The 57,671-nt window shown below is 44.3% G+C and carries 58 protein-coding genes, 1 tRNA gene and 2 riboswitches (1 of these 61 running past the window's edge); of the genes, 12 read left to right on the plus strand and 47 right to left on the minus strand.

Annotated features, from left to right (window positions below; translation table 11 throughout):
- Positions 1-556: 556 nt before the first annotated feature.
- The 16 genes from QYF49_RS21405 to QYF49_RS21480 form a co-directional block, all read right to left on the minus strand.
- Positions 557-3,970 (minus strand): phosphodiester glycosidase family protein, encoded by a 3,414-nt coding sequence (locus tag QYF49_RS21405; RefSeq protein ID WP_290401632.1) that lies wholly within the window; start codon positions 3,968-3,970, stop codon positions 557-559.
- 876 nt (positions 3,971-4,846) lie between these two features.
- Positions 4,847-5,833, minus strand: a complete 987-nt coding sequence (locus QYF49_RS21410; protein ID WP_290401633.1) for an aldo/keto reductase — start codon at positions 5,831-5,833, stop codon at positions 4,847-4,849.
- A gap of 13 nt (positions 5,834-5,846) precedes the next feature.
- Positions 5,847-6,197, minus strand: coding sequence for a YkgJ family cysteine cluster protein (locus tag QYF49_RS21415; protein ID WP_290401634.1), 351 nt, complete (start codon positions 6,195-6,197; stop codon positions 5,847-5,849).
- 963 nt (positions 6,198-7,160) lie between these two features.
- Positions 7,161-7,445 carry a hypothetical protein gene (locus QYF49_RS21420; RefSeq protein ID WP_290401635.1) on the minus strand — a complete coding sequence of 95 codons (285 nt, stop codon included), beginning with the start codon at positions 7,443-7,445 and terminating at the stop codon, positions 7,161-7,163.
- Positions 7,442-8,293, minus strand: a complete 852-nt coding sequence (locus QYF49_RS21425; protein WP_290401636.1) for an STAS domain-containing protein — start codon at positions 8,291-8,293, stop codon at positions 7,442-7,444. The genes QYF49_RS21420 and QYF49_RS21425 overlap by 4 nt, the downstream gene beginning before the upstream one ends.
- 179 nt (positions 8,294-8,472) lie before the next feature.
- Positions 8,473-9,672: a M20 family metallopeptidase gene (locus tag QYF49_RS21430; RefSeq protein ID WP_290401637.1), complete on the minus strand. Its 1,200-nt coding sequence runs from the start codon at positions 9,670-9,672 to the stop codon at positions 8,473-8,475.
- On the minus strand, positions 9,648-10,298 hold the full coding sequence (locus tag QYF49_RS21435; RefSeq protein ID WP_290401638.1) for a pyroglutamyl-peptidase I: 651 nt from the start codon (positions 10,296-10,298) through the stop codon (positions 9,648-9,650). Before QYF49_RS21435 ends, QYF49_RS21430 begins: the two co-directional genes overlap by 25 nt.
- Positions 10,270-12,276, minus strand: coding sequence for a S9 family peptidase (locus tag QYF49_RS21440; protein WP_290401639.1), 2,007 nt, complete (start codon positions 12,274-12,276; stop codon positions 10,270-10,272). Before QYF49_RS21440 ends, QYF49_RS21435 begins: the two co-directional genes overlap by 29 nt.
- Positions 12,277-12,301: 25 nt before the next feature.
- Positions 12,302-12,658 (minus strand): DUF3899 domain-containing protein, encoded by a 357-nt coding sequence (locus tag QYF49_RS21445; RefSeq protein WP_290401640.1) that lies wholly within the window; start codon positions 12,656-12,658, stop codon positions 12,302-12,304.
- A 63-nt stretch (positions 12,659-12,721) separates the two neighbouring features.
- Positions 12,722-14,344 carry a peptide ABC transporter substrate-binding protein gene (locus QYF49_RS21450; protein WP_290401641.1) on the minus strand — a complete coding sequence of 541 codons (1,623 nt, stop codon included), beginning with the start codon at positions 14,342-14,344 and terminating at the stop codon, positions 12,722-12,724.
- Between the two features lie 19 nt (positions 14,345-14,363).
- Positions 14,364-15,314: an ABC transporter ATP-binding protein gene (locus QYF49_RS21455; RefSeq protein ID WP_290401642.1), complete on the minus strand. Its 951-nt coding sequence runs from the start codon at positions 15,312-15,314 to the stop codon at positions 14,364-14,366.
- Positions 15,311-16,330 carry an ABC transporter ATP-binding protein gene (locus tag QYF49_RS21460; protein WP_290401643.1) on the minus strand — a complete coding sequence of 340 codons (1,020 nt, stop codon included), beginning with the start codon at positions 16,328-16,330 and terminating at the stop codon, positions 15,311-15,313. Before QYF49_RS21460 ends, QYF49_RS21455 begins: the two co-directional genes overlap by 4 nt.
- A gap of 10 nt (positions 16,331-16,340) precedes the next feature.
- The gene (locus tag QYF49_RS21465) at positions 16,341-17,288 is read right to left on the minus strand and encodes an ABC transporter permease (RefSeq protein WP_290401644.1); all 948 of its coding nucleotides are present in this window, start codon (positions 17,286-17,288) and stop codon (positions 16,341-16,343) included.
- A gap of 1 nt (position 17,289) precedes the next feature.
- Positions 17,290-18,216 (minus strand): ABC transporter permease, encoded by a 927-nt coding sequence (locus QYF49_RS21470; RefSeq protein WP_290401645.1) that lies wholly within the window; start codon positions 18,214-18,216, stop codon positions 17,290-17,292.
- Positions 18,217-18,297: 81 nt separating this feature from the next.
- On the minus strand, positions 18,298-19,146 hold the full coding sequence (locus tag QYF49_RS21475) for a M55 family metallopeptidase (RefSeq protein ID WP_290401646.1): 849 nt from the start codon (positions 19,144-19,146) through the stop codon (positions 18,298-18,300).
- A gap of 92 nt (positions 19,147-19,238) precedes the next feature.
- Complete coding sequence (locus QYF49_RS21480) at positions 19,239-19,688, minus strand: Lrp/AsnC family transcriptional regulator (protein ID WP_290401647.1); 450 nt, start codon at positions 19,686-19,688, stop codon at positions 19,239-19,241.
- A gap of 190 nt (positions 19,689-19,878) precedes the next feature.
- Here QYF49_RS21480 and QYF49_RS21485 point away from each other — a divergent pair, with 190 nt between their 5' ends.
- On the plus strand, positions 19,879-21,027 hold the full coding sequence (locus tag QYF49_RS21485; protein ID WP_290401648.1) for an amidohydrolase: 1,149 nt from the start codon (positions 19,879-19,881) through the stop codon (positions 21,025-21,027).
- Positions 21,028-21,055: 28 nt separating this feature from the next.
- Here the strand turns inward: QYF49_RS21485 and msrA are convergent, their stop codons facing one another.
- The 5 genes from msrA to QYF49_RS21510 form a co-directional block, all read right to left on the minus strand.
- Positions 21,056-21,598, minus strand: coding sequence for a peptide-methionine (S)-S-oxide reductase MsrA (gene msrA, locus QYF49_RS21490; protein WP_290401649.1), 543 nt, complete (start codon positions 21,596-21,598; stop codon positions 21,056-21,058).
- Positions 21,599-22,007: 409 nt separating this feature from the next.
- The gene (locus QYF49_RS21495; protein ID WP_290401650.1) at positions 22,008-22,838 is read right to left on the minus strand and encodes an aldo/keto reductase; all 831 of its coding nucleotides are present in this window, start codon (positions 22,836-22,838) and stop codon (positions 22,008-22,010) included.
- A gap of 164 nt (positions 22,839-23,002) precedes the next feature.
- A complete protein-coding gene (locus QYF49_RS21500) occupies positions 23,003-23,254 on the minus strand; it encodes a hypothetical protein (RefSeq protein ID WP_290401651.1) in 252 nt (83 codons plus the stop codon).
- Positions 23,247-23,621: a methyl-accepting chemotaxis protein gene (locus QYF49_RS21505; RefSeq protein WP_290401652.1), complete on the minus strand. Its 375-nt coding sequence runs from the start codon at positions 23,619-23,621 to the stop codon at positions 23,247-23,249. The genes QYF49_RS21500 and QYF49_RS21505 overlap by 8 nt, the downstream gene beginning before the upstream one ends.
- A gap of 32 nt (positions 23,622-23,653) precedes the next feature.
- Entirely contained in the window at positions 23,654-23,836 is a 183-nt protein-coding gene (locus QYF49_RS21510) for a hypothetical protein (RefSeq protein ID WP_290401653.1), read from the minus strand.
- Between the two features lie 160 nt (positions 23,837-23,996).
- Here QYF49_RS21510 and QYF49_RS21515 point away from each other — a divergent pair, with 160 nt between their 5' ends.
- Positions 23,997-26,093: a DNA topoisomerase III gene (locus QYF49_RS21515; protein ID WP_290401654.1), complete on the plus strand. Its 2,097-nt coding sequence runs from the start codon at positions 23,997-23,999 to the stop codon at positions 26,091-26,093.
- Between the two features lie 75 nt (positions 26,094-26,168).
- On the opposite strand, the gene QYF49_RS21520 is transcribed toward QYF49_RS21515, so the two are convergent.
- The gene (locus QYF49_RS21520; RefSeq protein ID WP_290401655.1) at positions 26,169-27,662 is read right to left on the minus strand and encodes a response regulator transcription factor; all 1,494 of its coding nucleotides are present in this window, start codon (positions 27,660-27,662) and stop codon (positions 26,169-26,171) included.
- Between the two features lie 202 nt (positions 27,663-27,864).
- On the opposite strand from QYF49_RS21520, the gene QYF49_RS21525 reads away from it, so the two are divergent.
- The 5 genes from QYF49_RS21525 (at position 27,865) to QYF49_RS21545 (ending at position 30,832) form a co-directional block, all read left to right on the plus strand.
- The gene (locus QYF49_RS21525; protein WP_290401656.1) at positions 27,865-28,464 is read left to right on the plus strand and encodes a DUF6230 family protein; all 600 of its coding nucleotides are present in this window, start codon (positions 27,865-27,867) and stop codon (positions 28,462-28,464) included.
- A gap of 17 nt (positions 28,465-28,481) precedes the next feature.
- A complete protein-coding gene (locus QYF49_RS21530; protein WP_290401657.1) occupies positions 28,482-28,895 on the plus strand; it encodes a DUF6114 domain-containing protein in 414 nt (137 codons plus the stop codon).
- On the plus strand, positions 28,892-30,160 hold the full coding sequence (locus tag QYF49_RS21535; RefSeq protein WP_290401658.1) for a hypothetical protein: 1,269 nt from the start codon (positions 28,892-28,894) through the stop codon (positions 30,158-30,160). The genes QYF49_RS21530 and QYF49_RS21535 overlap by 4 nt, the downstream gene beginning before the upstream one ends.
- Positions 30,161-30,264: 104 nt before the next feature.
- Positions 30,265-30,408 carry a hypothetical protein gene (locus tag QYF49_RS21540; protein WP_290401659.1) on the plus strand — a complete coding sequence of 48 codons (144 nt, stop codon included), beginning with the start codon at positions 30,265-30,267 and terminating at the stop codon, positions 30,406-30,408.
- A gap of 136 nt (positions 30,409-30,544) precedes the next feature.
- Entirely contained in the window at positions 30,545-30,832 is a 288-nt protein-coding gene (locus QYF49_RS21545; protein ID WP_290401660.1) for a DUF3817 domain-containing protein, read from the plus strand.
- 62 nt (positions 30,833-30,894) lie between these two features.
- On the opposite strand, the gene QYF49_RS21550 is transcribed toward QYF49_RS21545, so the two are convergent.
- From QYF49_RS21550 to QYF49_RS21560, 3 genes are all read right to left on the minus strand, one after another.
- The gene (locus tag QYF49_RS21550; protein WP_425589629.1) at positions 30,895-31,617 is read right to left on the minus strand and encodes an amino acid ABC transporter ATP-binding protein; all 723 of its coding nucleotides are present in this window, start codon (positions 31,615-31,617) and stop codon (positions 30,895-30,897) included.
- Between the two features lie 31 nt (positions 31,618-31,648).
- The gene (locus QYF49_RS21555; protein WP_425589620.1) at positions 31,649-32,311 is read right to left on the minus strand and encodes an amino acid ABC transporter permease; all 663 of its coding nucleotides are present in this window, start codon (positions 32,309-32,311) and stop codon (positions 31,649-31,651) included.
- Between the two features lie 62 nt (positions 32,312-32,373).
- Entirely contained in the window at positions 32,374-33,159 is a 786-nt protein-coding gene (locus QYF49_RS21560) for a transporter substrate-binding domain-containing protein (protein ID WP_290401662.1), read from the minus strand.
- 341 nt (positions 33,160-33,500) lie between these two features.
- Between QYF49_RS21560 and QYF49_RS21565 the strand changes: the two genes are divergently transcribed.
- Positions 33,501-34,085 (plus strand): hypothetical protein, encoded by a 585-nt coding sequence (locus QYF49_RS21565; protein ID WP_290401663.1) that lies wholly within the window; start codon positions 33,501-33,503, stop codon positions 34,083-34,085.
- A 451-nt stretch (positions 34,086-34,536) separates the two neighbouring features.
- Here QYF49_RS21565 and QYF49_RS21575 read toward each other — a convergent pair whose 3' ends face one another.
- The 4 genes from QYF49_RS21575 to QYF49_RS21590 all read right to left on the minus strand — a co-directional run bounded on the left by QYF49_RS21575 (position 34,537) and on the right by QYF49_RS21590 (position 36,354).
- Positions 34,537-34,818: a DUF5316 family protein gene (locus tag QYF49_RS21575; protein ID WP_290401664.1), complete on the minus strand. Its 282-nt coding sequence runs from the start codon at positions 34,816-34,818 to the stop codon at positions 34,537-34,539.
- A 37-nt stretch (positions 34,819-34,855) separates the two neighbouring features.
- On the minus strand, positions 34,856-35,188 hold the full coding sequence (locus QYF49_RS21580) for a hypothetical protein (protein WP_290401665.1): 333 nt from the start codon (positions 35,186-35,188) through the stop codon (positions 34,856-34,858).
- Between the two features lie 185 nt (positions 35,189-35,373).
- Positions 35,374-36,012 (minus strand): type 1 glutamine amidotransferase domain-containing protein, encoded by a 639-nt coding sequence (locus QYF49_RS21585; protein WP_290401928.1) that lies wholly within the window; start codon positions 36,010-36,012, stop codon positions 35,374-35,376.
- A 114-nt stretch (positions 36,013-36,126) separates the two neighbouring features.
- Complete coding sequence (locus tag QYF49_RS21590) at positions 36,127-36,354, minus strand: hypothetical protein (RefSeq protein ID WP_290401666.1); 228 nt, start codon at positions 36,352-36,354, stop codon at positions 36,127-36,129.
- A gap of 179 nt (positions 36,355-36,533) precedes the next feature.
- Here QYF49_RS21590 and QYF49_RS21595 point away from each other — a divergent pair, with 179 nt between their 5' ends.
- Entirely contained in the window at positions 36,534-36,989 is a 456-nt protein-coding gene (locus QYF49_RS21595) for a hypothetical protein (protein ID WP_290401667.1), read from the plus strand.
- Between the two features lie 31 nt (positions 36,990-37,020).
- On the opposite strand, the gene QYF49_RS21600 is transcribed toward QYF49_RS21595, so the two are convergent.
- The 14 genes from QYF49_RS21600 to QYF49_RS21665 form a co-directional block, all read right to left on the minus strand.
- Positions 37,021-38,241, minus strand: coding sequence for an ABC transporter permease (locus tag QYF49_RS21600; RefSeq protein ID WP_290401668.1), 1,221 nt, complete (start codon positions 38,239-38,241; stop codon positions 37,021-37,023).
- Complete coding sequence (locus QYF49_RS21605; protein WP_290401669.1) at positions 38,242-39,126, minus strand: ABC transporter ATP-binding protein; 885 nt, start codon at positions 39,124-39,126, stop codon at positions 38,242-38,244.
- Positions 39,127-39,302: 176 nt separating this feature from the next.
- Complete coding sequence (locus QYF49_RS21610; RefSeq protein ID WP_290401670.1) at positions 39,303-39,791, minus strand: GNAT family N-acetyltransferase; 489 nt, start codon at positions 39,789-39,791, stop codon at positions 39,303-39,305.
- 133 nt (positions 39,792-39,924) lie between these two features.
- A complete protein-coding gene (aceA, locus tag QYF49_RS21615) occupies positions 39,925-41,211 on the minus strand; it encodes an isocitrate lyase (RefSeq protein WP_290401671.1) in 1,287 nt (428 codons plus the stop codon).
- Positions 41,212-41,224: 13 nt separating this feature from the next.
- The gene (aceB, locus tag QYF49_RS21620) at positions 41,225-42,808 is read right to left on the minus strand and encodes a malate synthase A (protein ID WP_290401929.1); all 1,584 of its coding nucleotides are present in this window, start codon (positions 42,806-42,808) and stop codon (positions 41,225-41,227) included.
- 33 nt (positions 42,809-42,841) lie between these two features.
- A complete protein-coding gene (locus QYF49_RS21625; RefSeq protein WP_290401672.1) occupies positions 42,842-42,994 on the minus strand; it encodes a hypothetical protein in 153 nt (50 codons plus the stop codon).
- 307 nt (positions 42,995-43,301) lie between these two features.
- Positions 43,302-44,126 (minus strand): aldo/keto reductase, encoded by an 825-nt coding sequence (locus QYF49_RS21630; protein WP_290401673.1) that lies wholly within the window; start codon positions 44,124-44,126, stop codon positions 43,302-43,304.
- A 207-nt stretch (positions 44,127-44,333) separates the two neighbouring features.
- Positions 44,334-45,554, minus strand: a complete 1,221-nt coding sequence (locus QYF49_RS21635; protein ID WP_290401674.1) for a M20 family metallopeptidase — start codon at positions 45,552-45,554, stop codon at positions 44,334-44,336.
- 20 nt (positions 45,555-45,574) lie between these two features.
- Positions 45,575-46,405 (minus strand): MetQ/NlpA family ABC transporter substrate-binding protein, encoded by an 831-nt coding sequence (locus tag QYF49_RS21640; RefSeq protein ID WP_290401675.1) that lies wholly within the window; start codon positions 46,403-46,405, stop codon positions 45,575-45,577.
- A 28-nt stretch (positions 46,406-46,433) separates the two neighbouring features.
- Entirely contained in the window at positions 46,434-47,096 is a 663-nt protein-coding gene (locus QYF49_RS21645) for a methionine ABC transporter permease (protein WP_290401676.1), read from the minus strand.
- Positions 47,086-48,117 (minus strand): methionine ABC transporter ATP-binding protein, encoded by a 1,032-nt coding sequence (locus QYF49_RS21650; protein ID WP_290401677.1) that lies wholly within the window; start codon positions 48,115-48,117, stop codon positions 47,086-47,088. The genes QYF49_RS21645 and QYF49_RS21650 overlap by 11 nt, the downstream gene beginning before the upstream one ends.
- Before the next feature lie 100 nt (positions 48,118-48,217).
- Positions 48,218-48,330, minus strand: a riboswitch (SAM riboswitch).
- A gap of 80 nt (positions 48,331-48,410) precedes the next feature.
- Positions 48,411-48,526, minus strand: a riboswitch (SAM riboswitch).
- Between the two features lie 43 nt (positions 48,527-48,569).
- On the minus strand, positions 48,570-49,199 hold the full coding sequence (locus QYF49_RS21655; RefSeq protein ID WP_290401678.1) for a phosphatase PAP2 family protein: 630 nt from the start codon (positions 49,197-49,199) through the stop codon (positions 48,570-48,572).
- 90 nt (positions 49,200-49,289) lie between these two features.
- Positions 49,290-49,733 carry a YflT domain-containing protein gene (locus QYF49_RS21660; RefSeq protein ID WP_290401679.1) on the minus strand — a complete coding sequence of 148 codons (444 nt, stop codon included), beginning with the start codon at positions 49,731-49,733 and terminating at the stop codon, positions 49,290-49,292.
- Between the two features lie 133 nt (positions 49,734-49,866).
- On the minus strand, positions 49,867-51,066 hold the full coding sequence (locus tag QYF49_RS21665) for an ATP-grasp domain-containing protein (protein WP_290401680.1): 1,200 nt from the start codon (positions 51,064-51,066) through the stop codon (positions 49,867-49,869).
- Between the two features lie 171 nt (positions 51,067-51,237).
- Here QYF49_RS21665 and QYF49_RS21670 point away from each other — a divergent pair, with 171 nt between their 5' ends.
- Positions 51,238-51,891 carry a phosphatase PAP2 family protein gene (locus QYF49_RS21670; protein WP_290401681.1) on the plus strand — a complete coding sequence of 218 codons (654 nt, stop codon included), beginning with the start codon at positions 51,238-51,240 and terminating at the stop codon, positions 51,889-51,891.
- Positions 51,892-51,954: 63 nt separating this feature from the next.
- Here QYF49_RS21670 and cyoE read toward each other — a convergent pair whose 3' ends face one another.
- Positions 51,955-52,854 carry a heme o synthase gene (gene cyoE, locus QYF49_RS21675; protein WP_290401682.1) on the minus strand — a complete coding sequence of 300 codons (900 nt, stop codon included), beginning with the start codon at positions 52,852-52,854 and terminating at the stop codon, positions 51,955-51,957.
- 369 nt (positions 52,855-53,223) lie between these two features.
- Positions 53,224-53,850, minus strand: a complete 627-nt coding sequence (locus QYF49_RS21680) for a MarC family protein (RefSeq protein ID WP_290401683.1) — start codon at positions 53,848-53,850, stop codon at positions 53,224-53,226.
- Between the two features lie 254 nt (positions 53,851-54,104).
- Between QYF49_RS21680 and QYF49_RS21685 the strand changes: the two genes are divergently transcribed.
- The gene (locus tag QYF49_RS21685; protein WP_290401684.1) at positions 54,105-55,439 is read left to right on the plus strand and encodes a S8 family serine peptidase; all 1,335 of its coding nucleotides are present in this window, start codon (positions 54,105-54,107) and stop codon (positions 55,437-55,439) included.
- A 257-nt stretch (positions 55,440-55,696) separates the two neighbouring features.
- On the opposite strand, the gene QYF49_RS21690 is transcribed toward QYF49_RS21685, so the two are convergent.
- Positions 55,697-55,772: transfer RNA gene (locus QYF49_RS21690), tRNA-Arg, on the minus strand.
- A gap of 153 nt (positions 55,773-55,925) precedes the next feature.
- On the opposite strand from QYF49_RS21690, the gene QYF49_RS21695 reads away from it, so the two are divergent.
- A complete protein-coding gene (locus QYF49_RS21695; RefSeq protein ID WP_290401685.1) occupies positions 55,926-57,395 on the plus strand; it encodes an aminoacyl-histidine dipeptidase in 1,470 nt (489 codons plus the stop codon).
- A 157-nt stretch (positions 57,396-57,552) separates the two neighbouring features.
- Here QYF49_RS21695 and QYF49_RS21700 read toward each other — a convergent pair whose 3' ends face one another.
- Positions 57,553-57,671 carry the 3' portion of a hypothetical protein gene (locus QYF49_RS21700; protein WP_290401686.1) on the minus strand. Its footprint extends 7 nt past the window's final position, so only the last 119 of its 126 coding nucleotides appear in the window; its start codon lies off the right edge, out of view; the stop codon is at positions 57,553-57,555.

The raw sequence follows: 57,671 nt of genomic DNA on the forward strand, positions 1-57,671 counted from the left end.
TCACTTGTTAATTATTGTATCGATAGTAAAGATAATATCTAATTATCTTTACTCACAAAAATTCTGTTGGTTTTTGTTAGTTTTCTACCCTCTCTACATTTGCAACTAAATGGGCAATTGTCCGATGACCACCTGGTAAATGCAACACAGAGCTCCTCTCCGACACATTTTTTTTATTTAACGAGATGCAACAATCGCACCCGATTGCTGAGTAACAGTAAGACCTAATCGTTCCACCAGTTCGGATAAATACTCCACCATTCTTCTGCTTCTCCTAAAGAATACAAGATTCTTTGAGCTCGAGATGTCTGTTCAGCTTTTACTTAATAATCCGAAGCAAAATCATTCAAATGAGATGGTTCTTTTCATACAAGTATTTATTAATACTATTTAAGAAAATGACATGACTCGCTAGATTAATTGTTATATAGCATTTCTCTTAATTTACTAGTTATTTCTTCTAAAGCTTGTTTTGCTCCGTCTGTCGTTCCTATCATATTTTTCATAACAAAAAAGTAACTATCCTCGTTTAAGGGGAAGTTACTTTTTTTGACAACTATTGAATGGATATTATTTTTTCAGCTGTCGTGCCGTTTGATTCTACCTTTAGGAGAATCTCTCCTTGCTGAAGGCCAGTCAGTTCTAGTGTGGCGGTGTCAAAGACAGCAATGTATTGGTTGGATTCTTTTGCCTTATCTAGAGCTTCACCAGTTCCCATAAAGAGATTGTTACTTCCACTCCAGTTGACGCTTGCTGGATATCGCAATGGGAAGTTAACGTTTCCTGCCTGATGTCCGGTCGCGTCCACTTTTACTGTCTCACCTGCCGAAACCGTTTCTGGTGCATCCATCGTTACATCTTCAAGAAGCGGATTGACCTCTGCCCGTACCCATTCTGTATCACGAACCGGACTCTGTTCACTCGATCTTTCTGGTCCGTTCGCATTTGATGGAACTGGCGTTGGATCAACTCCAAACATGGTCCACTCATGGAAACCCCCAGCATTAGGAGGTCCATACGGAGCTTTTCCTGTCGGACCGACAACCATATAAGGTACGCCGTCTACTCGTTCAACATTTACCGTATGGGCGTGCCCGGAAACATGAAGAACGCCTTTTCCTTTGGATTCTTCTCTAAATTCGGTTAACCACTTCTCTAACAATTCAGCTTCTTTCCGGTCAGTCAGCTGGCTGTTTTGTGTGGAAAGCGGATCTCTTGTTGGATGGTGCTCCAACACAACGAGATTCTTGATTGCCGGATCGCTCGCTGCTTTTTCCAGCATGTTTTTAAATTCAACCAACTGGCTGAAATCCGAAGTGCGTAAACTGCCGGTTGATGAATCCATAAGAGCAAACTGTGTGCCCTTGTGTGTAAAGAAGTAGTTATTTTCTTTAAACTCGTCCAGGAAGTTGTTCAGATTCCCGGTACCCATGATTTCGTGATTACCCGGGATATAATAGACCGGAATTTTATCTCCTACTTCTTCTTCCAGAATCTGCTCGGCCAGTGCAAAGTCTTCTTTATAAGCGGTATCAACGAAATCCCCGCCGATGATTAAGAAGTCAGGGTTGGCCTTCACGATCTGTCTCAAGCTTTCTCGGGCAAGGCGTACTTGCTGACTGTTCAGGGAGCCTGCTATGAATTGACTATCCGCCATTACGGCGAACTTCCAGCGGTCTCCCCCAATTTCTGCATTTTGCAGGACGATCGGGTCTGGCTTTTCCTGTACGACTGGAACTTCAACAGTCGGGCTTACTTTTACAGTTAAATCATCGTACACAAGCTCATCCGTATATTGTTTCGACTTGTCTGTTTCAATAGCTCCAATTGTTCTTAGTTCTAGCGGATATTTCACACCTGAAGGGACAGGAATCTCAATTTTCTTCCACCCTGTCCAAGTGACATATGGTCCATAAAGATAATGATTGCTTCCATCAGACCCTTTTGTTGTAAAAGACATCCATTCCCCTTTTCCGTTCCCTTTCACCCAAATACCGATCGATTGCGGCTCACCCGGCAGGAAGAGTGGGTTAACAGGATGAACGTTTGCTGTGCGTGTTCCCGTTGATTTTGAAAAGTCGAAGTTTACTTTAATCCCGTTGCCGTTCATCCCCTCTGTAGATTCGATCGACCCTGAACCACGTGCAGTAGAAAATCGCCATTCGGGCAGCGTTTCCATCTCTGAAACATTTTCTGTCTTCAACCCAACGGTTACAGGAAGAAAAGCTTTTTGGCCCTGTACTGTAGCTGTCACTAAGACAGAGCCTTCACTGACCTTTGGAATGACTGAAAAGGATCCGTCCGTGTTCTTTTTTATATCGATAATTGATTGGTCATATTCTAAGTTGACATCTTGAGGCTCAATCGGTGCAGAATAGCCGTTTCTGTCATATCCCTTCATATAAAATTGTCCTGTTGCTCCATCCGCAAGACCGAGTCTAGGAAGATTTGCTTCAATTCGCTCTAAATCGTCCAAAACCGTAACCGGATTAGTTCCCTTTTTATCTTGATTTTGGGCTTCTACATTCGCTTTGCCTGATTTTGCGGCATGGAACACCCCTTCATCATCAAGTTTCCCAACGTCTGCCGGAAGGGCTTGCCAGCTTACTTGCCCAGTCTGTACAGGATCATAAACATTGTCAAAACCTCTTGCAGAAAACTTTCTTGTAAGCCCTGGGAAGACCCGGTCCGAATTTTCAATCTCCGACTCAGTGGATACATTCATTCCAAAAAGTTCGCCCGTTCCTTTTTCAGTAAATAAACCAATTCCGTTCGGTACAGCTCGTTCGAAGCCATCAGACGGACTATTTACAGTGTCAACTTGGTCCTCACCAGGAGTGCGCGCAACCATGGTTGTCGAACCGCCGCCATCCAGATTAAGTGCCTGATGAGCTCCGAACTCTTTCATCAGCTCTCCTAGTTCATAGAGAGTCAACCCTCGGCTGCCTGTTTGCCTACCATCGACTGTCACTAGGTACATCTGTTTCCCGTCAGCCGAATATCCGACTGCCGTTCGTGGAGCAACTACAGAATTATCCACATCTTGCACTTCGCCATCTTTTACAAGCACAGGATTACCTCCAATGGCGAATTTGAATGGGTTGCCGTTAGAAACTTTTGGCGCATATTGTATTGAAATTTCTTGTCCTACGCTAAGTTGCTGCAAGATAGTAGCTCCCGTTTCACGTCCGATTAGTACAAACGTGTCTTCAGAAATATCTTCATTTGAGATGCCAGGACGGCTTTCTACTACTTTACCATTTTGAATTCTTACTTCATGTACGGATTTACTGCTTCCAGCAACTCCGCTTCTAGAAGCTGTTCCCCAAAAGTTAGAATACAAGCCTATTCCATTTGCGGGTATGCCGTACTGATTAAAGGAAGTAAGCTTATAGGAATTTTCATTAAAAGTCATAGTACCTTCTAAAAGGATATCTGCAATCTGTCCGATTCCGTCAGTATCTACCCCGGCAGATTTATCTCTTCCAGTAGCTGCTCCTTTTAAGAGATTTCCATCTTGAATCTCTGCGCCAACCGGTGCTTTCGTTCCATTGATGTCAAAAAAGTCGCCGTTCACACCAGCGATTGCGCCTTCCCGATTGGCTGTTTCTGATAACGGTTCAGCCTTGGAAACCACGCCTGGATGAAGAATATCAGAATAAACGGAGCCATTAGCCAAATCAACTTTCATCATTTCACCGTTTAGCCACCCGCGGGCATCAAACCGTTCAAAGGTGGTTAATTTAGCCCCTTCCCCAATCGTTTCCGTATGATTATTGGTAACAAGCGTTATCCCTTTTTCACCTTCAATGACCGTATGCGGTTCATCATGTTTGGAAGATTGAGCTGGACGCTCATCAAGAATGCGGACCTGATCATTTGGTGCTGGCTCAGCCAAAACCGGCTGCATCATGCCAGCTGTCAAAGAGACCGAGAGAGAGCCGATGAGTAAAAACCGTAATTTAATCAAATTTTTCTCCTCCTAGAAAAATAGATTTATAATACTATTAAAACAGATATCTAATAATTTCTAATGAGGCTTTTGTAAAGTTTGGAATACATAGAAAAAATAGGTATTACTTCCTCACTTGTGTATTTTTCTGGAAGTATATACCCATCGGATCCCCTCAAACACGAATCATTACTAACTCATTTGTCTGGTTTTTCAATTAAACGGTATACTTTCTCTATAATTCTGACCACTTCCACTTTAAATCTATATTAACAATGAAAAAAGAGCATTTCTCCTGTTTAAAGAAATGCTCTTTTTAATCGGGATACCGATACTCAAATGTCACTTAAGTTGCAAAACCATAAGCACCTGCTTCATTGCTTCAACATGTCCTAAATGTACGGACTCATGCAATACGGAGAAAGCCGCAGCATCTGAAGCAGTAGTAAATCCATGTACGGGTTTTTCTAAAGATCGATCTAACACATCTACTTCATCGGTATTAATTTCATTGAATACGAAAGTATGATCAGTATCTTTAATTTCTATAATAGTGATGGAATGTTCCTTTAAATCCTCGTTCCTTTAAAGACGGAATAACTATTTGTTTTAAGGATTTTATCATTAGATCTCGTTCAGCAGACAAAAATAACTCCTCCAACTTTAAAATATCACAGTTTAAAAATAGACAATTTAATCCTATCTCCTGTCCATATTTTCAAAAAAAGAGCACTTTTCCTTCTTAAAGAAAAGCACCCGATTGTTGAATATAGAGTTACCATATTAATTTTTTCATTTATACTGTTAAATTCAAAATCTTTAATCTAGGATAACTTTAGGTAACAAAAGATCACCCTCACACTATTCAATGTTTTATATTTTCAATAAATTTTGTTAAATGAACCATTTTTTTCTTGGTACTGGGTAATATTCGCCGGCGACAAGCTCTGGAGGTACTGCTTCTTCAATTCGTAAAAGATCGTTTGAACTTAAGTTCATGTCAACTGCACCTAGTGAATCCTGTAGTTGTGATTGCTTTCTTGCCCCAACCAATGGGATAACATCTTCACCCCGAGATAGAACCCATGCGATAGCAAGCTGCGCAACGGTTACTTGCTTTTCTTCAGCAATTTCACGCAATGCTTCTACAAGGGCTAAATTCTTTTCAATATTTTCGTTGGCAAACCGAGGACCATTTCTGCGTTTATCATCTAAATCTAACATCCGGTCTTTTGACCATGTACCGCTCAACAAACCTCTTGAGAGAACACCATAAGCCGAAAGAGAAATACCTAATTCCCTTAGTGTCGGCAAAATATTTGATTCAACACTCCGATTAAATAGTGAGTATTCCATTTGTAGCCAACTAATTGGATGTACAGCGTGTGCGCGGCGAATTGTTTCCACTCCTACTTCTGAAAGACCAATGCAACGCACATATCCCTCCTTTACCATATCTGCAATTGCACCAACCGTTTCTTCAATGGGAACGCTAGGATCCACGCGTGCAGGCTGATAAAGGTCGATATAATCCACACCCAGGCGCTGAAGTGTATAGGCCAGTGAGTTCTTGATGGCCTGAGGACGGTTATCCATTCCGATCCACCCGTCGCCTGGAGATCTTAGTACGCCTGTTTTAACAGCAATAAATGCACTATCACGCTTCGTTCCTTGTAGAGCTTCATTTAAGAGAAGTTCATTATGGCCTACTCCATAAAAATCCCCTGTATCAAAGAGTGTAATACCTTCCTCAAGTGCCTTGTGGATTGTTGCAATACTTTCGTTTCGATCAGTTTTACCATATAACCATGACATCCCCATACAACCGAGACCAATCTCAGAAACCAAAGGACCTTTTTTACCAAGTGCTCGTTTTTTCATTGATATATTCCCCCTATCTAAAGTCTTTCCAGGTAAAATCCAACGTTAAAATTCCTACATGCTTTCCTTTATCAAATTTATTTATGCTTTTTGTTGCTAACTCTGGTTTTCGAAAACAAACCAATTCTTTGTAAAATCCAAACTTACGGCAAATTTCTGGTCTTACAGAGTGTATGCCACATCTATCTTTATCTAAATCATAAAAAATACATGTTCCATAATATCTGATTTGATTCTCTAAATCTAAACGAACTTTACCAGGCATGGATTTTATTTTCTTTTTTATAATCTTAACTTCGCTTACACTGACAGGAACAGGACCGCAACATAACCCTTTACAACCTTGACATGGCAATGTCTCCATATGTACACTCCGTTCTGAATATTTTTTATCATTTCTATTAGATTAGTAGTGTAAGTACCATATGAAAAAGCCTCGCAAAAATGCGAGGCTCAAAAAATCTATTATCAAAGACGAAATAAAACTTGTTTTCATATGGAATCTTAGACCTAAGGCAAGAAGGTAAGAGCTATTCTTTAAATTTATTATAACATAAAATCAGCATATTCTAAATAATTAGTTTTTGGATGTAAGGAAAAACCTGTCTAATTAGCAATTTTCTTCTTCATATCAAAGCTTAAAGCATTCTAAAATAAATAAAATTTCTTCTTCTTGGCTACTCTTTTTATTCCACAATCTGGCCCGATTGTTGAGTAAAAAGGAAAGATCGCTCTTGATCTAACCTGCCCTTTAGCTCAATAAGAAAAGCTACCGAATTGGTAGCTAGATTTTGTCCAATCCTGTTATAGAACCCATTCCCTCGAAATATTATCCTCATCAATTCAATACCAAAGATGTAAAGTAAAGACGAAGAAAACAATCGATCTTAGTTGCGTAAATTTATTCATTCACCTTCTATCAGCTCTTATACGGGCCATCCGGTTTCATTGCTCATCTATCATCCTGTCAATAAGTCTCGATCACAATCAAGTTCATTATACCAGATGACACTTCGAGGAATTTCCCAATTGCTAAATGTTAGTCAATTGATACATTTAGAAAAAACTCATCCAAGATTATTAATTTGTGAGGTAATGACAAATTACTCCCTTAAAAGGATTTGAAAAGGGTTTTTTATGAATATGATGGACGATCTCAATTACAAAGCAACGATGTTCCTTTTCCCATAATCCGACTCCTTTCTCATGCTATTTCGCTCCTTACGTATTGGATAAGTACATATTACTACCGCGTCTGAGTAAATAATTGTATAATCCCGTCGCTTTTGAGCTTGCCTAATAGCATTTCACAATATCAAGAGCGCTCCTAACCCTGCAGAGAAAAACGCAGCTGCAAATAGATTCTCAATCCATTAATGGTCAGAAATTTAAATTCATAGCCATGATGGATCGCCTCTTTTACATCCTCTTCATGGTCTTCGGTATACGAAAATATGTAATCCCAGTCCAGGTCTTCTCCAGCCGGCTGTAAAGCTTCCCTATCTTTTTCTTTCAGTGCCCGAAACAGTGGTTCATTATCTATGCCAGCTGCCTTTGTATGTTCTATTCTTAAACCAGCTGGCATTGGCAGCTGTGATGATGTTTTTTTCATATTGATTCCATCGCATTCGTTGTAAAATATTCAGTCAATGTTTGCTGAAGTGTCCCTTTTGTTGCCGCATACTCATCGAATGAAACATCCAAATGAATCATTTTTCTGACGAGCTCCGCACGCAGACCGGTAATGACCGCCTCACATCCCATCAGTGAAATGCCGCTCAGTACTCTTTGAAAATGGTGGATCACATCAATATCCATATCTGTAATGCCTGATAGATCCATAATTAACGTTCGGATTTTCAAACTTGAAATATCCATTAATACCTTTTCCTCAATGGTATGTATACGGTATATATCAATCACACCAATTAAAGGAAGAACCGCTATATAAGGACTGATAGGGATAATAGGAACCGATAGATGTTCAACCATTTTACGCTGAGCGTTAAGCAATTCATCCTTATAATTCGAATAACTTATGAAGAAGCTATTAAGAAATTTATCGATGCCGTCATTGATCCGCTTCTCCATCTCAAAAACCTTCAGTCTATAGTCTGAAATATTGAGTCCATGGGTGTTCTGTTGATCATATTGAAACAGATAGTACCACAGCGCCCTTCTAATCGCATGTACCCACTCCAGCTTAAGAGTAAGGGTTAAAGCATGCTCTGCCCAGGCCACGCCTTCCTGCTTGGCAAAGGAAATGAGTTCGTTCTCTTTCCCTTCCACCACATACGTTACCATTTTCTCAGCGTTTTTCAAAAGATCAATATTCCCTGATTGTAGAATATCATTTATTTTATTTGCTACTTCTTTAGCCTCGGATAACAGCTTATTCTGAAATTCCTCTCTGTGGTGGACGATAAACTCCGTAACCTCTTTATGCTGATGTCTTTCCATCAGTATTTTCCTCCTTCCTTTGTTCAAATGTTCTCTTTCTTTATTCTTATATTGCAAAAGTAATTCCTTTATTTTTTGGCCATCTTCATAAAACTGGTCCAATCGGTCGAAACAAATAAAAAGCTGGGCCGCCTTGTCGTTTGCCTGTGCGGTAACCCAGCTCTTGACTCCCCCTCTATTTACACAGCTGCCTCTGCATTCTTTGATGCTTCCTTTAAATAAGTGATAGCTGCTGCTCCCAATGTATTGGCCGCCACAAGCATGGCTCTTTCATCAATGTTAAATTTCGGATGATGATGTGGATACGTTTCACTCCAGTTTTCATCCTGTGCTCCTGTATAAAAGAACGTACCTTTCACATGCTCCAAATAATAGGCGAAATCCTCTCCGCCCATCTGCGGCTCACCTTCCACCACTTTCACAACCCCTGGAACATCCTGAGCGACTCGGGCTACAAACTCCGTCTCTTCTTTATGATTCACCACAGCAGGATATCCTCGTTTATATGAAAAGCTATAGCCCGCATCAGCAGACAGGCACGTCCCTTTCACCACTCGTTCAATCTCACGCTCCATCAACGCTCTGACGTCTTCTTTAAACGTACGAACGGTACCAGTAATCTTGGCTGTATCGGCAATAACGTTAAATGCGTTCACCGCTTCAAAAGCACCGACAGACAGGACAGCTGCATCCAGCGGATTGACCCGCCGGCTGACCAGCTGCTGCAGATTCATCACAAGCTGCGAACCGATCACTACTGCATCCTTTGTAAGGTGAGGCTGTGCCCCGTGACCGCCTTTTCCTTGAATGACAATATCAAACTTGTCAGCTGCTGCCATAAATGGCCCGGTTCGGTGTTCGATGCAGCCAAAAGGTGTAACCGCCCAAAGATGGGTGCCAAAAATAACGTCAACTCCATCCAGACAGCCATCCTCAATCATGGAAATCGCCCCACCAGGAGCAAGTTCTTCCGCATGCTGATGGATAAAAACGATCGTTCCTTCCAGCTCGTCCTTCAGGCGGTTCAGCACTTTAGCCAGGACAAGCAATGTGGCGGTATGACCATCATGTCCGCAGGCATGCATGACACCATCGACTTTTGATCTGTATTCCACGTCATTTTCTTCCTGAATGGGCAGGGCATCGAAATCCGCACGAAGCGCTACCGTTTTTCCCGGCTTGCCGCCGCGAAGCACAGCAACGACTCCTCTGCCCCCGACATTTCTGCGTACATCATGCCCCAATTCTTCATGATAGGCTGCGATATATTTAGGCGTTTCCACCTCTTCAAACGAAAGCTCAGGATTTTCATGCAGATGTCTGCGGATCTTCACCATTTCAGGATACAATTCTTTTAATCGGTCATATAATTTTTCCACTTCTGCTCATCTCCAGTTAATGTTTTATCCAGTGAATCAATTACAATTTCAATAGCGTACAACAATGTTTCCTTTGGCCATCCCGAAATGGACCGGTCATTTACAGCCAGTTCATAGGACGGCGGAACATGAATGAAGCCGGCAGGTATTTCATGTTTTGATTTTTCCAAGTGATGCAGCATACTGTACATAACATGATTGCAAAGGTAGGCACCTGCAGTATTCGATAACTCTGCCGGAATTCCTCTTTTATTCAGAATATTCACAAATTTTCTGACGGGAAGGGTCGAAAAAAAGGCGGCCGGTCCTCCATCAATAATTGGCTTGTCAGCCCTCTCTTCTCCACTATTATCGCTTGGTCCATCATTCACATTGATGGCAACTCGCTCAGGAGTCAGCCGGTTGCGCCCGGCCGCCAGGCCAAGCATGATGACCGCATCGGGACGCAGTTCTTCGTAATAAGTAATCAGCTCATGAGCAGAGCTCCCGTATTCGACAGGCAGAACCTTCCCTCTTACCTGGTAGCTCCCCACCACATTGCCGTTCAATTGATGGGCAATATACTCGGTCGGATTAAAAGGATGGTTCAGGAAAGGTTCAAAACCTGTCAGAAGCAGTGTTTTCAAGCGTTGGACCTCCTTTGGACGCAACGTTCTCCAGCTGCTCATCGAACCAGTTCACAATATATTGAAGCCTAGCTACCCTCAACCCAGGGTCGCCATTCCGTGACAGGTTATGATCAGCCTTCGGAAAACGGACAAATTTTACCGTTTTGTCCTGCTGTTTTAAAGCGATGAACAGCTGTTCTGCCTGTTCGACCGGGCAGCGGTAATCCTCTTCTCCGTGCAGGATGAGGAGAGGTGCTTCCATCCTGCTGCTAAGCCGCAATGGAGAATGATGCCATACCTTTTCAGGATCTTCGAAAAGATGGTTTCCGATCTCCCATTTTGTAAAATAAAATCCGATATCGCTCACACCGTAGAAACTCAGCCAATTGGAAATGGAGCGCTGAGTGACAGCCGCTTTGAATCTTGAAGTATGTCCGATGATCCAATTTGTCATAAAGCCGCCATAGCTTCCACCAGTAACGACAAGCTGTTCCGGATCGATGAAATCATAGTGTTCTAAAGCATGATTCAAAGCCGACATCAGATCTCGATAATCCCCGCCGCCGTAATCTCCCATGCAGGCTTTTACAAACTCCTGGCCATAACCGAAGCTCCCGCGCGGATTGCTGTACAAGATGATATAACCTGATGCCGCCAGAAGCTGCAGCTCATGGAAGAACGTATTGCCGTACATCGCATGCGGGCCGCCATGAATTTCAAGGACGAGCGGATATTTTTTACCTTCATCAAGCCTCGGAGGCTTCATCAGCCAGCTCTGGACAGAGCGGCCTTCATCATTTGTAAATCTGAATTCTTCAGGATGGGAAAGTGCGATCTCAGACAGCACCGCTTTATTTACATCCGTAAGCCGCACCTCCTCAGCCAAATTGGAAAGCGACGCATAAAACAAATCACCCGGAATGACCGGTGAACTTGCCGCAAAGACCGCGAAGTCATTCTCTGCATCAACCGTATAGCCATACAAATGACAATCTCTCTTCGTAACCTGAGCGACTTTTCCTTCAAGTGCGGCATAGTGCAGCGAAGAACACCCGTTTAAAGAGGCGATGAAATAGAGCCCGCTACCATTCTTGGACCATGCGGGCTTAGGTGCTGGATGTCCGTAGTGCATATCGCCTATGAGAGCATCACCGGCATGTTCATCAAAATTCCTGGTCAGACATAGCGTTTCTCCGCTATCCAGTTTTACGGCATACAAATTACCGAGAGTTGCGCTGCCATACTCAAAAGTTTGGCCGCAATAGGCTAGGTATTCGCCATCTGCAGACCATACGGGATTGGTAAATGCTCCAGTTCCATTGCTGACCGTTTTTTCTTCGCCTCCCAGCTGGCGGATCACCAGATCAGACGCATAGGAAACCGTATCATCGGCTGGCCGGCTCCTACAATAAGCAATCCTGTCGCCATTCGGTGACCATGCTGCATCGAAATGGTCGAAGGGCCCTGATGTCAGCTGCTTTTGAGTTCCCGTCTCCGAATGGATAAGAAAAAGTTGTGAATATTCGCCTTTCAGCAGTCCTCTTCCATCTGCTTTGTATTGCAGCTCAGTCACTTCTAACGGCTGCAGCCTGTCACTTTCATCACTCTCTTTCTTTACTGTGATGGCCGCAAGCAATGACTTGCCGTCTGGGGACCAAACCGGGTTTGATGCTCCGCCATCACTTGATGTCAGCTGTTTGGCTTCCCCGCCTTCAGCAGAGATGATCCATATCTGTTTTTTGCCGGTGCGATCGGAGACAAAGGCAATCCGCTTGCCATCTGGTGACCACCTTGGATTAGAATCAATGTGGCTTCCGGTTGTCCATTGTACAGAAGCCCCTGAACTTAACGAGCAAATATAAAGATGAGATTCATAGTTTTTTTCTTTGTTGATCCTTTTTACAGTATAGACTACTCTCCCTCCGTCAGGAGAAACTTGAGGATCGCTTACAAATTTCAGCCGATATAAATCTTCTGCACGAATTCCACGTTTCATATGGTTCCTTCTTTCTATTAAAATGCTAATAAGCTAAGAAAAACAGCAGAACAGAGCAAGCGCTCAATCCCGTGCCCACACCTAAAAAAATAACCATCAGATAGGAAATGTTTCTCTTTTGCAAGGAAGCGGCTATTTCTTTTTCCGCCAAAGATACGGCACGATGCCTGCGAAAAGCAGCAGGATTTATTGCCTTTAATGTTTTTCTGAGCGGCTCTAAAAAGCCTGTACCCTGTATGACGGCACCAGCGCCTGCCATTAGAAACAGCAGCCCAAGCAAAAATGATTGATTGATAGCTTCTACACCCGTTATATCAAAAAGCAGCATGTATACCTTCCAGCCTCCTGCAGTCAAAAGCGCTGCTGCAATAAACCTCATCATTGTCACCTCCGTCGAAGCAAAAGAGGAGGAGCCTGCCGCTACAGCAGACGATCCTCCATTTGGTTATTCAGAAACTTTTTCAGCCCAGCGGACATACGGATAACGGTTAACTGGATAGACGATTCCTTTGAACTTCTTGGAGGTCAGATAGTTGTTGGAGTAATAGTAGACGGGCAGAAAAGGAAGATCTTTCATCAATACATCTTCTGCCTGGTGAAGCAGCTCCATTCGTTTGCCTTCATTCTGTTCTTTTTTAGATTGGGCGAGCAGCTGATCATATTTTGGATTGACCCAGTTTGTTCTGTTGTTTGGGCTGTCCCCCAAGTAGTAGTCAAGGATTGGTGTCGGATCTACGTAGATGCCGATCCATCCCATACGCGCCATCTGGAAGTTCTTTTGTTTAGTCGTGTCCAAGTATGTTTTCCATTCCTGGTTCGTTAATTTCACATCGACGCCTAAGTTCTTTTTCAGCATTTCCTGAACCGCTTCGGCGGTCTTTTTATGGCTTTCAAGAGTATTATACGTCAGTTCCGTTTCCGGGAACTTGCTCCATCCTTCTTCCTTCATCGCTTCTTTAATCAGCTGTTTGGCTTTTTTTACATCCTCTGTAAAATATTTTTCATGTTCTTTTCTAAAGTCTTTGCCGTTCACTTCCGCTCCATAAGGTACGAAGCCCATTGCAGGTTTTTCACCTGCTTGTGTAATTTTATCCGTAATCATCTTACGGTCGATCGCCAGGTTAAAGGCTTCTCGGACTTTTTGGTTATTAAACGGTTCTTTTCCGATATTGAACATATACATGTACGTTCCGAAGTATGGGGTGACTTTATATTCCTTGTTGTCTTTTTCCTGAGCAATGACATCTGATGGAAGGGTTTGGATCAGATCAAGTTCACCTGATTTGTACATTTGATAATAGGTGGTGGCATCGTTCACCATCTTCCACGTCACCTTCTCCATTTTCACATCGTCTTTTCCATAGTAATTTTTGTTCTTCTCAATGGCGACGGAACGGTTATGCTTCCATTCTGTTAACTTGTAGGGCCCGTTGCTGACATAATCTTTTGCTTCTCCTGCCCAGTTCTTATTACCTTCCGCAGCCTCTTTTTTGACAGGGTAGTAGACCCAGAAGGAGAGAAGCTTTTCGATGAAGCTGGTTGGGGCCGCGAGCTCAACCTGAAGGGTTTTGTCGTCAAGAGCCTTTACGCCCACATCTGCGGCTGAACCTTTCCCTTTGTTGTACGCCTCTGCACCTTTTATGTAATACATATAAAAAGCAAAAGAGCTTCCTGTTTTCGGATCGAGCACATGCTTCCACGCATATTCAAAATCACCTGCAGTTACAGGATCTCCATCAGACCATTCTGCATCGTCGCGGAGTTTAAACGTATAGACCTTCTTATCGGCCGATACTTTTACGTCTTTCGCCAGGCCTTTGACTGAATCCCCGCTCTTGTTTTTCATGTACAGCCCTTCGTATAAGTGATCGAGAATCCAGCCTGACGTCGTATCTGTTGCAAGTGCAGGATCAAGAGAAGGCGGCTCACTCAGCGCGTTTAACGTGATTTCCTGCTTCACTCCTTCAGTAGATGAGGTTTTGCTTCCACCAGAGCATGCAGAAAGCACGGACAAAATAAGGATGAAAACCAATAGACCTGCAAACCGTTTATTCCATGTTATCGACATAATCCTATACCCCCGTTTTTTAATATAAGTGACAAGCTGCCCAATGCTGTGGCCTTACTTCCTTCCATTCCGGCACCGCACTTGCGCATACATCCATAGCATGCGGGCAGCGTGTCCTGAAGCGGCAGCCGGATGGCGGAGAGATCGGGCTTGGCGGATCGCCCTTTAAAATGATCCTTTCCCTTTTCGATCCTTTTGACGTTGAAGGAACAGGGATCGCCGAGAGAAGCGCCTGAGTGTAAGGATGCAGCGGTTCACTGAACAGATCACCGCTGTCCGCCAGTTCCATAAAGCCGCCCAGGTACATCACACCGATCCTGTCGCTAATATGCTTCACCATGCCAAGGTCATGGGCAATGAAAAGAAAGGTAAGCCCCAAATCACGCTGCAGGTCTTCCATTAGGTTAACGACCTGCGCCTGAATGGATACATCAAGAGCGGAGATGGGTTCATCCGCTACAATAAATTTTGGTTCTACCGCTAACGCACGGGCGATGCCAATTCTTTGTCGCTGCCCACCGCTGAATTCATGCGGATAACGTTTTGCATGTTCGGCATGGAGCCCTACCCTTTCAAGCAGAGTGCAGATGCGATCCATCCGTTCTTTTCCGGACGCAAGCCTGTGGGCATCAATGCCTTCACCGATAATGTCGCCCACTTTCATTCTTGGATTGAGGGAAGCATGAGGATCCTGAAAGATCATTTGGACAATGCGGTTGTAGTTCTTTCTTTCCTTTTTGTTTAGATTCCTGACGTCTTTTCCTTCAAAAAGCAGTTTTCCGCCTGTTGGTTCATTAAGTCCGACAATTGTTCTTCCAAGCGTTGATTTCCCGCTTCCGCTCTCTCCGACAAGACCCAATGTTTCTCCTTTTTTCACAGAAAAGGTAACTTCATCGACCGCTTTTAACGCCTGCTTACCGACTTTAAAATATTTCTTCAGGTTTTCCACTTCCAGCATGGCTTCTGTCATGTGCCGTCCCTCCCTGCTGCCGCAAATTCGGCCACTTTTGGCGCCCTCGGATCGTTCAGCCAGCATCTGGAGTGATGTCCGTTCTCCGTTTCAAATGATTCCGGCATTTCCTGTACACATATCTCCATCGCGTAATTGCATCTGGCCGCGAACGGGCATCCGGCTGGCGGAGCATAAAGGTCCGGCGGCGTGCCTTCGATGGGAATCAGCCGTTCCTTTTCGGCGGTTTCATAGTTTGGCAGAGAGTTCAGCAGACCTAGAGTATAAGGATGTTTAGGATGTTCTAAAATATCTTCGGCTGTCCCGCTCTCTACGACAATCCCTGCATACATGACGATTACCTTTTGAGCCATCTCTGCCACAACGCCAAGATCATGGGTAATGAGCATGATAGAGGTGCCTAGCTTCTGCTGAAGATCTTTCATTAAATCCAGAATTTGAGCCTGAATGGTTACATCAAGAGCCGTTGTGGGTTCATCGGCAATGAGCAATTTGGGATCACACGCCAGTGCGACGGCGATCAGAACGCGCTGCCTCATGCCTCCGCTTAGCTCATGGGGATACTGATCATATCGGGCCTCCGGATTCGGGATTCCAACCATTTTTAAAAGTTCAAGAGCCCTGCCTTTCGCTTTTCTTTTGTCCAGCCCTTTATGCTTAATGATTCCTTCCGCAATTTGATGTCCAATCTTCATGGTAGGATTGAGGGATGTCATCGGATCCTGAAACACCATGCTGATTTGTGAGCCCTTCAGCCGCTTCATCTTATTGGCTGAAAGCTTTAAGAGATCATTTCCTTCAAAAACTATGGAGCCTTCCTTAATGCTGCATCCCCTTTTGGGAAGGAGCTTCATGATTGCCTGTGCAGTAACGGATTTTCCGCATCCGCTCTCTCCGACGACGGCCAAAACTTCGCCGTGCTCAATATGAAAGCTTACGCCCCTGACTGCCTGTACTTCGCCTCCATGCGAGCGGAACGAAACCTTTAACTTCTCGACTTCCAATAAATTCCCCATCGTCTCCCTCCTAATCTTTCGTATGGTGCGGATCAAGCGCATCCTGCAGCCCATCACCAAACACGTTAAACGCAAACATGGTCAATGAAATGAGGAACCCTGGAAAAAACAGCCTCCACCATTGTCCGCTCAAAATGACACCGAGCGCATCGTTAGCCATCGTTCCCCAGCTCGCGATCGGTGCCTGGACACCAAGTCCGATGAAGCTCAGAAAAGCTTCGGCAAAAATGGCCTGCGGAATCGTGAACGTAAGGTTGACAATGATGATGCCGAGCATATTTGGGAACAGATGGTTAAAAATGATGGTACTGTGAGACGTTCCGAGCTTTTGTGCTGCGGATACAAACTCCTGTTGTTTAATCTGAAGGATTTGGCCCCTTACCACTCTTGCCATTGACACCCAGCCTGTTATGGAAAGAGCAATGATGATCGTCCATAAACCAGGCTTCATAACGACGAGAAGCAAAATAACGACAAGCAGGTAAGGGATGCTGTATAGAATTTCAACGAGCCTCATCAACAGGCTGTCCACACGGTCTCCGATTCTGCCCCGGCCAGCCATGTATCCCGATATTCCTCCGACAAGAAGCCCGATGACGAGGTCAATGAGAGCGGCAGCAACACCAATGGTGAGCGAAATCCTGGCTCCATACCATGTTCTGGCCCACATGTCCCGTCCAAGATCATCGGTTCCGAACCAATGCTTTGCACCGGGAGGAAGGTTACCGTCAGCAAGGCTCTGATCCGAATAGCTGTAAGGAACCATCTTTGGTCCGAAAAGAGCAAAAATAAGGATGAACAATAAGATTATGGCGCCGGTCAAAGCCAGCTTGTTCTTTACTACCCTTCTGATGCTCTCTTTTGCCTGGCTGACACTCGGACGTTTTATATCATCATTTCGCATCCGGTCTTTCTGAAGCGGCCGGAAGAGTGTGTCTTGAGATGCTTTTTCCAGCATGTCAGTCCCCCCTGCTCGTTAGTTTGATTCGCGGATCAATGAGCCTGTACGACAGATCGATCAAAAAAAGTGTCACGATCAATACAACACTGAAAAATATCGTCGTCCCCAGAATAACCGGATAATCACGGTTAAAAATGCTGTCCACAAAATATTTGCCGAGGCCTGGTATGGCAAATATTTTTTCGATGACAAATGTTCCGGTGAGAAGATGTGCGACGAGCGGTCCCATAAAGGAGATGACCGGTATCACCGCGTTACGGATCCCATGCTTTACAATAATGCCTGCAGTACCCAATCCTTTGGCATCGGCTGTTTTCATGTAGTTCTGCTTCAAAACTTCAAGCATGCTGGAACGTGTAAACCTGGCGATGATTGCCAGGGGCCCGGCTGCAAGCGCCACAGATGGCAGGATGGTATGCTGCCACGTCCCCCATGAAGCAACCGGCAGCATTCCCCACTTTACCGCGAAAAATTTGATTAAAAGCGGCGCCAATATAAAGCTTGGAATGGAGATTCCGAGAATGGCTACGGCCATGGCACCGTAATCTATGGTACGGTTATGAAAAAGCGAGGCAATAATTCCAAGCGCCATTCCAAAGACAATCGCTATGACCAGCGCCTGAAATCCCAGCAATGCCGAAGCCGGCAGACCTTCGGCAATCAGCGTATTCACATCTCTTGTCTCCGATTCGATCGACGGTCCAAGATCAAAGGATGCAAGATTCTTCAAATACAGTACATATTGAACCGGCAGCGGCTGATCGAGGTTAAATTTTGCACGCATGTTATTCAGCACTTCTTCTGGAAGAACATCTGAGTCAGAGGCAAATGGGTCCCCAGGAATTGCGTGCATGACCACAAACGTCAGCGTTGTTATCACCCAGATGGTCAGCAGCATCGTTAACAGTCGTTTTACAATGTACATCAACTTCCCTCCTTCTTTTTAAGAAAGCGCAAGTGCCCACAACGAGCGCTAAGAGCAGGTCATCCCTATGATGCCGGCCGGCTACGCGTTGGCATGGCCAAGCACACCGTTGGTTGCGGCCATACCGATAATAACGGCTCCCCACATATGTTTATAGGCGGTTATGTAATCCTCGCATGTGAACCGGATTCGTTTTGGCCCGATCAGTTCAACTGTCGGTATGGTGGTCGTCATTAACGCCTGATTCGTACCTTTGAACTCAATCTCGAAAGTGATCGGCCCCTCGACCACATATGGAGCAATCTCCTTAGCTCTCTGTACTCCCCGCATGGATTTCTCGCGAATGATCTGGCGTGCCTTCACAGGGTGGATGAGCTCTGCTGCAAAACGGTCAACTGCGTATTTAACAACGGCTCCTTCGATATCCGGCAAAGTTTCCATGACTTCCTCCACATAAGCGTCATCTCCTGTAGCAAGAATGGCGGGAACACCAAAGTACCCAGCCGCTCCGGCATTCATTTCTGTCTCACCCACGACCTTGCCGTTGATCTTCATCTCTGCCACTGCGACACCCGCAAGTGTATGGCTGATCACGGCTCGTTCTGATCCCGCTTCACGTCCGTGATGCCCGACAAACATAATACCGTCGAAGCTTTCATCCAGTCCGGTCAGCTGGCAGAGCACCCTGTTGTTGCCGGAGACAAGACGGGCCCGTTCATCGAGTTCCTCGACGAGCAGATTGGACATGTTGCCATGGCCATCCGCTACCGTAACTTCTGTTGCACCGCCTTCAAATGCTCCTGCAATCGCGGCGTTCACATCGTCTGTCATCAATCTTCTGAACCGCTGATATTCGTCATTTTTCTTAAGCTGCATGTTAGTAGCAACACCAGAGATTCCTTCCATGTCTGCCGAAATAAAAATTTTCATTGTTCTCCCCCTTTTGATGAATAAACCTTTCCTTAGTAAAAGGAAACAGAATTTTCTGAACGATCAAGCGATATAAAAAAGACCCGCGGGCCTTAAATATATTCAAAGGAATTTTTATAGACATCCATTTGGAGAATGACATTGGTCTTATTGATGCCTTCAATTTGATGAATGCTTTTGACAATTTCGGTGATTTCCTCATAGTGGCGGACATTGGCCTGTACGAGAAGCTGATATTCTCCAGAAGTAAGGGTGATGAAACGGATTCCTGCAATATCCTGCAGTGTTCTAATCGTATCCTCCATCCTCGGAGGCACGACACTGATCTGGATAATAGAACCGACCTTGACTCCAAGAGAAATAGGATTAACGACACCCACGACTTCCAGAATGTTAGATTCCACCAAATTGTTATAGCGAGAACGTACTGTTTTTTCTGTTACATTCAAACGCTGGGCAATTTCAGTAAAGGACATCCTGCCATCCTTGGAAAGGAGCTTAATAATTCCTTTGTCCAGCTGGTCTATGATTTCTAAAGACACAATACTTCCACCTTTCAGTACAATAAAATAAAAAAACTACTAAATTAGTACTATTAATAGTTAATTAGTACCTGATTACAATATCATAATTAAATAAAAGTATTGGATTTAGTAATTTTAAAATAGTATAATTTTTTCAGAATATTTATTCAAGTGTTTTTTCAAAAAAATTGAAAAAGAGGGTGGAAATATGCTCCTTATTAAAAACGGAACGCTGGTGGCTGGAACCGGAAGCATTAAGAAAGGCGATCTATTGATCGATGATGGGAAAATTATTAAGATCGGGGAAGGCATTAAACCGGATGTGCGGACAAAAATCCTAGATGCGGAAGGAAAGTTTGTGACTCCAGGGCTGATCGATGTACATACCCACCTCGGGATCCATGAAGAAGGAATCGGGCCGGCAGGGCACGACTACAATGAAACGAGCAATCCGGTAACTCCTTATGTTAGAGCCATAGACGGCATCAACCCTGATGAAAAAGGTTTTGAAGATGCCCGAAAAGCCGGTGTGACGACTGTTCAGGTAATGCCTGGCAGCGCCAATGTAATCGGCGGAGAGATGGCTGTAATAAAAACAGCCGGAACGGTCATCGATCAAATGGTCATACGAAGTCCATCAGGCATGAAAGCGGCCTTTGGAGAGAACCCGAAGCGTTTTTATGGAAATAAAGGCAAGTCACCTGTCACCCGTATGGGAATTGCCGCTTTATTTCGAAAAGAGATGAAACGAGCCCAGGACTATTTGCGAAAGATGGAAAATGGAGAAGTACCGGATGCGGACCTTGGAGCAGAGCAGCTCATCAACGTGCTAAAAGGGGGCATTCCTGTTCGTGCCCACGCGCATCGTGCCGATGATATTGCTACAATCCTACGGCTTGCCAAGGAATTTAAAATCGATGTGACGATTGAGCATTGCACGGAGGGGCATAAAATCGCCTCTTATATTGCAGACCACAATGTGCGTGTTTCCGTCGGGCCTACATTATCAACACGGAGCAAGATTGAGCTTGCTGATAAAGGCTGGCACACGCTGAGTGCTTTGGATCAGTCCGGTGTTCCTGTATCCATTACTACCGATCATCCAGTTGTGGGAATCGACAGCCTTATTTTAAGTGCCATTTCGGCTGTCAAACATGGGTTAAGCGAGCCATCTGCATGGAAAGCCATAACGATCAATGCCGCCAAACATCTTGGCGTCGATGATCGGGTCGGTTCACTTGAAACCGGAAAAGATGCAGATGTTGTCATCTGGAGCGGAGATCCCTTTGATGCGCGCAGCACAGTGGAAAAGACGCTGATTAACGGAGAGATTGTGTACGGCTCAAAAATACAGTAATCCCTTACAAAAAAAAGACAGCTGTCGATCAGCTGTCTTTCCTCCAATTCTCTTCAATAAAGGCATCTCTTCCGGAATCAATACGTTCCTGCTTATACTCCTCAGGGTTCTTCTTGTAGAAATCCTGATGATAATCTTCGGCTGCGTAGAATTCTGAAGCCGGCAGGATCTCTGTGACAATTGGCTTGTTGAAACGGCCGCTGCTGGCTACTTCTTTTTTTGAACGCTCGGCCAGTTCCCGCTGTTTCTCATCGTGAAAGAAAATTGCGGTTTTGTATTGGCTCCCTCTGTCAAAAAATTGGCCGCCTTCATCTGTCGGATCAATTTGAGGCCAATATAGATCCAGTAATTTTTGATAAGGAAAAAGAACCGGATCAAAAGTGATCTCTACCGCCTCGTAATGGCCGGTCGTCCCTTTTTTTACTTCTTCATAGGACGGTTTTTCCACAAGGCCGCCCGTATACCCTGAAATGATGCCATGAATGCCTGGCAGTTCATCGAACGGCTTGACCATGCACCAGAAACAGCCTCCGGCAAACGTTGCTTTTTCAAGGTGTTTATCTTCTTTCATGTTGACTCCCCCTTAATTCCTGTTCAGTCTTTTCATCATATATGGTTAAAGGGAGAAAATCCATTAAAAAGGCCGGTTCTACCACAGAACCAGCCTCATCTTTTTTAATTAATCATCGAGATAATCTTTATGGTTTTTATTCCTTTTTTTGCGTCTGGCCGAACGAACAACTAAAATGACAATGATGATAATTAGTAAGATACTAACGTTTAAGAATCCTCCAAAGAATAGTAGTATGTCTTTTAACCAATCTGTTATTGATTCCATGCTGTCATTCACCTCTTATTTCTACATTACCCAGTTAACGCTTAACTTAATCTTTAACTTTGATGCCAAGTAGACTCTTGCAGCATCAGATACTCAGAACAAAAGAAAACACCCAGCATAACTATTGCTGGGTGTTTCGCATTCAATCATAAAAATAATGTCCGGAATCAGGTCCGATCCTTCGGTTTTCATTCAAAAAGTGGATGTTGACCATATCTTCAATCGGCAGTTCAAAATCAAAAATATCAATATTTTCCCGGATACGATGAGGTGTCGCTGATTTTGGAATGACGGGAATTCCGTTCTGAAGCGCCCACCTCAAAACGACCTGAGCCGGCGTTTTTTCGTGTTTTTCTGCAATCTGTACAATGAGGCTCTCAGAAAGAATTTCTCCTTGCATTAACGGGCTCCATGCTTGCACTTGTATGTTATTCTGATGGCAGAAATGCATGAGCGGTTTCTGGTTCATCCGCGGATGATACTCCACCTGATTAACAAATGGCTTGATCTCGCAATGTCTGATCAGCTCCTGCAGATCACGAACACCAAAATTGCAAACGCCGATTGCCCGTACATCACCGCGGTTATATAAAATTTCCAGCGCTCTCCATGTTTCTTGAATCCTTCCTCTACTCGGCCAATGAATCATATATAGATCAATATAGTCCACACCTAGTTTTCGTCTGCTCTCATCAAAGGCTGCCAGTGTATGGCTGTATCCATGGGATGTATTCCATAGTTTAGTTGTGATAAACAGGCGGTCTCTCGCGATTATACTTTTTTGTAAAGCGCTTCCAATTTCTGCTTCATTTTGATAAATGGCTGCTGTATCAATGCTTCTGTACCCGGCGTCAAGAGCGGTATGTATGGCTCGTTCGACCGCTTGCCGGCGCTGAAGCCTGCAGGTGCCGAGCCCGACCCATGGCATGGTCACGCCGTTTCCCAGCACCGTTCCTTCATCCAAATGAATCATTATTTTTCCCCCGTTTTTCATACTTTCTATACTTTATGCAGACAAACTGATTTTCATCTTAAAAAGCAGAAAAAACGTAAAATATAACGGCCGGCATCCGATATTAAATACAAGTAACATCAATCTAAAAAAGGGACTCCATGGGTCCCTTTTTTAATGGTTGTTTAGATTTTAAACTTCGAGATCATCTCTTGAAGCTCTTCCGCCATAAAAGACAGCGACTGTGCGGAAGCTGTGATCTCTTCCATGGAGGCAAGCTGTTCTTCAGTGGAAGCTGCGATGCTTTGTGCGCTCTCGGACGACTCTTTTGCGTTTGAGGCCATCTCACCGGCTGATAGAGCTATGGCATTAGATCCATTCGCCAGCAGCTTGGTAGCTCCTGAAATCCCCATAATTTTTTCATTTACATCAATCACGGACTCCTGGATGAGATGAAATTGCTTGTCCGCTTCCTGAACAACCGTAAGTCCCACTATCACATTTTCTTTTACTTTCGATTGACTGGCTTGACGCTCCGGTCTCTTGCTGAAATTGTTCAATCAAGCTTCTGATCTCCTGGGCGGAATGACCGGATTGCTCGGCAAGCTTTCTTACTTCCTCCGCAACAACAGCAAAGCCCCTCTTGCTTAACGGATACGATGTCCCCAATGGATTATGACCGCACTCTGCTTGGCCGGAAGCTGTGCCTGTCTGTTCGCCGGCAGTGAGAAGCATTGCAGATATGACATCCAGCTGCTGAGCGGTTTCTTCGATCATTTCAGCACTGCTTGCTGATTTCTCCATCTGGATGTCTGCGCCTGAGGCATTGTCACCGGTCAGAATATACGCTCTTTCATCATTAGAGTAGCCGTCCAGAAAAACTGCAGATCCTGTTTGTCCCCCAGCTCCCCGCTCAGCTTGTTCTGTTTATAGCTGCTGTAGTATGAAAAACCGTCTGCTACGATGAGAGCAAAAATGGTTGTTCCGATCAGAATCACTAACTTATTTCGTATTTTCACAGGTAGGTTGAACCTCTTAATTTGTGCTACTCTCTATATCGGAAAATAAAGTATTCTTTACCAGGCTTCAAAACATTTTCGCAGAAACCTGCTTTCGGCTATACTGGTAAAGGACGCAGCTTGAACAAACTGCCTGAACGAGAAAGGAGATTTTCATCCCATGAAATCCATTGTTCTTGCCGAAAAGCCAAGTGTAGCCAGAGACCTGGCCCGCGTACTTGGCTGCAACCAGCAAACAAAACAATCTATCGAAGGACCAAAGTACATTGTTACCTGGGCGCTTGGCCACCTGGTGGAGCTGAAGATGCCTGAGGATTATAACAAAGAATATAAAACGTGGCGGATGGAAGATCTGCCTATCATTCCTAAAGAAATGGGCCTAAAACTTATTCGCCAGGTGAGCCATCAGTTTAAAGGGATCGAACACCTGGCCAGACGCAAAGATGTTTCAGAATTTATTATTGCAACGGATGCGGGGCGTGAAGGTGAGCTTGTCGCCCGCTGGATCCTGGAAAAACTCCGCTGGAAGAAACCAGTCAAACGCCTTTGGATCTCGTCCCAGACAGACCGGGCCATCAAGGATGGATTTCGCCATTTAAAACCAGCCAAAGAGTATGACTTTTTGTATCAGTCTGCCGTATGCCGTTCTGAAGCTGACTGGCTGATCGGATTGAACGTAACACGAGCCCTGACGACAAAATATAACGAACAGCTGTCTGCCGGCCGCGTACAGACTCCGGCCCTTTCCATGATTCTAGAACGAGAAGCTGAGATCAAAGCGTTTGTCCCTAAGGAGTATTTTACGATCGATGCCAAGATCGGACCGCTTGATGCAGCTTGGGAAAATAACGGAGAACGAAGAATATTCGACCGGAATAAGGCTGAGAGAATCATTGAGTTGATTAAAAATGAAAAAGGGTCTGTTTCTTCTGTCCAAACGAAGGCAAAATCGGAACAGCAGCCAATGCCATACGACCTGACCGAACTGCAGCGTGACGCGAATCGCCGCTTCGGTTTCTCGGCGAAAAAAACATCGAGCGTGCTTCAGAACCTGTATGAGCGCTACAAGCTTGTCACCTATCCGCGGACCGATTCCAAATATTTGACCGCCGATATGGAGCAGACGATGACCGACCGTCTTCAGGCCCTTTCCTCTGCCTATCGCGATGAGGTGCAGCCCGCGTTAAGAAATAAAGGAAAAGTAGCTGCAAGAAAAGTGTTTAATAACAGCAAGGTCTCGGATCACCATGCGATCATCCCGACAGATGAAACACCTCACCTTGGCGACCTTTCTCCCGATGAACGAAAGCTTTACGATATCATCGTCCGCCGCTTTCTTGCTTTATTCTACGGACCGTACCAAACGGAGACGATTCACGCAGTCATCGATGTTAAAGGCGAAACATTCTCAGCAAGGGAAACGAAAATTGTGGATGCTGGATTTAAAAAAGTGACCGGAAAAGATGAAGACCGTTCGGATTCAAAGCCGCTCGGTGCGGTCAGAACAGGACAGGAATTCAGTGTAAAGGACTCCCGTCTTCAGAAGAAGCTGACCGAGCCGCCGGCACGTTTCAATGAAGCAGATCTGCTGGCCCGCATGGAGAAATTCGGCCTTGGAACACCGGCTACACGCGCCGATATTATTGAACGCCTGCTGAGCACTGAAGCCATCGACCGGCAGAACAACCGCCTTCATCCGACTCCTAAGGGAAAACAGTTGATCGAATTAGTGAACAGTGAATTGAAATCTCCTGAACTGACAGCAAAATGGGAGAAAGAACTGGAAGACATCGCACGAGGAAAGGGCAATCCGAAAGCATTCCTTGATAATATCCGCATGCAGACGAAACAGCTGGTACAAGAGATTAAGGGAAGTGAACAAACGTATAAAGCACATAACCTTACCGGCTCCAAGTGTCCGGAATGCGGAGAACTGATGAAAGAAGTGAAAGGGCGCGACGGCAAGATGCTCGTCTGCTCAGGCAGAGAGTGCGGATTCCGAAAACGGAAGGATCCTAAGCTGTCCAACCGTCGCTGTCCGCAGTGCCATAAAAAGATGGAGATCCATAACGGAAAGGCTGGAACCTACTTTCAGTGCCGCCCATGCAACGTTGTCGAAAAAGCGGAGGACCGCAAGAAGACCGTCTCCAAACGCGAAGAACGCCAGTTGATGAAGAAGTATACAAAGAAAGACGAAGCCCCATTGGGGAACAGCCTGGCCGACGCATTGAAGGCTGCATTGGAGAAAAAAGATTAAAATTTTGGTGGCTTGGTGCCAGGCACCTGCTTTTGACATTTGTCAAAAAGCGGTGCCTGGCACCATTTTTTTAGCCTAATCGATCAGATTGAGCCTGATGGCTTTCACTACAGCTTCGGTCCGGTTTTTCACTTTCAGCTTTTTAATGATGGCAGCTACATAATCTCGAACCGTGTATGGGCTTAGATGGAGATGCTCCGCAGCACATTGAATCGTTTCACCCTGTGCCATAAGCTTTAGCACCTCTTTTTCTCTCGCAGTAAGCAAGGGGGAACCAAAATCCAGCTGCTGTATGATGTTCCCCCATTGTTTATAAAGTGCCTCTCCTGCATATTGGCCAAACTTCATGAGCAATGCCTGCTGATTCGGTTTCGGCTCCTCAAACCATTCACCGCCCTGATCCAATAGAATCAGACCGAGCAGCCTTCCTTTTCTTGGTGTAAAAATCGGAACGGCCACAAGAGAGGCTACCTGATATTGTTCGACCAGCCGCCTTGGGATATGCTCTGCTGCATTTTCAAGATAAACAGGCTTGGACTGAAGGATTTTCTGAAGGTACTTTTCCAAAAATGATACCTCTGAGAATGCCACCTTTATATTCTGGACATCCTTGCCCAAGTTCTTATGTGCAGCAAAAATACCTCTCTCTACCTTTGGGGAATAGAGAAACAAAGCGCTCCGTTTATAGGAAAGATAGTCAACAAACCCATGTGCCACCGTTTTTAACGTATCCGAACAGGTTTGTGCCATGAGAAGCCGCAGGGTAAATAATAGAGCTGCGTCTTTCCATTCATTTTCACTTTCAAGCGTGTTCATCTTAATCTGCCTTTTATACATGTTTGAAATGAGCTCAATCCGCTGATAAGAGATGCTTGAAGCGTCAGATGACTTTAAGCAAAGCAGGAGGGTTTCCTTTGCAAAAGAGATGGGAATGATTCTCGGCTGCTTAGCCCCAGGATTCAGGAGCCGGCATAAAGCAAGAGAGAGCTGTTCTACTGTATTGGCGGACATCGTCATGCAGATATCGATGATCGATTTCGTCTCTTTTGTGGAATCGAGACTTCTCAGTTCGACCAGCCTGTACTCAAAATCTTCTATTCGTAAAAGTGCCGCCCAATGGAGCGGAATAATGTTGGAAGTGATCATTGTATCGAGCCATTTGTTTCCGTTCGTTTCTGTTGTTAAAGGGATGAGAACCTGGTCGAGGATCTTATTGAAAATATACTGAATCGACTGATGATCAATTATTCTCGGATTCTCCTTCTCCTCCAAAATATGATGAATCATATTTTCAATCGCGGACAGCAAAAAGATCACCTGGCTGTAATCAATATCCATGGAATACTGATCTCTCCATTGGGTCAGCATGGCAAGAATCAGCTGATTGATATGATCATAGTCATTTTTCTCTAGAAGTTCTTTAAATGAATAAGTCATCATACCGTCAAATTCAGAGATGAGGTCTTCTTGCTGAGAGGAAAGTTCATTTTTCACACGTTTCCAGTTCATTAAGATGTCTCCCCCGTATTTTGTCAGGAGAGCAATGCCGTTTAAAAAAAGCGCTTCCACCTCAATTCCTCCCTCTATTTTCGATACTTTCTATCACTTTATATTTTTCGAAATATTTTTACAATATATGCCCTTTTTTACCCTACATTTGTCGGGGTTAAAAAGTGGATTACGATATTTAACGGAATTGTCAGTTTACTTTCCCGAAAGTAAAGTAAATGTATATTAAAGCGTTTTCATAAAATTGAAAGAGGTGGCGTTGATGAGTGAGAAAACCGTCCAATTAAAGCCTGTGGCCAATAAAGGAGGAACGAACAAGAAGGTCTTCTGGAAAGCTTTTGGCTCCGGAATGATCGTACTGACTGCCCTTCTTAGTTTTATGGGGATTTCAGGTACCGCTTACGCTATACCAATGGCAGGTGTTGGTGATTTTTACGTTGTTTTTGATCACCTTGAAGGCAAAGGATATACCTTTTATCCAAAAATGGGTGAATCAAGCAAAGAAAAATCCACACCTCAAGGCACCAACCTGATTAAAGATCTAACCATCAATAACCTTCAGCTCTACAAAGATTTCAACATCAGCGGTGATAAATGGATCCGTGTGAAAATTACGGCTAAAAAGCCAGTGCATATCTCTGGATTGCAGCATGATGCTTCCGTCATTGAGGCCGATGCAAAATTCAGCAACCTGGCGCTGAAAGAAAAACAGAGCAACGACTGGCAGAAGCAATTTCAACAAACCTCATCCACCATCCAGCTCGATCATGCAAAATTGAAAACTCATTATCTCTTTCAAGAAAAGATCGTCATGAACGGTATGAAAGTAACCGTTGAACGCATCAACAAACCGGGCAACTAACATGGGAGGTGAAGAGCATGAGCGCAAGACAATGGAAACAGGGACGACCCTTTCTTGGTTCGATTCTGACGCTTCTGAGCGGGGCACTTATTTTATGGGTTCCCTTAAATTTAATCGTCAAAGCCTTCCTGCCAGGCACAGTATCCGTTATTGGAATCCTGTTCGGGGGCTTGGTGCTGTTAATCGGCATCATGGCACTTTTCTTTCCTCAGTTTTCTAAAGTGTTTGGTATTGTGGCCATCTTTTTATCCATCCTCTCGATTGTTGGTGCCCTTGGCGGTTTTCTCGTCGGAACACTCCTTGGTATTACCGGGGGTTCCTTAATGGTCGCCTGGAGCCCTCCTGCCGCTGATCGCGGAACGGATAAACAGCCCGGCGAGGCCACAGACGATGATCTTTACATTCCTCATAAGATGGTACAAGCAAAATGATGGTTCGAACACTGATGGCCATCACTTGTCTTTTAGGGCTGACAGGACTTTTTAGCCCGTCTCAGGCAAAAGCAGAGACAGCTGGCCAAAAGTTAGAAGGATTTGTCATCAGTGCCGACCGGGTGGATGGCGGCACCATGCTTCCCCAAGTGGTTATGGGAGAAACATCAGCCAATAAGCAAAAACCGATGATTCGCTTTCAATACCGGAATGCCACACTTTATGGCATGAAGCTGACAAAAGTTCTGGCAACCGATCAAGGTCCGATCACCATCATCATGAATGCAAACGGTCCGGTTCATCTGACAGACTTGACCGTGGATGCTTCCGCATTTTCTTTAAAGGGAGCCTGTTTGAAGGCGGGTGAATCTGTCCCTGAGCTTGGCCTTAAAAAGGTGACGATGCTCGTCCATCAGATGAACGCCGCTCAAGGCGAACTTTCCCGGCTTCAGCTTTCAACCGTCAAAGGCAATCATGAACTTCAACGGCCTGATGTACCAAAAGTTCTGCGGGATTTGTCCTCTCTTCCTTTTTTAGAAGCGAAAGATGCGATCGAGTCATTAATGAAAGGCCATCTTCCGCTTACGTGCGAGGATGAATCGAAGGAAGATCAGCCTGATGAAAAAAAAGATGACTCGCTTCTTCCCGGTGTTAAACCCGATCAGAAAAAAGAGGACTCGCTTCTTCCCGGTGGTCAAAAGCCGGTGGATGATGCCGTTAAACCTGTTGAAGATAACATTGGAGGCGTAACAAAACCAGTGAAGGATACGATTGACCATACGACAGAACCGTTAAAAAAAATTAAGAAACCAGTAGATGATACAGTGGATAACGTTAAAAAACCGGTCAAAAAAGTGACAGAAACCGTTCCTAAAGTAGTGGATGATACGGATAAAACGGTCAAACGAGTCATTGATCCGGTAAAGAAACAATTAAAACGGACGAAACAGCAGCTTTGCAAAGACGCTGCTAAAATGGAGGGGAAAGTTCCTAAACAGCTGGGACTGGATTTAATCCACGCAGCCCAAAAGGAAAACGTTCCGCTGACTGATCTTTGTTCAAATAACAACGATGCGGAAAAACAATTAAAGCTGCTTCAGAATCAGCTGTTGAATAATCTGGATCTGCTTTCTCTGCTTAAAGGTGACGAGGATGAACTCGCCTCCCCTGAGCTTTTTGAGAAAATGGAAAAAGAGATGAAGAAACATTCAACATTAAAATTGCTGCCTCATCTGTTAAGCCCGTTGAATGGTCTCTTTGGTTAGGGCCATCTCCTCCAGGCAGTCTGGCCATTTATGTCCAGACTGCTTTTTTATTTCATTTCCATCCCCTTAAGCTTAAAATGGAAAATAAAAAAAATCGGGGGTCGATGATGGTACACATCGAGAGAGACCGATCCAACGTGAACCGGGATGAGGTTGTGAATCTCTACCATGCGGTTGGATGGACCAAACATAACCGGTCAAACATCAGCAATATAATGCCAGCAGCCATACGGTATTTGCCTACATAGACGGGAAACTGGCATGACTTGGAAACACGTTACAAAATAGACAAAAAGGGTTCACATAACGTACATGAAACATCCTCAACGCCTCCTCCCGATATGGTAAATTAAAAGGGAAATGAGATACAGGAGGTTACCAGGCATGAATCCATCCATTAAACGATTTATACTCATTGGTATACTTGAAGGAATATCTTTTTTAGTTTTGCTTGGCATCGCCATGCCATTAAAGTATTTTGCAGACTATCCGCTAGCGGTAACGATTGCGGGATCACTGCATGGGCTTTTCTTTGTTCTGTACCTGATCGCCCTTGCGAATGTGACCTTTAAAAACCGCTGGCCGTTTACTCTGGTCATGGGAGCACTCGTTGCCTCCGTCCTTCCATTCGGCCCCTTTGTGTTTGACTCCTACCTGAAAAGAAAAGCGTAACAAATTGGGTGCCAGGCGCCGCTTTTTGACAGTTGTCAAAAGACGGTGCCTGGCACCCTTTCCTATAGGATTGTACCGAGGAAGTCTTTTGTGCGCTGGTTCTGCGGCTGAGAAAAGATCTGGCTCGGGTTTCCTTTCTCCACAATTTTTCCATCGTGCATATACACCACCGTATCAGCGGCTTCTCTCGCAAATCCCATCTCATGGGTCACAACAAGCATGGTCATGCCTTCTCTCGCAAGATCCTTCATCGTGGCAAGCACCTCACCTACAAGTTCCGGATCCAGGGCAGATGTAGGCTCGTCAAAAAGCATGATCTTCGGCTTCATAGCGAGTGACCTAGCAATAGCCACCCTCTGCTTTTGTCCCCCTGATAGTTTCGAAGGATACACATCTTCTTTATCAGCCAGTCCGACCTTTTTCAAAAGCGCTCTGCCTTCTTGAACAGCCTGGTCACTAGGCACTTTTTTAACCATAAGCGGAGCTTCTATGACATTCTCGAGTACGGTTTTATGAGGAAATAGGTTAAAGTGCTGAAAGACCATTCCCACTTCCTGCCTGACCTTGTTTAAGTCCGTATTCTCGGGTTCTACTACTTTTCCATCGATCGTGATCGTACCGCTTTGTTTGTATTCTAAGAAGTTTAAACAGCGGAGCAGCGTACTTTTCCCTGAACCGCTGGCGCCAATCAATACAACAACATCCCGTTCATGCACTTCAAGGTTTACATCCTTCAGCACATGAAGATCTCCAAACGATTTATTCAAATCTCGGACGTTGATCATGACTTTTCTCTGTTCCACCCTACTCCACCTCCTATTCATCTCCACCGGCAAATCTGCCTTCCAGCTTGTTAACCAAAAGGGTAAAAAGAAGAACCAGCACTAAATAGTAGATTGCTACAATCAAAAGATAGGTCATTTCTTCAAAGGTCCGTGATCCTTGTGTGGTTGCCACATTGAACAATTCCGAGGAAGAAATAAATGCAGCAAGCGAGGAATCTTTTAGACCGATAATAAATTGGTTCCCAAGGGGTGGAAGAGCACGCCGGAATGCCTGCGGCAAAACGATGCGCCTCATGGCAAGAGAAGTGCTCATCCCTAGCGAACGCCCCGCTTCGAGCTGCCCTTTGTTAATGGATTGTATCGATCCTCTGAAAATCTCGGCAATATACGCACTGTTATGCAAGGCGAGTCCAAGCGTGGCACACCAGTATGGAGAAATACCGAGCTCAGCCAATCCAAAATAAAAGAAGAAAATCTGTACGATCAGTGGGGTTCCCCTGATAACCGCAATGTAAACGTTCGCGATGGCGTTTAATACTTTGCTGTTTGATAGCTTAAAGAAAGCAAACAGCAATCCTGCTACCGTTCCTATTAATACAGAAACTACTGTAATCTGCAGGGTAAGCAGCAATCCTTTCATAAAGAGCGGATAGCTGTCGATGAACACATGAATGAAATGTCCGATATCAGGCAAACAGGTTCAGCTCCTTTTGCAAGAAAAGAATGTGCCGCATGCTCACACATTCTTCCAGAGAATTATGGTTTTTTCGTAATATCGATCTCTATATACTTTTTGCTCAATTTCTCCAGTGTTCCGTCTTTTCTTAGTTCCTCAAGCGCTTTATTGACCGCCTTCAATAGTTTCTTGTCCTTTTTGGAAACAGCGATCGCCTGTTCACTCGTTCCAAGCGTTTCTGCTTCTGAAACCTTGAAGCCTTTTTTAATCGCCTGCTTGCCCGTAATGGTATCTGTAATGACACCTTCGTGCTTCCCTTCACTCAGGGCACGCAACGCTGTGACATCGCTGTCATAAACCGATATGTCTTTGGAATATTTTTGCGCTTCACTTTCATATGTAGATCCTTTGGCAACGGCAATATTTTTGCCTTTTATGTCTTTGAGCCCTTTTATGGAGCTGTCTTTCTTAACAAATAAAACCGGCCCTGAATAATAATATGGAGTACTGAAATTTACGGCCTTCTTCCTCTCAGGAGTAATCGTATGGCTAGCAACTGCTGCATCAAAACGATTGGTCTTTACCGCTGTAACAATTCCGTGGAATTTTTGTTTATCCACTTTTGCTTTTAAACCCATTTTCTTTGCAAGCGCCTTTCCTACCGCTACATCAAACCCATCAAGCTTGCCGTTTTTATCCGAGTAGCTGAACGGGTAAAACTCGCCAGATACGACAAATGAGAATACGCCGTCTTCTTTCAGCTCCACCTCATCACCGCTCGCGGTCTTGGATGTTGAGGACCCGCAGCCGGAAACCGACAAAACCATTGCAATAATCAGCAGTATAGGAACATAGAACTTTTTCACTGCATTTCCTCCTTTTTATTGTTTGATAGTTCTGAATAATTCAATGGTAACGTGTCCAAACACTGATTACTAGCTACAAGAGTACTAGAGAGATTGTACTATCCTGGGTAAAATTTCATGCTATTTTTTACCACAAGCACCGGCCTATTAAATTATTCATGGTTATCAACCTACTATCCTATGAAGTATTTACCCCAATAAACTACAATATAATCGTAGGAATATTCTAAATCTTGCAGAATAATTAAATTAACTCTTCATGTGAAACAAACAGGCAGCGTCATTTATAGGTCTATTGTCGCTGATCTGATACACCATAATAAAAGGAGGGACAATAAGCCATGCCTGATGAGGATCAAAAAGTCATTGTGCTTTCGGATTATGTAAAAAAGAAGAAACAAAAAGAAAGGGAAATGGCTGGTCCTGCACGGCTGCTGCTTCGTCTTACTGTGCTGTTTATAACAGCCAGCGTACTCATTTTTGGAATTTTCATGTGGCAGGATTATAAACGTACGACACTGTTTTCACACAATCCGAATGAGATATTTGAACTGTTGGACAGTCAGGATGCCAAGTCTCTTACCCCTGCTGTAAAAGAAAAAATCTCCTCGATGGCTGATGAAATTAAAGGTTTGGAATACTTGGCCGTCTTTTCAGATCAACAAGGAGCAGGAAAGCCAAATAAACAAGCTCCCGATTATGTCTTCTCCACGGATGGCAAAAATGTAAAAGACACACTCGGAATGGGGAATGGCAAATGGCATATCGAATATAAATTTAAAGAAGAAAAAAGTAAACTCGTCTGGAACAGCTTCTTGGTTGTATTTATCTTTCTGTCCTTTGCTCTATTCATTTCCTGGATAGTGATCGGCTTTAAATATCCTGCAGGAATGACGATGACCAGCCGTATGATGTATATCAAATAACAAACAACTAAAAATCAGAAGTACGAGTTAAACTGCACTCCGATTGCTAGACTAAGGGATTGAGGTGCAGTTTTTTATTAATTTGACGGATGCAGTAATGCCCGCTCTTTTCCGGCTCCTTTGATAGAAAATGACATAAAAAATGAATTATTTCCCGGAAAATGTTTGGAGCTGTCGAATGGCAGCTGAATCATTTTTGTTTTATTTATCGTATAATAGAGGAAAGGAGTGATTGACAATCAGTAAGAGCAAGGCACGAAAACAAAGAGAACGACTCATTAGAGAAGGCAGAAGAAACCCTCTGGACGACCGGGGCAGCTATACGCTTATTGATTTAAGAACAAGGAAAACAAAAACAAAAACAGAAAAACTGAATCAGCAAAAGCACAAAGGCCGATTATCAGATTTACAACATCCTGATAAACGGCCTTTATGCGTTTAATCCTGTATTCTACCTTATTAGATATAGAACGGCCGCTGCAGCGCTGGGCAGTCCGAATAACAAAATATGAAAGGAATAATCACTTTTGCATTCCATCCGTCTTTTCTTTTTTGTGAGATTCCTTACGATCTGACCATCTAAAAAGAGGCAAAGCAAAATGCCTGATAACATAAATGCTCCAAAGCCTAATGGACCAGCGACTTCTAATATGAACACCCAACGATCAGTCATCCAGGCGATGAAAACAATTATAACAGCAACTGCAACACCAGCGAACAGCCAATTCCTCATTGCTTAACCTCCATTTAAGTAAAAAACAGATGAAATTTTACCAAAAAGGCCTGAAACGCCGAATGCCATCGAACGGAAAGCCATAGAGTCCGTAACCAGGAGATACTCCTCCTGCTAGGTTTGGAAACAAGCGGCTGTCTTCTGAATCATCTCTCCTCATCGGCATGACCATATACATATTTTCTTTATCATACGTATGGAGCCTGCCGTGATATATATTAACATCGATCATCTCAAGCTCAATATGTTGTCCAACAAACTGCTGGCATAATAGATAATAATGATGATGGTGATGAGAACCTATTTTCTCAGGTGTTGGAGCAGATGGCCTCGAATACGTTGTTGCTTTTAAATCTTTGTCTATGTTCAAAATTACTCCTCCTTTGTACATACCATCTTATTCCTTCCCTGCCAAAGTGCATCAATGTTCACCTACCTTCCCATTAAAATAGGTGCCGAGCTTTTTTACAAAGTCAAAAGAGCAGAGCACTTTTTTCAAAAAAAAAAGTGCTGAGGAGATTTTCTTACACTCACCCTCAGCACCCTTATTTTCAATCAGCTTTCCAGCACTTCAATGACTTTACGAGCGACACTATGGCTGGATTGCGGATTCTGTCCAGTCACAAGCTTACCATCCACGACCGCAAAATCTGCCCAGTTATCCCCATTTACAAATTCTGCACCAAGTTCACGCAGCCTTGTTTCCAAAAGAAACGGCACTTCTTCCGTAAGTTTCATTTCCCTTTCTTCAGAATCGGTAAATGCGGATACTTTCTTCCCTTTCACAATAGGTGTTCCGTCCTCATAGGCGGCTGTAACGAGTCCTGTTGGACCGTGGCAAACAGTGCCAATGACTTTGTCCCCTTGTGCAAACTGGGAAACTACCACCTGAAGATTTCTGCTGTTGGGAAAATCAAAAACGGCGCCATGCCCGCCTGGAAGAAAAATCGCATCATAGCCGTGCGCGTCCTCCCTCGTTAGCGCTGGCGTATCCTTCAGCTGTGTTTTGGCTTCTTCAAATTCATCAATATTTCCTTGGAGGCTGCTGGGATCAAGCGGCACTTCTCCGCCTTCAATGCTGGCTATCTTAATATCGTATCCTTGTTTTTTGAATTCATTGTATGGAACGGCCAACTCTTCCAGCCAAAGTCCCGTTTTTTGATCACCGATTTTATCATGGCTCGTTGCGACCATTAATACTTTTTTAGCAGACAATTGATTCACTCCTTTTGGACGTCTGTTTTAAAGCACTCCTGCACCCGTATCTATTCCTTTTATTTCAAAAAAATAAACGTCAGCTGGTCCAAATCACTTTCTATATATGAAATAACGGAAGAATGCGAAACAAAACCCTGAATTCAGCCAAATCGTGCTGTGTTCAGGGGTGTTTTTCATTCTTGATGCTTTGTTTCCTTTAACATAACTCTCGATCTTCACCATTTCATTATCGTTAAGTTTAATATTCTTCACTTCAATGCTTTTCCACATTGAAGAAGAAGAAACGAACGTATACTTTTTCGCCGTTATTTTCCACAAACAATTCCGCCTGTTTATGTTATCCAAGGACTACAACGGGGGTTCCCCAACCACTCCACCCCCAATAAATCGGGGTTTTTCTTTGCTTGATGTACTGCACTCAGCCACGCTCTCCGTCCAAGCCTCTGTCCCATATACCGCATATCATAATTCATACCATTTAAAAATGAGGGAAACCGATGAAATTTAATTTTGGCGACCGAACAACGGATGCTAAAAAATACAGTACGTTCCAAAAAAAACTTTCGATCAACAAGGAAGCTGACCTGAACTGCCCGAGCGATTTTCTCCCAGACAATGAAGAGGTTCCACTTCTTTACGTCCAATTTATCCAGCTCTCTAAAGGGGATAGGGTAGAAATCAATGCATCAGCAGGGTGGACGGCGGGTCTCCCGTGTGAATCAGCTACCATCACACTCACCGTCAGACGCAATCAAGAAGCTGTTATAGCCCAAAGCTCTCAGACAACTCAAGACCTTCAGCAGCAAAGTACAGCGACCGTCACTGGCTCGGAGGAACTGACTGAAAACGTGGGGGTTGCCCGGTATACGTTGTATGCATCAACAGAGCAAGCCGGCAGAATACGGATGAGCGGTTCCTTCAGCCTTCTCGCTGTCGTAAGGCTTGCTAAATAAAAAAAGCCGGATTTCAAGATCCGGCTTCTCTCTATCTATTTTTAGCGACTTGAATCATATCTTTCAACTTCACTTTTCCGCCATAATGCATCACACCGTGCACATAAATTCGTCCCGCAATCCGGTTGATGATCCACAATGAAACAAGCAGAATGGCAATCGTAATACTGATTTCCATCGCTCCCGCTTCTCCCGCTACGATTCGTGAAAATGTAACGATCGGTGAGAAGAATGGAATATAAGAGCTGACGACAACAAGTGTGGTGGAAGGATCAAACAGTGAACGCATACCGATAAAGAATGCTCCCATGATCAGGATAATGATCGGAAACTGGGATGAGCCCAAGTCTTCTGTCCTGCTTACCATTGACCCGACAGCTGCATACAGCATAGCATATAATAAATAGCCCAAAACAAAATAAGCAATGAAAGCTGCGATGACACCAGGTGATAGATTTGAAAGATCGATGGCCGCACCGAAGATGGACAATTGATTGGCATCAAACCAGCCTGCCAAGTACGCGATACCGCCCGCTAGCACGATGAAGGCGATCTGTACGATGGCGCCTGTCAGGATCGCAGCAATCTTGGCATACATCATCATGATCGGCTTTACTTTAGGAATCATGATTTCCATAACGCGGGAAGATTTTTCCGCAGCCACCGCCGTTGCAATCATTTGGCCGAATGCAATAATAAATATATACATAAAGAATACAAACACATACACGATGCCAAATGTATTGCTGGTATCCTTTAACACTTCATCCTTCACTTGAACGGTTGCCAGCAAGGACGCGGCGATTTCCGCACCGATTTTATTTTTTGCGATCGTATTAGAGATATAAGCTTGCTGCAAAGCCTGAGAGACGACTGGTACCGCTTCATTATTTGGGAAGTTTTTATAAATATAAGTCAGAGCCGGAACACCTTTTTGCTCTTTAACAAGTAAAACTCCGTCCAGATCTCCTTGCTCTACCTTCTTTCTTAAATTTTTTTCCTCGCTTTCGCCGGCTTCATTCAGCTTTGTTTCCTCAAGCGTTTTATTTATTGCTTTAACATCGATCCCTGTGCCTGTTTGATTGATCAGCGAGATCTTATCCTTATTCCCGATGTCAGAGCTGTTTGCCCAGTTCGAATACCCTAGAAAAGCCAGAATAGCCACAAAGATGATGGCTGTTGATATTTTAAAAGCTTTGGAAGTCAAATTTTCTTTCAAGTGAAATTTAAAAACGGTCGAGAACTTTTTCATCTATCTCACCTTTTCCAGGAAGATTTCATTCAGCGTAGGTTCGAGCATCTTAAAATATCTTAGTGGAAGGTTCGCCTGATGAAGCCGGTTAAACAGTTGAAAGGCTTCAGAGTCATCCTTTACTTTTACGAGCAAATCATTCATTTTCTTCTCGTAGGACACCTTCCATTCCTTCAGCTTCTCTTCCATACCTTTGTGGTTGAAGAGCGTTAGATTGCGGTATCCGTAGTTCTGTTTAATTTCACTGAGCCTGCCCTGTATAACGGCTTGCCCATCCTTCATCAGACAGACATTCTCGCAAAATGTCTCAATCTGTTCCATCCGATGTGAGGAAAGGATGACCGTTTTTTTCTTTTTGACCTGTTCTTCAATAATCGCAGAGAGCATGTTCGCATTCACGGGGTCAAGTCCGCTGAACGGCTCATCCAATATCAAAAGCTCGGGATCATGTATCAATGTGGCGATCAGCTGTATTTTTTGCTGGTTCCCTTTGGAGAGGTCAGAAGCCTTCTTATCCTTATGCTCCGGAATTTGCAGCTTCTCAAGCCAATGATCAATCGCTTTATTGGCGCTTTGTCTGTCCATGCCCTCAAGCTCTGCAAAATACCGAAGCTGATCAGATACTTTGCTTTTTTGGTAAAGTCCTCTTTCTTCAGGCAAATAACCGATTGAAACCCGGTTTCGATCAAGCTTGTTTCCCTGCCACCTGATCTCCCCTTGGTCGGGTACGAGCAGACCCAGAATCATTTTTATGGTCGTCGTCTTACCTGCACCGTTCCGTCCTAATAATCCGAGAACCTCCCCTGTCGGCAAGGTGAGTGTAAGATTGGACACGGCTTTTATATGACCAAAAGATTTATGTAGATATTGCAACTCCAATGCCAAGCTAAAACCCTCCTTATGTAAGAACAAAAAGTTACTATTCTAGCATATTCATAAAATACCTTTTACATTCTCTCACAGAAAAATGGAAATATCAAACAGATAAAAAGATCAATAAAAAAGCCGATTCTATAGAACCGGCTTCTCACACATGATAAAAACTATACTTTTCGGTGGAATTATGGACTTGCTAATGGCAGCTGCAGGATATACTGAATACCTATAGTGCCGGCTCTTCTTTGTCCCTTATCTTGAAAGCCGGCCTTAAAATAAAGCTGCTGTGCAGCAAAGTTCTTTTCGTTTACAGCGAGCACGAGCTCATTGCAGAATGGAAAGTGGACAGATGCAAAGCCTGGGAGTGCCAGCATGGCACGTTTGGCCACACGTTTCCCTTGATAAGCAGGATGAACAGAAAGTGCCCGGATAAAAAGGGCGTTCGGATTTTCAGTAAAAGGAGAAATGCAGGGTCCATGGTGGAGCACAAAAAAACCGGCGGGTTTCCCCTGATACATAATGACCACTGGATGCCGGCTCTCGTCTTCTTCGCAAGCTTGCAACGCTGTCAGCGGAAGGGCAGTAAATTGCAGCTGCTTTTTAGGAAGTTCAAATGTACTGAGCGCTGTTGAATGTTCTGGCAAATAGAAGGACAGGCTGACTTCTGCGAACATTGCTATCCCACCTTTTTTCCTTCATTATTGTCTAAATCCAATGGTCTGTCTATATACAATTGGAAATAACTAGTCCCCTTTGATGCTGATCAAAAATAAAAAAGGAAGCAGCCTCATTCAAGGCTGCTTCACTTTATTTATTGGCGATTGTAAACTGTTCTTCCTCTGTAGATCCTTTTAGTGCTGTTGTTGAGGCCAATCCTCCAGAAACGGCCTGAGCCACTTCATCAAAGTAGCCGGTACCCACTTCACGCTGATGGCGAGTTGCCGTGTAGCCATGTTTCTCATTTGCAAACTCTCTCTGCTGAAGCTCTGAATAGGCGGCCATCCCTCGCGTTTTATATTCTTTTGCGAGTTCGAACATGCTGTGGTTAAGAGTATGGAAGCCTGCAAGCGTAACAAACTGGAACTTATAACCCATCGATGCAATCTGCTGTTGGAAGGTTGCAATCGTCTGGTCATCCAGCTTCCTTTTCCAGTTAAAGGATGGCGAGCAGTTATAGGCCAGCATTTTACCAGGAAAACGCTCGTGGATGGCAGCGGCGAACTTCTGAGCTTCTTCCAGGTTCGGTTCTGATGTCTCGCACCAGATGAGGTCGGCATAAGGCGCATAAGCGAGCCCTCTGGCAATGGCCTGATCGATTCCTGCATTCGTTCTGTAAAACCCTTCTGCCGTTCTGTCGCCAGTTAAAAATGGATGATCATAGGAATCAACATCACTCGTGATCAGATTAGCGGCATTGGCATCCGTTCTGGCGATTAACACCGTGTCCACGCCCATTACATCTGCGGCAAGCCTTGCAGAGATCAGATGGCGAACCGCCTGCTGCGTGGGCAAGAGCACTTTGCCCCCAAGATGCCCGCATTTCTTTTCGGAAGAAAGCTGGTCTTCAAAATGCACGCCTGCCGCTCCTGCTTCAATCATCGCTTTCATCATCTCAAAAACGTTAAGCGCTCCGCCAAATCCTGCCTCAGCGTCGGCAACAATCGGAACAAACCAATCGATGTCCGTTTTTCCTTCGGAGAACTCGATTTGATCGGCCCGCTGCAGCGCCTGGTTAATCTTTTTCACCACATTAGGTACACTGTTTGCCGGATATAGGCTTTGGTCAGGATACATGTGACCGGAAAGGTTGGCATCCGCCGCAACCTGCCAACCGCTTAAGTAGATGGCCTTCAGCCCTGCCTTCACTTGCTGAACCGCCTGATTTCCTGTCAATGCTCCAAGCGCATGCACGTAATCTTCTTCATGGAGAGATTTCCATAGCCGGGCGGCTCCTCTTTTAGCAAGGGTATGTTCGATTTGAATGGATCCTCTAAGTTTAGCAACCTCTTCTGCCGTATAGGTCCTCTCGATTCCTTCCCAACGTTTTTCTTTCCAATTCTCTTGAATTTGTACTGCTGCCTCTTTTTGATTCATCTCATTCCACTCCTTATTTAATATAGGTATAGCCTGGCAATGTTAAAAATTCAATGAACTCATCTTGCTTTACTAGCTGCTCAAAGAGAGTGATTGCTTCTTTGAACCGGCCAGATTCCCATTGCTTCTCATCCAATGCTGATTTGATTTTCTGGGTTTCTTCTTCAGTCACTTGCGCCACAAGCTCCAAAGTAATCTGCCGTCCATCTTCCAGAACACCCTGTGTATGACGGATCCATTGCCAAACCTGAGCTCTCGAGATTTCAGCTGTGGCAGCATCCTCCATCAAATGGTTCAGAGGCACTGCTCCTCGCCCAGTCAGCCAGGCTGCGATGTATTGAATTCCTACCGATATGTTGGTCCTTAAACCATCTTCAGTAATCGGTCCGATCGTCGGCTGCAGAAGATCCTCCGCCATTACATTGACGTCATCCCTCTGTTTGTCTAACTGGTTCGGCGCTGGCATAATGCGGTCAAAGACTTCGAGAACGACCGGCACCAAACCTGGATGAGCTACCCAGCTGCCGTCATGTCCGTCTTCTGCTTCTCTTTCTTTGTCTGTTTTTACTTTTTGCAATGCCTCTTCGTTGGCCTCGGGATTATTCTTGATCGGAATCTGAGCCGCCATTCCCCCGATCGCATGAGCGCCTCTCTTATGGCAGATCTTAATGACATGCTGTGTATACGCTCTCATGAACGGCACCGTCATCGTAACCTGTGCACGGTCGGGCAGCAGATAGGATGAGTGGTTTTTCAATTTTTTGATGTAGCTGAAAATATAATCCCAGCGCCCGCAATTTAATCCGGAACTGTGTTCTCTCAGTTCATAAAGGATTTCTTCCGCTTCAAAGGTCGCCAGGATAGTCTCAATCAATACGGTTGCTTTGATCGTTCCTTGAGGAATTCCGAGCTCTTCCTGTGCATACACAAACACTTCGTTCCAAAGCCTGGCTTCCAAATGGCCTTCAAGTTTCGGAAGATAAAAATAAGGGCCTGAACCTTTTTCGATCAATGTTTTAGCGTTATGAAAAAAATAAAGTCCAAAATCTACTAAACTGCCAGACATGGGTTCACCCTTATACAACAAGTGCTTCTCTTCCAGGTGCCAACCCCTCGGCCGTACAACAAGTGTCGCTGTTTTATCATTTAAGCGATATTCTTTTCCTTGCGGTGAGGTATATTCAAGTTGTCCCCGAATCGCATCCCGCAAATAAACCTGCCCAAGAAGGCTGTTCTCCCACGTGGGAGAGTTCGCATCCTCGAAATCTGCCATAAATACTTTGGCTCCTGAGTTTAAAGCATTGATGACCATTTTTGCATCCCCTGCAGGTCCTGTTATCTCCACTCTTCTGTCCTGAAGATCGGCCGGGACTTGTGCGACAGACCAGCTGCCCTCCCGAATTTTTTTCGTCTCAGACAAAAAGCCGGGAAGCTCCCCTTGATCTATTTTTTTCTGTCTGTTTACTCTGTTTTGCAAGAGTTGCAATCTTGCATTATGAAATCGTTCATGCAGCTTCTCGAGAAAAACGATGGCATCTGACGTCAGTATCTCATGATCCACATCCCCCTGTACTGTAACAGATTGTTCTTTAGATATAGCTACTGAATTATCCACGTGTTAACCTCCTGCTCAGTCAATGATTCCGTTTCCATTACAGCGCCTGCAGCATACACACCCCTCACCCATGCAATCCGGGCAGTTACCGTTTTGATGCTTTCCAGACCCGTTGCATTCCAAGCAGATTTCCTCGCCATTCCCTTGGCAGCTCGCACAGTTCATCATGATTTCCTCCTTTTCATGTATTTCTTTCCTGTTATAAAACAGATATTTATCTTGTAAAATAATATATAACAGTATGGATAAAATGTGCAACACTTTTTTTATATAAAATCAAAAATAGGCCCTCTGTTCTATAACAGAGGGCCTTCCTAAGGACTATCCTACCGAAAAACTTCAAGTATTTAGTTATTACACTCTTAAGCCAGGATTGAGAATGGTTGCTCGAAAGAAGCCCTCAGGTCTATCGCTTTGCTTACATCGAGGGGAATAGCGGCTCTTTTTTGAGCCAGCTGAATTGTACAAGCTTTTCTTAAAATTCGTCCGGATCTGGACCGTTTCGAAGATCTTTATTCAATGAATCGATCTGCTGCATATCTTCGATGCTCAATTCAAAATCAAAGATATCAGCGTTTTCCTTAATACGGTTTTCATTCACTGATTTAGGAATTGTAATTACTCCATTCTGAAGATCCCAGCGAAGAATCACCTGTGCCACTGTTTTATTATGCTTATCTGCCAGTGCTGTCAGGATCGGCTCATCAAAGATCTCACCCTTTAACAAGGGTCTCCAGGCTTCAACTTGAATGCCCTGGTCCTTGCAGAAAGCCAACAGATCTTTTTGTGTAAGGCGGGGATGGAACTCCACCTGATTGACCATCGGTTTAATCTCACAATCCTTCATGAGGTCCTCCAGATGGTGAATTTTAAAATTACAAACACCAATCGCTTTTGCCTTAGCCTCTTTGTAAAGAGTTTCTAGTGCTTTCCACGTCTCTTTATACTTGCCGGACACCGGCCAATGAACCAGGAACAGGTCTACGTAATCCAAATCAAGCTTTTTCAGGCTTTCTTCAAACGAGCGGAGTGTCTGCTCATAGCCCTGTTCCGTGTTCCAGACCTTGGTTGCAATAAACAGGTCTTCACGCGGAACATCCACCTGTTTGACAGCCTGTCCTACGCCCTCTTCATTTTTATAAAACGATGCTGTATCAATGCTTCTGTAGCCGGCAGCGACCGCATGTTTTATGGCGTCGATCACCTCTTGGCCTTCTTCTGCTTTATATACACCCAGACCCAGCCACGGCATCCTTACGCCGTTATGCAATACAGCCGTATCAGAAATGCTTTTTATCATATGTACCGCCTCCTTGTTTGTATGGTACCATTCGGCAGCCTGAAAAGAAAAATGGTTGCTAGAAAAAAGCCCTCCAGCAGATGGAGAGCTCGGTGAAAACTGTTGCGAAGAAGCCTCAATAGTGAGTTTGGTTCAATTATTTTCTTTTTGGTTCAATTATTCATTGTTCGGTCAATTATCCTCAATTACGCAAAACAACAACGTCAGCTAGATCGACGCTAGCTCCTTCGCTTTATTTTCCGCGAATTCCTTCTTGATGCCGGCGAGCACTTCACCATTTGAGAGAAGCTGAAAACCGGTTAAGGCAAGGGCTTTTGCACCGAGGATAAGCGCCTGATCTCCTTGTTCTGACCTTGCGGCCTCCCTGAACTCTTCAGTATGCCCGACTATATGATCTGGGCCGATTTGAAGGTAAGGATGGATGGTCGGTACCACCTGGCTGATGTTTCCTGCATCAGTCGATCCTAAACCGCTGCGGTGCGAAGTGTCGACTTGTGCACCAAGACTCTCCAGCTGTTCTTGAAACACTTTATCGAACGATCGGTTCAATAAAAGGTTATCCACCTGGTTTTGAAACGCAATAACATTAAGCTTTGCTCCTGTTGCAAGGGCAGTACCTTCCGCTATGGCTTTTACTTTTTTCGTTACTTCATCAAGCCTCGCCCTCGTAGCAGCGCGAATGTAAAAACGGGCTTTTGCATATTCAGGAACGATATTAGGAGCGTCTCCCCCGTGTGTTATGATTCCATGAATTTTGACATCATCCGGTACATGTTGGCGGAGTGCGTTAATTCCTACAAATAATTGAATGACTGCGTCAAGGGCATTGATTCCTTTTTCCGGTGCTGCAGCCGCATGAGCGGGCTTTCCGATGTATTCAAAATCCAGCGGATCAACCGCAAGTGAAGTTCCAGTGATGCGGTTAGCGTTGCCCGGGTGAAACATCAATGCCGCATCAACGCCTTCCAGATAACCGTGTTTAACAAAGCTTCCCTTCGCACTTCCGTTCTCTCCGCCTTCTTCAGCAGGCGTTCCAAACACGGCAACTTCCCCTCCGATCTCATCGATAACGGATCCAAGAGCGATGGCCGCTGCTACACTGGATGTCCCGATAATATTGTGGCCGCATGCATGACCAATTCCGGGAAGAGCATCATATTCTGCTAAAAATGCAACGGATGGCCCATCAAGAACGGAACGCTTGCGTGCTACAAACGCCGTTTCATGGCCTGCCACTCCCCGTTCTACCTGAAACCCCTCTTTTTGCAGCAGCGAAGCCAGCAGGCTTGATGCAAATACTTCTTCATTACCGATTTCAGGATGGTCATGGATCTCGTGAGACGTTTGAATATAAGCCGCTCGGTTGACATCAATGTTCGTACGGATTTGTTCTTTAATTTCTCCAGCAGTTCTGCTGATTACCGTCATGTTCTCAGATCCTTTCTCTATTACTCTCCGATTTCACTTAGCGGCACAAACGTTGGAATGGTTGCACCTTTATAAATTTCATTTATCTTTTTGGCTGTTTCTTTTGATTGGTAGATTTTCGCTATCTTCTTCAGTGACTTTTTATTTTTATCTTCTGTTCTGGTTGCAATGATATTGATATACGGCTTTGCAGTCTTGCTTTCAAGGAAAATGGAGTCTTTCTTCGGATTCATTCCGGCATCAACAGCCACGCCATTGTTTATGATTGAAGCAGCCACATCAGGAAGCACACGCGGTGTCTGGCCGGCAACTACCGGTTTAAGCTTCAATTGTTTTTTGTTCTCCACCACTTTTTTCAGATCACCATTTCCATCAAAATTCTTTTCCAGTTTGATGAGTCCTGCACTCTGCAGCAGAAGCAGGGCACGCCCCATGTTCGTCGCTTCATTAGGTAGTGCGATCGTTGATCCAGCCGGGATATCCTTAACATCTTTGTATTTTTGGGAATAAACGCCCATCGGTGCAATGACCGTAGTTGCTATCGGTGCTAAATCCAGTTTATGTTCTTTTTTAAATGCGTTAAAATAAGAGATCGTCTGAAACGCATTGGCGTCAATATCTCCATCAGCCAATGCTTGATTCGGTCGGACATAATCGGAAAACTCTACGATTTCCAAATCGATGCCTTCTTTTTCAGCTTTTTGAGCAATATACTTCCACACGTCGCTGTCAGAGCCGCTGATGCCTATCTTTACTTTTTCAAGCCCTTTTTCATCTCCGCCGCTGCACCCGCTCAAGAATGCCGACATTAAAACCCCGATGACTAAAATGATCAGTGAATATTTTTTCATAAGATTTCCCTACTCCCTTTTTCTCTTTTTATCTTCTTCTAATTTTTCTGGACAATATGTTTCCTGCGCTCTGCAGCCCTTGCACAAGGATGACGAGCAGAACGACAGTGACGATCATGACATCTGTATCAAATCGCTGATAGCCATAGGCAATGGCCAGATCACCAAGGCCTCCGCCCCCGACAGCCCCTGCCATCGCTGAAGCACCCACCAAACCAATCGTAGCAATCGTAAACGACAGGATTAGTGAGCTGAATGCTTCCGGCAGTAGGATGCGGAAAATGGTCTGCCAAGGTGTAGCCCCCATCGCTTCTGCGGCTTCGACAATACCCGGATCGATCTCAAGCAGGCTGTTTTCCACGAGTCTTGCGATATAGGGGCCGGCATATACAATCAATGGTACAATCGCGGCGGATGTCCCGATGGAAGTACCGACGATAAATCTTGTAAACGGGATAATCGCGACCATTAAGATGATGAACGGTATCGAACGCAATACGTTTACAATCGCATTTAAAATATTAAAGACAGCCAGGTTCTCAAGAATGTGACCTTTCCTCGTAACTACGAGCACAACGCCAAGCGGAATCCCGATGACAGCCGAGAACAAAAGGGAAAAACCGACCATTGTTAATGTGTCACCGGCTGCATTTAAAATGTCGACCCAAAATGTACTCCAATCAACTTGCATGAGATGCAACCTCCCTAACTTCTACTTCACTTTGGTTCACGAAAAAGATCGCTCTTCTGATTTCCTGTTCGTCACCAATCAATTGGACAACAAGATTTCCGAAAGGCACGTCTTGAAGTTCTGTGACATGGCCGTACAGTACACTGACATCCACGTTGAATTTTTTAGCGATCTGCGAGAGCAGCGGCTGGCCGGTGGAAGCTCCCGTAAAGACGATCCTGAAAATTTTATGATTGCGGTCCTGCTTCTTAAGCAGGACTTTCAGGGATTCAGGAAGTTCATCCTGAAGAACCGAACTGACGAAGCGCGTTGCCGTCTCCGTTTGAGGTTTCGCAAACACATCAAAAACGCTCCCCTTCTCGACCACCTCTCCCCCTTCCATCACAGCGACGGAATCGCAAATTTCGCGAATGACATTCATCTCATGCGTAATGATGAGAATGGTAATGTTATATTCTTTATTGATTTTTTTTAAGAGCTTTAAAATACTGGACGTCGTCTGCGGATCCAAGGCCGAAGTGGCCTCGTCACACAATAACAAATCCGGATCCGTGGATAGCGCCCGGGCGATACCTACCCGCTGTTTTTGTCCGCCGGAGAGCTGGTCGGGATATTTATGACCGTGCTCTGTCAAACCTACAAATTCCAGCAGATCATTCACCTTCTCCTTAATGGCGGATTTCTTCACCCCGAGCAGGTAAAGCGGTGTCGCAATATTATCAAATACCGTCTTTGCATTGAGCAGATTAAAATGCTGAAAGATCATGCCGATATTTTTCCGTTTTCTTCTCAAGTCTTTTGGAGACAATCCAGCCATGTCGTCTTCCCCGACAAAAACGTGTCCTGATGTCGGCTTCTCCAGAAGATTTACACAGCGGAGCAAAGAGCTCTTTCCTGCTCCGCTATAACCTACAACTCCGTAGATTTCTCCTTTTTTCACCTCAAAGCTCACATTGTTCAGCGCTCTGACCTCATTTTTGCCACTCTCATAAATTTTGGTTACCTCTTCAAATCGAATCAATGGCTCCGTTCTCCTTCCTTCACTATCGCTTCCCTAAACAGCAAAAAGGCCTCTTCTTGAAAACAAGAAGAGGCCTAAGCATCAAAGAATGGCTGATCTCTTCTTATCTTCCAAGCGTCATCGCTTGCCGGACTTGGCACAGTATTCCGAGTAAAACAGGAACCCGCTGCCGAGGCTTCAAAGGGCCAATCCCTCCACCTCTCTGGATAAGAAAAATATATATTTAATTACAACTAAAAAATCTCTTCCTAAAGTAAGAAGAGATGAAGTATCCATAAGGAAACGAGCTGCTCTTCTTATCTTCCAAGCCCATAAGGAACTTGCTGGAATTGGCACAGTCTTTTTCTAAATGAAAAACCCGCTGCCGAGGTATCACAGGGCCATATCCCTCCACCTCTCTGGATAAGAAACACGTTCATATTTTGTTGATGTTACTTATCTTAAACCAAACTTTACTCGCATGTCAAATCTTTTTTCAGGGTTCTCTGATCAGAATAAAACACGGCTTTCATCAGAGCTAGCCAGACAGCTCCCCAAGCCACTCCCGCAAGGACATCCGTAAAATAGTGGATGCCTAAATAAACTCTGCTGAGCGAGACAAATCCGATATGAAGTGATAATAACATCATCTTTGTTTTTCTTGACAGCCTTTTCGTTAACATGACCAATACACCATACATTGCCGTAGCATTCATCGCATGTGCACTTGGAAATCCATATCTAATAAAAAACGGCTTTGTCGAGGGAGCGCGATAGTCCCATTTCTTTCTTAAAATCGAATTAACCCAGCGGCAGCCTGCCAAGTTAACAACCAAAAATAATGCTTTCCTTCGCTGTCCCTTCCGGCTGTATCGGCACGCTGACAGGAGTGTCGCTGGAATCAGCAAAAATCCCGAACCAATAAAGGAGTACAGCCTCAGAAAAATATCGATAACCTGTATGCCCCGCAACGAAAAAAAAGCGGAGCTGGTTTTTCGGTCCATTTTCATCCAATAAGCATTTTTACGAAGTTTAACCATTACATTCAACAGCAAGATCCCGAAAAATATAATGCTGAATACAGCTCTCTCATCGTTTTTCATTTCTGCCCTCACTTCTAAATACATCTATGTACCTATCGTTTCATGAGGCACACTAATTTATTCACGGTCTTTCTGTTACTGGAACCCTCGCTATAGTTTTACCGCTTCTTTTTCTAAAAACACCATGATACTTCCATGCTCGACTTTTTGCACATAGCGTTCAGCGGTTCGTTCAGAGAGGTCCAATGACATCAAAAGTTCTTTAAGGTCGTCCTCCGAGTCTTCACCGAACATGGACGCAAATGGACCGGCAGCAAGCAGCGGGCCTATACCTGGAACACCAAGGCCCGGTACCGCGATGGCACCGCCAATACCGCTCAGAAAACCTGCAATTGTACCGTAAGCAGCTTCATTTACATCTTCATCCAAATGTTCTTCTGTAACATTCGTTTTATCGGAAACCCGATCCATCTTTCCGTCATCTTTAGCAAGGATGGAAATATCCTTTGCGCTGTATCCTTGTTCCACAAGGGATTGTATACTGTTAATGGCTTCTCGTTCTGTTTCATAAACTCCAATCACCATTTTGCTCATATGTATTTGCCTCCTAATAAATGACTCATTTATAATTAGTATTTACCCCGACCCTGTGTCTGTAAACAGGCAGGATAGTTATGAAAAAACTCCCCTCAAAAAACGGAGGGGGAGCTGTAAATGGATTTTACCGTTAGGAAAGGCCTGCCCGCTGAAAAATCGATTCCTTTTGCTCGGCTTCTTCGCGAGAGTCTCCAAGAACAAGCCCTTGTATAAGGGTATCGGCATCTTCATATGGGCTTTCATTTCCATCATAGATGGACAGCGGAATGAAGTAGCCATCTTCTATTCCTCGTTTCACACAATCGTAGAGAGGCTCTATGCCACCGATGGATTTCCAGGATACGTATTTAATGACCTTTTGCCCCAGATGCTCTTCTATGCTGTCTCTAAGAAGCAGGGCCGAAGTGGAACCGTTCACTCTGAAATTCAGATCAAAAGCAATCTTTCTTCCATCAGGCGTAACGGCAATATCAAACCCAGCAATTCCTTTATAACCCCGTTTACAGCCTTCTTCCATAATTCTTCTGCCGATCTTAACTACCTCATCACCGGGCTCTGACTCTTTATCGACCCAGTTTCCTTCATATTTTCCGTCATTCGTTATATTTTGTACCGCACTGCCAAGATAAAGAAGACGTTCATCCGCCGTACATGCGAATTGAACGCAATAATTTTGTTCAATTTCCAAGTATTCTTCAATGACAATCCCTTCACAGGAAGCAAAGAAATCAGCTGCCTTCTTTATGTCCTCCTTGTTTCTGCAAATGAATACATCGAACCCTGCAGCATTTGCCTCATTGGTTGCGGCTTTCACAACACAAGGAAAAGGAAAGTCTGCTAATTGATCATCCAGCTCCGCAGACGTTGTTGATTTTCTTTTCGGAGCGTGCCCGGGAGGAACCAGCTCTTCTAAATTCGCTTTGTTGTTTAAGTACTGAACGAGCCCCGGATCAATCCAATAATTCTCTGATGACATTTCTTCCTCTGGGTGAATATGCTGAACTACCATCTTCTTCCGCTCGTTTTCTAAACGGCCGAAAATCCTGCGGTAATCCTCTTTCGTCGAATATTCATGAACCGGAAAACGCAGCTGGAGGCCTGCTCGTTCATAAAGCTCTGTCGCCTTTTGCGTGGTTACTGCCCTGCTGCAGATCACGGGCATGCTTCCCAATACTGCAAACTGGCTTCCCGTCAGAAGATCAAGCTTTACTGGACAATCAGGGATCCACTTATTGTGTGCGAACGATGGCCTTGGATTAAAAATGAGACCAGGACCGTAAATTTCAGAAAATGTAAAACGCGGAACAATTGCTGGTTTGCTTATCTGCATGGATTGTACCTCCTGAACATGCCTGGATTACAGGATAAATACCTTTTTTAGCTTTCCCTTAAACCAGCAGCCTTATCATTTAGCCAACGAATTTCGCCATTTACACTTTTCTGTTTCATCTGATGTATACTAGGGAAATGGCAAAAGAAGTTAGCTGCCATGGAGGAAATTATGAAAAAAACGCTGCAAAATCTTTACCCGCTGCTTTCTTTAGGATTATTGCCGATCTGCTCCTTGATGTATGATTGGGTCAACCACCCGGGAAGCGAAGTGCATATCCTATCAACAGCTGTTGACAGGCATGTACCATTCTCAGCTGTTTTTATTATCCCTTACCTATTGTGGACTTTATATATTTACGGAACCTTGATTTATTTTTATTTCAAAGATAAGAAAACGTACTTCAAGACACTCTTTGTATACATTGCAGGCCTGCTGATCTGCTATACCGTTTACAACGTATTTCAGACTACCGTTCCTCGCCCTTTCGTTTCTGGTTCTTCATTTTTGGGATCTCTTGTAAACTGGGTCTACGCGATGGATGCCCCTTATAATTGTTTTCCAAGCATCCACTGCTTTTCCAGCTACCTGCTGATTCGTTTGATTCGAAGGGCGCCGTTCTCGACAATCTGGAACAGGAGCGTGATTACTTGCTTATCCGTGATCATTATCGTTTCCACTCTTATGGTTAAACAGCATGTTGTCCTCGACGTGCTGGCTGCCATCCTATTGGCAGAAATACTGTGTTTTGTCGCCGAGAGAAATTGGTCACCTTTCATAAAATCAAAGCCAATTCCCTCAACAACGAAAGAAATCAGCCATTAAAAAAACCCCAGCTGAGATGGTGCCTGGCACCTTTTCAATGGGGTTTAATTTATACTTTAGCAATCAGCTGAAAATTGGAGCAAACATCATGGTTACAAACATGAGCGTTAGATACATAATGGAGAATTTAAACATTCGGGCAGACCACGCAATTTCCGTTTCTTTTTCTTTGTATTTAAAGGACTGCATCGCACGGTAAAGGAAAACCGCTCCTAAAATACCCGCTACGATTAAATACCAGACTCCCAGTACATTAAAGAAGTACAAGAGAAGGGAAGCTGCTACCGCGAATACAGTATAGATTAAAATATGAACCTTCGTTTGCTTAAAGCCCACTTTGTTCGGCAGCATCGGAACATTTACGCTCTGGTACTCTTCCGCCCGTTTCATTGCAAGAGCGAAGAAGTGCGGCGGCTGCCATGCGAACATGAACACAAATAAAAGCAGCGCAATCAGATCAAAGTTACCAGTTACGGCTGTATAACCGATAATCGGCGGTGTAGCACCTGAAATACATCCGATTTCTGTATTAACCACTGTTACCCTTTTGGACATCGTATAAACAAAACCATAGAAAATGAAGCCGATGAACCCAATAAGTGCAGCAAGGGGGTTCACCATGAAACCTAAAATAGCCTCACCGATTACGATAAGAATAATCGACATTAAGATCGCGTTCCGTTTTGGTATTCTTCCATTGGTAATCGGCCGGTTCTTTGTCCGTTCCATGTATTTATCGATATCCGCATCGTAAACATTATTCACGATGGCCGACGAACCGATGACAAAAACCGTTCCGAAAACGGTCCAGAAGAAAAGCTCCCATAAGCTGAGGCTTGAAGAGAGGTTCCTCGCACCGATGCAAAAGCCAGCAATTGTACCTAGGAGGTTAGAAAAGATAATACCCGGCTTTGTTATTTGTATATAGTCTTTTAAAATGCTTGGAGCAGCATTTTCACCCATAAAATCACCATCTTTTCATATCTATCATATATTATGTCTCTATTTTAACAGACCTAACACTAGTTTGTGATAAATGTCACATTATGTTCTTATACTGTTCAATAATCGTTCAAATCTCGTCAGACATAAAAAAAGACAGCTGCGTGCAGCCATCCCTTGGGACATCAAATTGCAATTGTCCCCGACTCGTCCCCACTTTGTCCCCGATTGATTTTTAACTTTTTTCCTTATTCAAGATGGAGTATCTCTTAACTCACACATTATATTAAATTACCATGTGGAGGTAAGTCCTGTAAATATTTTTGCATCAAGTAATAAAAATATTTTTGTTTAACATTCGCTTTGATCGAGCCTTCTATGCTCCCTTGTTTATTTCAAGTGCAGAAATAATCCATAGGCGCCTTCTGCGATCATTTGGATCGCCATGACTGCAAGTATAAGCCCCATTAGGCGGGAAATGACATTCAAACCATTCTCTCCAAGCTTTGCAATAATAGAGGCAGAGTAATAAAAGAAGATAAAGGTGGCTGCCAGTACAAGGGTATAGCTTATAAAGACACTCCCTAGATTTTTAAGAGAATGGGAAGAAGTATGCGCCATCACACTTGCTATGGTGCCAGGGCCTGCAATGATCGGCAGCGCAAGAGGTGTTATGGATATATCGTCCTTTAATTCAGCCTCCTTTTGTTCCTGGTGATGAAGGCTTTGCGCTTTTGATGTTTTTGCATGGAGCAGGTTATAAGCGATTCCAAAGATTAATATCCCTCCCGCCACTCGAAAGGCATGGATCGTGATCCCGAAGAACGAAAAAATCAGATTCCCTAAAAGAAGAAAGACCGTAAGAATGATAAATGAAATAATAGCTGCTTTTCTTGCGGTGCGGTGTTTTTCTTTACGAGAATATCCGCTGGTAAGAGATATGAATATTGGAATATTACCGATGGGATTCATGACGGCAAAAAATGAAACCGTAAGCTTGAGGATTAAAGTCAGCAAATCATGTACTCCTTTCTTTATCAGTCTGTCTATTTATTTCCCAATAAGCAGTAGTTCATAAGCGGAAAAATGACTGAAATCAGGGGTAAGGTCTAACCTTTCACACTTCATTAGTACCACAAAGTAAATCTCCATTAAGATAAAAGTCGTATTAAGACGTATAGTGTCAAATCGTCCTTTTGGTTCATAGGCACGGCCACTCTTGTCCTTTATACTTTTATTTGAATAGTCAGAAAATTCGAAGGGGGATTAAAATGAAGCGGATTTTGTCCATTTTTGCGGTGTTGATGTTGATCAGTACAATAACAGCGAACTTTAAAACTCCAGAGAAAGCCAGCGCCTCCACTTTAGACGTGGATCCAGCATTAAAACAGGTGCTAAATAAGGTTTCAGACTCAGCTCAAGTAGAAGGTGTGATCACTTACAGTGAAATGCCTGAAATGTCTCAATTGACCCAATTGAAGGATTTAGGGTTGCAGACGAAAACGTTCAATAAGCTTCCTATGGTAGCAGTGAAAGGAACGAAAGCTGTCATAAACTCGTTATTGAATGCAAACCTGGGGGCAGAATCCATTTACTATAACAAAAAATTGGAATACAAATTAAAAGACAGCCGAGGTTTAATCGGAGCTGAAAAGGTGTGGAATGAACTAGGATTTACGGGCAAAGATACAACCGTTGCCGTTATTGATTCAGGAATTGATGCAACTCATAAGGATCTCCCGATGGGCGATAAAGTAGTGCAAAATGTGAAGTTTTTAACGGGGAGCAGCCTGTTTGAACCTTTAAAAACGCTATATGCAGAAAATATACCAAATACCGATACAACCTCCGGACACGGTACTCATGTAGCTGGCACAATTGCCGGCAGCGGTACTCAAAGCGATGGTTTGTATAGAGGAATTGCTCCGGATGCCAAGCTTGTAGGTTTAGGTACTGGAGAAGCCATTTCCGTCCTCTGGGCGCTAGAAGCTTTTGATTATGCCCTCCAAAACCAGCAAAAATATGGAATTGATGTAATCAGCAACAGCTGGGGAACCACTGGAACCTATTCTGCAAAAGACCCGATCAACGTTGCTAGCAAAAGAGCACACGATGCTGGAATGGTCATATCTTTTGCTGCAGGAAACGAAGGTCCGGGTGAAAATACTATCAATCCTTATTCTGTTGCCCCTTGGGTTATTTCAGTAGCAGCTGGAACTAAGGACAAACAACTAGCTGACTTTTCCTCAAGAGGCGTCAAAGGAGATTCCTTATTGCATCCTGACATCACTGCTCCCGGTGTAGACATTGTCTCTACAAAATCAAGCACAGGCGCAGTTATGAATTTGCTCGGCATCCAAAAAGACGCAGCCTACATCGCACCTGAACATATACCGTTTTACACAACGGCAAGCGGAACGAGCATGGCAGCACCTCACATTTCAGGAGTAGCCGCACTCATGCTCGAAGCCAATCCCTCACTTCAACCAGACCGTGTTCTGCAGCTGTTGCAGTCTACAGCAGATCCGATGCCAGGGTATGAAGAACATGAGGCAGGTGCGGGGTACGTTAACGCTTATGAAGCAGTGAAGGCAGCCAAACAATAGGTTGGACGTATAGGGACATCGTGAAAATATTATTATTATTGTTTTGAGGTAAACAGCCCTTTTAGGGCTGTTTTTTCATAACACGATTGAATCAGATTGGTCCAGCATTTATATAAATCATTGATTTCGCTTAACGGCTGTCACTGACAAAATAAAACGCCTCCTTTCATATGCTTGCCGATAGACAAGAAAACGGAAGGAGACGTGTTCTTAGGTTAATGTAATTAATCGGGATGAGCCCAAGTCATTTTAGTAAGTGGCGGCCCCGGCAGGAATCGAACCTGCGACGCACGGTTTAGGAAACCGACGCTCTATCCACTGAGCTACGGAGCCAGTATTTATCGTGCAACAAATTGTATTATACAAAATTCCCCGCCTTTTGAAAAGCCTTTTGTTTACGGCAGGTTGATAATTTCATCCTCTTTCTCTACTCTTGAATTATACTTACGTTCATGTACAAAATTTCATGAAAAGGATGAAAAGAGTATGCCTACTACACTCGAAGATGTAAAAAAGCACCCGGTGTTCCATTATTTTGCCGAAATTTCCGCCATTCCCCGCGGATCTGGCAACGAAAGAGAAATCAGTGATTACCTCCTGCGTTTTGCACAAGAAAAAGGACTTGAAGGGGTTCAGGATGATGCCCTTAACATTTTTATTAAAAAACCTGCCTCAAAAGGCTATGAGCATGTCCCTGCCGTCATTCTGCAAGGGCATATGGATATGGTATGTGAAAAGAACAAAGGAACGGCCCATGATTTTGAACACGATCCCATCTCCTTGCAGTTAAAGGAAGACATGCTCTATGCGTGCAATACGACACTCGGAGCAGATAACGGGATTGCTGTTGCTTATGCCCTTGCCATTCTTGATTCAAACGATGTTCCTCATCCTGCACTTGAAATCATTATCACTACGGAAGAGGAAACCACTATGAAAGGGGCGCTGGAGGCCAATCCTGAACTTTTTTCCGGTGAGGTCTTTATCAATCTTGATTCTGAGGAAGAAGGTAAATTATTGGTCAGCAGTGCAGGCGGCATCACTGCCACTCAAGCACTTCCCATTCAGTGGGAAACGGCTCAAAAAGACCTTAAAGGCTACAGCATCCAGTTGAACGGGCTTTTCGGGGGGCATTCTGGAATGTCCATTCAAAAAGGAAGAGGCAACGCGATTAAGCTGCTAGGCAGAATTCTTCATGATCTATCTGTGCAGTACCCTCTCCACCTATACGCCATTAATGGAGGGTTGAAATCCAATGCAATTCCACGGGAAGCTGAGGCTGTAATCTATGTCCATGAAAAATCATCAATGGATCTGCCAAAACTGGTGTCCGACTGGGCACAAATCCTTAAAAGCGAACTTCGCACCGCTGATCCTGGGATATCAGTTACTGTAGAAGAAACCGATCATGTTCCGGATAAGGTTTATTCTGCCAGAACCACTCAAAACGTAATCACATCTCTTTTGCTGATTCCAAATGGTGTTCAGTCCATGAGCCAGGAGATTCAAGGTCTGACGGAGAGTTCTACTAATCTTGGTGTTGTCACAAGTGACAGCAAAGAAATACGTTTTGTCAGCGAAATTAGAAGCTCGGTGAAAAGCCTGAAGCAGCACACGGTCAGACAGGTCGAACTGATTGCGCAGCTTACGGAGTCCCGCTTCTCTACGGAGGCTGATTATCCGGAATGGCCGTATCTGCCAGATTCCAAAGTCCGCCGGCTGTTTGAAAAAGTATACCAAAAACTTTACGGGACTTCTCCTGAGATCGCAGCCATTCATGCAGGTCTGGAATGTGGGATTTTCATTGAAAAACTTCCGCACATTGATGCTATTTCTCTCGGACCTGACATGTTTGATGTGCATACGCCTGAAGAGCATGTCAGTGTTTCTTCCACCATTCGGACGTGGGATTACCTGGTTGCTGCATTAAAAGAAATGAATGATTTCTACAGATAGTCTGCACCTTTAACTACCGCACTGTTCCAAGCTCATACCAACACGTCCGGTCGCTTGGAATAATGGAGAGTTGGCGCTGTGTCAGGCAAGATAATTCCATTAGAACGGGCAGAATTCTCTTCAAAGAATTCCGCCTCTGCTTTTTGCAGAAGCCATTTTAAATGATGGTTGTTGTCCCTAAACCATCTGCAAACAGCAGGTTTTTCCGCGTCTGAGACATGATCCATGGTCTTTTCGGCAATGCCCAAGGGCGATGGCTTGCATGATGGAGTAAGT

Origin of the sequence: Fictibacillus terranigra (assembly GCF_030412265.1) — a bacterium.
GTDB classification, from domain to species: domain Bacteria; phylum Bacillota; class Bacilli; order Bacillales; family Fictibacillaceae; genus Fictibacillus_C; species Fictibacillus_C terrinigri.

Bases quoted from the DNA above. Each gene is read 5' to 3' on its own strand.
- QYF49_RS21410 (WP_290401633.1), bottom strand. From the start codon at position 5,833: ATGAAAAAACGAGCACTTGGTAAAAAAGGTCCTTTGGTTTCTGAGATT.
- QYF49_RS21415 (WP_290401634.1), bottom strand. From the start codon at position 6,197: ATGGAGACATTGCCATGTCAAGGTTGTAAAGGGTTATGTTGCGGTCCT.
- QYF49_RS21420 (WP_290401635.1), bottom strand. From the start codon at position 7,445: ATGAAAAAAACATCATCACAGCTGCCAATGCCAGCTGGTTTAAGAATA.
- QYF49_RS21425 (WP_290401636.1), bottom strand. From the start codon at position 8,293: ATGGAAAGACATCAGCATAAAGAGGTTACGGAGTTTATCGTCCACCAC.
- QYF49_RS21440 (WP_290401639.1), bottom strand. From the start codon at position 12,276: ATGAAACGTGGAATTCGTGCAGAAGATTTATATCGGCTGAAATTTGTA.
- QYF49_RS21445 (WP_290401640.1), bottom strand. From the start codon at position 12,658: ATGATGAGGTTTATTGCAGCAGCGCTTTTGACTGCAGGAGGCTGGAAG.
- QYF49_RS21450 (WP_290401641.1), bottom strand. From the start codon at position 14,344: ATGTCGATAACATGGAATAAACGGTTTGCAGGTCTATTGGTTTTCATC.
- QYF49_RS21455 (WP_290401642.1), bottom strand. From the start codon at position 15,314: ATGACAGAAGCCATGCTGGAAGTGGAAAACCTGAAGAAATATTTTAAA.
- QYF49_RS21460 (WP_290401643.1), bottom strand. From the start codon at position 16,330: ATGGGGAATTTATTGGAAGTCGAGAAGTTAAAGGTTTCGTTCCGCTCG.
- QYF49_RS21465 (WP_290401644.1), bottom strand. From the start codon at position 17,288: ATGCTGGAAAAAGCATCTCAAGACACACTCTTCCGGCCGCTTCAGAAA.
- QYF49_RS21470 (WP_290401645.1), bottom strand. From the start codon at position 18,216: ATGTACATTGTAAAACGACTGTTAACGATGCTGCTGACCATCTGGGTG.
- QYF49_RS21475 (WP_290401646.1), bottom strand. From the start codon at position 19,146: ATGAAAATTTTTATTTCGGCAGACATGGAAGGAATCTCTGGTGTTGCT.
- QYF49_RS21485 (WP_290401648.1), top strand. From the start codon at position 19,879: ATGCTCCTTATTAAAAACGGAACGCTGGTGGCTGGAACCGGAAGCATT.
- msrA (WP_290401649.1), bottom strand. From the start codon at position 21,598: ATGAAAGAAGATAAACACCTTGAAAAAGCAACGTTTGCCGGAGGCTGT.
- QYF49_RS21495 (WP_290401650.1), bottom strand. From the start codon at position 22,838: ATGATTCATTTGGATGAAGGAACGGTGCTGGGAAACGGCGTGACCATG.
- QYF49_RS21505 (WP_290401652.1), bottom strand. From the start codon at position 23,621: ATGGAGAAATCAGCAAGCAGTGCTGAAATGATCGAAGAAACCGCTCAG.
- QYF49_RS21515 (WP_290401654.1), top strand. From the start codon at position 23,997: ATGAAATCCATTGTTCTTGCCGAAAAGCCAAGTGTAGCCAGAGACCTG.
- QYF49_RS21525 (WP_290401656.1), top strand. From the start codon at position 27,865: ATGAGTGAGAAAACCGTCCAATTAAAGCCTGTGGCCAATAAAGGAGGA.
- QYF49_RS21530 (WP_290401657.1), top strand. From the start codon at position 28,482: ATGAGCGCAAGACAATGGAAACAGGGACGACCCTTTCTTGGTTCGATT.
- QYF49_RS21535 (WP_290401658.1), top strand. From the start codon at position 28,892: ATGATGGTTCGAACACTGATGGCCATCACTTGTCTTTTAGGGCTGACA.
- QYF49_RS21540 (WP_290401659.1), top strand. From the start codon at position 30,265: ATGATGGTACACATCGAGAGAGACCGATCCAACGTGAACCGGGATGAG.
- QYF49_RS21545 (WP_290401660.1), top strand. From the start codon at position 30,545: ATGAATCCATCCATTAAACGATTTATACTCATTGGTATACTTGAAGGA.
- QYF49_RS21550 (WP_425589629.1), bottom strand. From the start codon at position 31,617: ATGATCAACGTCCGAGATTTGAATAAATCGTTTGGAGATCTTCATGTG.
- QYF49_RS21565 (WP_290401663.1), top strand. From the start codon at position 33,501: ATGCCTGATGAGGATCAAAAAGTCATTGTGCTTTCGGATTATGTAAAA.
- QYF49_RS21575 (WP_290401664.1), bottom strand. From the start codon at position 34,818: ATGAGGAATTGGCTGTTCGCTGGTGTTGCAGTTGCTGTTATAATTGTT.
- QYF49_RS21585 (WP_290401928.1), bottom strand. From the start codon at position 36,012: ATGGTCGCAACGAGCCATGATAAAATCGGTGATCAAAAAACGGGACTT.
- QYF49_RS21595 (WP_290401667.1), top strand. From the start codon at position 36,534: ATGAAATTTAATTTTGGCGACCGAACAACGGATGCTAAAAAATACAGT.
- QYF49_RS21600 (WP_290401668.1), bottom strand. From the start codon at position 38,241: ATGAAAAAGTTCTCGACCGTTTTTAAATTTCACTTGAAAGAAAATTTG.
- QYF49_RS21610 (WP_290401670.1), bottom strand. From the start codon at position 39,791: ATGTTCGCAGAAGTCAGCCTGTCCTTCTATTTGCCAGAACATTCAACA.
- aceA (WP_290401671.1), bottom strand. From the start codon at position 41,211: ATGAATCAAAAAGAGGCAGCAGTACAAATTCAAGAGAATTGGAAAGAA.
- QYF49_RS21625 (WP_290401672.1), bottom strand. From the start codon at position 42,994: ATGATGAACTGTGCGAGCTGCCAAGGGAATGGCGAGGAAATCTGCTTG.
- QYF49_RS21630 (WP_290401673.1), bottom strand. From the start codon at position 44,126: ATGATAAAAAGCATTTCTGATACGGCTGTATTGCATAACGGCGTAAGG.
- QYF49_RS21635 (WP_290401674.1), bottom strand. From the start codon at position 45,554: ATGACGGTAATCAGCAGAACTGCTGGAGAAATTAAAGAACAAATCCGT.
- QYF49_RS21640 (WP_290401675.1), bottom strand. From the start codon at position 46,405: ATGAAAAAATATTCACTGATCATTTTAGTCATCGGGGTTTTAATGTCG.
- QYF49_RS21645 (WP_290401676.1), bottom strand. From the start codon at position 47,096: ATGCAAGTTGATTGGAGTACATTTTGGGTCGACATTTTAAATGCAGCC.
- QYF49_RS21655 (WP_290401678.1), bottom strand. From the start codon at position 49,199: ATGAAAAACGATGAGAGAGCTGTATTCAGCATTATATTTTTCGGGATC.
- QYF49_RS21660 (WP_290401679.1), bottom strand. From the start codon at position 49,733: ATGAGCAAAATGGTGATTGGAGTTTATGAAACAGAACGAGAAGCCATT.
- QYF49_RS21665 (WP_290401680.1), bottom strand. From the start codon at position 51,066: ATGCAGATAAGCAAACCAGCAATTGTTCCGCGTTTTACATTTTCTGAA.
- QYF49_RS21670 (WP_290401681.1), top strand. From the start codon at position 51,238: ATGAAAAAAACGCTGCAAAATCTTTACCCGCTGCTTTCTTTAGGATTA.
- cyoE (WP_290401682.1), bottom strand. From the start codon at position 52,854: ATGGGTGAAAATGCTGCTCCAAGCATTTTAAAAGACTATATACAAATA.
- QYF49_RS21685 (WP_290401684.1), top strand. From the start codon at position 54,105: ATGAAGCGGATTTTGTCCATTTTTGCGGTGTTGATGTTGATCAGTACA.
- QYF49_RS21695 (WP_290401685.1), top strand. From the start codon at position 55,926: ATGCCTACTACACTCGAAGATGTAAAAAAGCACCCGGTGTTCCATTAT.